Origin of the sequence: Comamonas sp. MYb69, from assembly GCF_037479315.1 — a bacterium.
Taxonomy (GTDB): Bacteria; Pseudomonadota; Gammaproteobacteria; order Burkholderiales; family Burkholderiaceae_C; genus Comamonas.
Genome location: NZ_JBBGZG010000006.1, coordinates 56844 through 113024, shown reverse-complemented (window position 1 = coordinate 113024; position 56181 = coordinate 56844). Strand labels below are relative to the sequence as shown.

Sequence of the window (56181 nt, the reverse complement as noted above, 5' to 3'; positions counted from 1 at the left end):
GGGCTCGAGCCGGATCTCCTTGCGCAGCTCGCCCTGGTAGGCGCGCACCAGCAGCTGCTTGCCGACCACGCCGCTGGTGATCAGTGGCACATGGCGCAGGTCCTCGGGCTGCTGGGGCAGCATGTTCTGGCCGGCATAGTCGATGCTGGCGCAGGCCACATAGTTCATCTCGCCCATGTGGCGGGCCACCAGGTTGTCCGGCGGTGTGGGCAGCACGCGCACCGCAATGTCCACTTCGTCGCGCACCAGGTTGTCGACCCGGTTCTCAAAGATCACATCGAGCACGATGTCGGGGTAGAGGCGCTTGAAGGCGATCAGCCAGTCGCTCATCACCAGCTGGCCATAGCCGCTGGGCACCGCCAGCCCGACCCGGCCTTGCAGGCCCTTGCCCAGGCTGCGGATGGTTTCGCTGGCGGCGGCCAACTCATTGCGGATGCTGCGGCCATGCTCATACAGGCGCAGGCCCACCTCGGTGGGCTCGACCCGGCGCGTGGTGCGGCGCACCAGCTGCACGCCCACCGATTTCTCCAGCTGGCCCAGGTGGTAGCTGACATTGGCGCGGCTCATCTTGAGCTTGGCAGCAGCGCGACTGAGGTTGCCGGAGTCGATGATTTCCACCAGCAAGGTGAGGGCGTTGTGGTCCATGGGATGCGATTGTCCAAATTCTTTTGACAGTCTGTCAATCCTCTATGTGATTGTCAAATAAGCCTAGTTGCACTGACAATGGTTCGAAACAAGCTTTCGATTGATCTACCAGGAGACATGCATGAGCGCTGAGAACGCCGCTGTAGTGAACATCGCCCGCGAAGGGCAGGTGTTGGTCGTCACCATCCAGAACCCCCCTGTCAACGCCTTGAGCCAGGCCGTGCGCCAAGGCCTGGCCGATGCCGTGGCCCAGGCGCGCAGCGATGCGCAGGTCCAGGCCATCTTGCTGGTGGGCAGCGGCAAGGCCTTTATCGCCGGTGCCGATATCCGTGAGTTCGGCAAGCCCGCGATGCCGCCCAGCCTGCCCGATGTGCTGGTGCAGCTGGAAAACAGCGACAAGATCGTCGTGGCCGCCATCCATGGCCCGGCACTGGGCGGCGGCCTGGAAGTGGCGCTGTCCTGCCACTACCGCCTGGCCGTCTCTGGCGCCAAGCTGGGCCTGCCCGAGGTGCAGCTGGGCCTGCTGCCCGGCGCCGGTGGCACGCAGCGCACCCCGCGCCTGATCGGCGTCAAGGCTGCGCTCGATCTGATGCTCTCGGGCCGCCACGCCAGTGCCGAAGAAGCGCTGGCCATGGGCCTGGTCGACCAGGTCGAGCCCGCAGGCAGCGATGCCCGCACGGCCGGCCTGGCTTACGCCAACGCACTGCTGGCGCAAAACGCCCCGGTGCGCCGCACCCGCGAAGCCACCGCGCTGGCCGACAAGGCTGCGTCGCAGGCCGAGCTCGATGCGGCCAAGGCCGAGTCGGCCAAGAAAAGCCGGGGCCTGTTCTCGCCGGGCAAGATCATCGAATGCGTGCAAGGCGCGCTGGACCTGCCGTTTGAGCAGGGCATGCAAAACGAGCGCAAGCTGTTTGTGCAGTGCCTGGAGAGCCCGCAGCGCGCCGGCTTGATCCATGCCTTCTTTGCCGAGCGTGAAACCGCCAAGATCCCCGAAGCCAAGGCCGCGGCACCGCGCGCCCTGAACAGCATCGGCGTGGTGGGTGGTGGCACCATGGGCGCCGGCATCACCGTGGCGGCGCTCGATGCCGGCCTGCCGGTGGTGATGGTCGAGCGCGATGCGGAATCCATCGCCCGGGGCCGCGCCAATGTGGAAAAGGTCTACGACGGCCTGATCGCCAAGGGCCGCATGACGGCCGAGAAAAAGGCCGCCATCATGGCGCGCTACAGCGGCAGCACCGACTACGCCGCGCTCGCCCAGGTGGACCTGGTGATCGAGGCGGTGTTTGAAGAGATGGGCGTCAAGAAGGCCGTGTTTGCCGAACTGGACAAGGTCTGCAAGCCCGGTGCCGTGATTGCCACCAACACCTCCTACCTGGATATCGATGCGATTGCCGCGAGCATCTCGCGCCCGCAGGATGTCATCGGTCTGCACTTCTTCAGCCCCGCCAACATCATGAAGCTGCTGGAGATCGTCGTGCCCGCCAAGGTGAGCGCCGATGTGGTGGCCACTGCTTTCGAGCTGGCCCGCCGCATGAAGAAGGTGCCCGTGCGCGCCGGCGTCTGCGATGGCTTTATCGGCAACCGCATTCTGGCCGTGTACCGCGAGGCGGCCAACTACCTGCTCGAAGACGGTGCCTCGCCCTACCAGATCGACGAGGCGGTGCGCGAGTTCGGCTACCCCATGGGCCCCTTCCAGGTCGCCGACCTGGCCGGTGGCGACATTGGCTGGGCCACGCGCAAGCGCAAGGCCGCCACGCGCAACCCCCAGGCCCGCTATGTGCAGATTGCCGACCGCATTGCCGAGAAGGGCTGGTTTGGCCAGAAGACCCAGCGCGGCTACTACCTGTACCCGCAAGGCGCGCGCGTGGGCGAGCAAGACCCCGAAGTGCTGGCCATTGTGGATGCCGAGCGCCAGCGCGCTGGCGTGACGCCGCGCAGCTTCAGCAATGCCGAGATCATGCGCCGCTACATGGCCGCGATGGTCAACGAAGGCGCCAATGTGGTGCGCGAAGGCATTGCGCTGCGTCCGCTGGATGTGGATGTGACCTTCCTCTACGGCTATGGCTTCCCGCGCTTCCGGGGTGGCCCGATGAAGTGGGCCGACATGGTGGGCCTGGACAAGATCCTGGCCGACATCCGCGAGTTCGCCAAGGAAGACGCGCTGTTCTGGACGCCATCGCCCCTCTTGGTGGAGCTGGTGGACAAGGGCGAGAACTTCGAGAGCCTGAACAAGGCGGCCTGAGCGCATCGCGCCATCCGGTCCATCGAGGCCGGCAGTGCAGCCCGGGGCTTTCGCACAGCAAAACCCCGGGTTGCTACATAAAAAATAGCTGTTAGCGCTTGGGTGACAAGCGCTGGCGGCCGTAAAAATCACAATCAACGGTCGCTCAGACCCAAGGAGACATGCATGCGTGAAGCCGTCATCGTTTCGACAGCGCGTACGCCGCTGGCCAAATCCCACCGTGGGGAGTTCAATGTCACGCCCGGTGCGCAGCTGGCGGCCTTTTCCATCAGCGCAGCGGTGCAGCGCGCCGGCATCGACCCGGCGCTGATCGAAGACGTGGTGCTGGGCTGCGGCTACCCCGAAGGGACGACCGGCCGCAATATCGGCCGCCAGGCGGCGGTGCGTGCCGGCCTGCCCATCAGCGTGGGCGGCACCGTGGTCAACCGCTTTTGCGCCTCGGGCCTGCAGGCGATTGCCTTTGCAGCCGGCCGCATCATTGTCGATGGCGCACCGGCGATGGTGGCCGGTGGTGTCGAGAGCATCTCGCTGATCCGCTCGAGCAACACCAACCCCTCGGATGCCGATCCCTGGCTGGTCGAGCACAAGCCCGACCTGTTCATGGCGATGATCGACACCGCCGATGTGGTGGCCAAGCGCTACGGCATCAGCCGCGAAGACCAGGATGCGTTCTCGCTGCAAAGCCAGCAGCGCACCGCAGCGGCGCAGGCCAATGGCACCTTCGACAACGAGATCGTGCCCTGCGCCACGCGCATGGCCGAGAAGAACAAGGAAACCGGTGAGGTCAGCTACAAGGACGTCACCGCGACCATGGACAACTGCAACCGCCCCTCGACCACGCTCGAAGGTCTGGCCAAGTTGGAGCCCGTCAAGGGCGCGGGCAACTTTGTCACCGCCGGCAATGCCTCGCAGCTGTCCGATGGTTCGGCCGCCTGCGTGCTGATGGAAGCCAAGGAAGCCGCCAAGCTGGGTCTGGCGCCGCTGGGCGCCTTCCGTGGCCTGGCGATTGCCGGCTGCGAGCCCGATGAGATGGGCATTGGCCCGGTGTTTGCCGTGCCCAAGCTGCTGGCACGCCACGGCCTGACGGTGCAGGATATCGACCTCTGGGAACTGAACGAAGCCTTTGCCTCGCAGGCGCTCTACTGCCAGCGCAAGCTGGGCATCCCGATGGACCGCCTCAACGTCAACGGCGGCGCGATCTCCATCGGCCACCCCTTTGGCATGACCGGCGCGCGCTTGACCGGCCACATCCTGCTCGAAGGCCAGCGCCGCAAGGCCCGGGGCGAGAAACTGAAGTGGGGCGTGGTGACCATGTGTGTGGGCGGTGGCATGGGTGCCGCTGGCCTCTTTGAGATTTTCTGACCCCCCTGAGGCGCTGCGCGCCTTGCCCCCGGGGACGACGCCGCCGCTGCGGGGCGGCCTCCTGGCTGGGCATCACCCAGATCGCGCAGCGCAGAGTTTGAGATGTGCAGGCCTTGCCTGCCCACGTTAATGAGGAGATAGCCATGGACTTGCAATTCAGTCCCGAAGAAGAAGCGTTCCGCGCCGAAGTGCGTGCGTTTCTGAAAGACAACCTGCCCCAGGACCTGGCCGCCAAGGTCAAGGCCGGCCAGCGCCTGACGCGCTTTGACCAGGAAAACTGGCATGCCATCCTGAACAAGAAGGGCTGGCTGGCCTACCACTGGCCGCAGGAGTTTGGCGGCACGGGCTGGTCGCCGGTGCAGAAGTTCATTTTTGACGACGAATGCGCACTGGCCGGTGGCCCGCGCCTGGTGCCCTTTGGCTTGTCCATGCTCGGTCCGGTGCTGATCAAGTACGGCAACGAGGCGCAGAAGAGCCACTGGCTGCCGCGCATCCTCAATGGCGATGACTGGTGGTGCCAGGGTTACTCCGAGCCGGGGGCCGGCTCCGACCTGGCCTCGCTCAAGACCACGGCTGTGCGCCATGGCGACCACTACATCGTCAACGGCCAGAAGACCTGGACCACCCAGGGCCAGCACGCCAACATGATGTTCTGCCTAGTGCGCACCAACAAAGAGGTGAAGTCGCAGCAAGGCATCAGCTTTGTGCTGATCGACATGAACCAGCCCGGCGTCGAAGTGCGCCCCATCCGCACCCTGGATGGCGACAAGGAAGTTAACGAAGTCTTTCTGACCGATGTGAAGGTGCCGCTGGACAACCTGGTGGGCGAGGAGAACAAGGGCTGGACCTATGCCAAGTACCTGCTGACCTATGAGCGCACCGGCATTGCCGGCGTGGGCTTCTCGATGGCCGGGCTGGAAAAGCTCAAGGTGATTGCCCAGCGCGTGCAGCGCAATGGCAAGCCGCTGATCGAAGACCCGCAGTTTGCCACCCGCATGGCCAAGGTCGAGATCGAGCTTTTGAACATGGCCACCACCAACCTGCGCGTGATCGCCTCGGTCGCGGGTGGCGGTGTGCCGGGCGCCGAGAGCTCGATGCTCAAGATCAAGGGCACCGTCGTGCGCCAGGAGCTGCTGTCGCTGATCCGCCGTGCGATGGGACCGTACGCGCTGCCCTTTATCGAAGAGGCGCAGTTTGCCGAATACGCCGACGAGCCCGTGGGCCCCAAGGAGGCGGCCACCGCCGCTGCGGCCTATTTCAACTACCGCAAGCTGTCGATCTTCGGCGGCTCGAACGAGATTCAGCGCAACATCATCTCCAAGATGATCCTCGGCCTATGAAATAAGCCACCCCCTGAGGCGCTGCGCGCCTTCCCCCTGGAAGGGGGACGACGCCTATGCTGCGGGGCGGCCCTTGCTGGCGTCTCACAGCTGTGCCCTGCAGGTTCCAGGCGCTGCGATCTCAGCAAGCGCCATGGTTAGATAAGGAGATTTTTTATGAACTTTCAACTGGATGAAGACCGCCGCATGCTGGCCGATGCGCTGGGCCGCTACCTGAGCGAGCAGTACAGCACCGAGTACCGCAACAAGGCCGCCTATGGCGCCCTGGGCTTTAGCGCCGATACCTACGCCAAGCTGGCTGAACTGGGGGCGATTGGCGCGCTGTTCAAGGAGGCCGATGGCGGCTTTGGTGGCGATGGCGTCGATATCAGCGTGGTGTTCGAGGCACTGGGCACGCACCTGGTCGCAGAGCCACTGCTGGGCGCCCTGCTGGTAGGCCGCGCGCTGACCGAGGCCGGCAGCGAGGCGCAAAAGGCGCAGCTCGAAGGCATCATTGGCGGCGAGACGATTGCCGCGCTGGCGCATGACGAGCCCGCGAACCACTATGAGTTGAACCGCGTGGCCACCACCGCCCAGACGGAGGGCGATGGCTGGGTGCTGAACGGCAGCAAGGCCGTGGTGCTGTTTGGCGACCAGGCGCAGCTGCTGCTGGTCTCTGCCCGCACGGCAGGCGCCGTGGGCGATGAGGCGGGCATCTCACTGTTCCTGGTGCCGGGCGATGCCGCTGGTATCAGCAGCCGGGGCTATGGCCGCATCGATGGTGGCCATGCCGCCGAGCTGGTACTGGCCAATGTCAAGGTCGGTGCCGATGCCTTGCTGGGCAAGCTGGGCGAAGGCCATGCGCTGCTCGAACGCATCTGCGGCTTTGGCCTGCTGGCGCTGGCGGCCGAATCGCTGGGCGCGATGGATGTGGCCAAGAACCACACCCTGGAATACCTGCGCACCCGCAAGCAGTTTGGCGTGCCGATCGGCAGCTTTCAGGCGCTGCAGCACCGCATGGCCGATCTGCTGCTCGAAGCCGAGCAGGCGCGCTCGGCCGTCATCAACGCGGCTGCTGCCATCGACAACCCCGACTACCTCGAGCGTGAAAAAGCGCTGTCGGCCGCCAAGTACAGCGTGGGCCAGATTGGCACCTTGATGGCCGAAGAGGCGATCCAGATGCATGGCGGCATTGGCGTGACCTGGGAGCTGCCGCTGGCGCACTACGCCAAGCGCATCATCATGATCGACCACCAGCTGGGCGACATGGACCACCACCTGGCGCGCTACATGGCGCTGCAGGCCCAGGAACGCGCTGCAGCCAAGGCCGCCTGATGACGACCGCCAGCACCGCCACCCCCGCGCTGCTGGCGCGCCGCGAAGGCGGCGTGCTGGTGCTGACCAACAACAACGAGGCGGCGCGCAATGCGCTGTCGCCCGACTTCTACCTGGGCCTGACGGCCGCGCTCAAAGCAGCAGCCACCGACCCGCTGGTGGGTGCCATTGTGCTCACCGGTGCGGGCGGGCATTTCTGCTCCGGTGGCGATCTGCGCCGTATTGCGACGCGCCGGGACCAGCCCGCAGAAAAGCGCCGCGAGCTGCTCGAAGGCCTGCATGACCTGGTGCGTGCGCTGCGCGACTGCCCCAAGCCCGTCGTGGCGGCGGTGGAGGGCGCGGCCGCCGGTGCCGGCCTGTCGCTGGCGCTGGCCTGCGATATGTTGGTGGCTGCGCGCAATGCGGCGTTCTCGGTCGCCTATGTGAAGGTGGGGCTGTCGCCCGATGGTGGCGCCACGGCCTTTTTAGCCGAGCACCTGTCGCGCCAGCTGCTGACCGAGCTGTGCCTGAGTGGCGACCGGGTCAGCGGCGAGCGCATGCAGCAGCTGGGCCTGGTCAACCGCCTGGCCGAGCCGGGCGATGCGCTGGCCCAGGCCATCGCGCTGGCCGCGCAACTGGCCGATGGCCCCTTGCAGGCGATGGCCAGCATCAAGTCGCTGTGCCGCGCCGCCTACGACAACAGCCTGGAAGCGCAGCTGGACATGGAGGCCGAGCTGATGGTGCAGGCACAGGCCACACCGGAATCGGCCGAGGGCATTGCCGCGTTTTTGGAAAAGCGCCCCGCCAACTACCTGGCGCTGCGCCGCTGAGATGGATCGAAAAAAGTGACGCCGGGTGGGCCCGTTTTGCGGCCGCCCCGGTGATCCGAGGAGACAAGTATGCGTGAGCAAGAGAACGCCGCGGCCCTGCCGCTGGCGGGTGTCAAGGTCCTGGACCTGTCCCGTGTTTTTGCCGGCCCGCTGTGCGGCCAGGTGCTGGGCGACCTGGGGGCCGAGGTGATCAAGGTCGAGCACCCCAAGCGGGGTGACGACACCCGCGACTGGGGCCTGCGCATTGGCAAGACCGAGACCACCTACTACAACAGCATGAACCGCAACAAGAGGTCCATCACGGTGGATCTGCAAAAGCCCGAAGGCCTGGCGCTGATCCTGGAGCTGCTGCCGCAATTCGATGTGGTGATCCACAACTTCAAGCATGGCGGCGCCGACAAGTTGGGCCTGGGCTACGAGGCACTGAAGGCCTTGAAGCAGGACATCATCTATTGCAGCGTGACCGGCTATGCCACCGACACCGAGGAAGCGGCCCGCCCGGGCTACGACATTTTGGTGCAGGGCGAGGCTGGCTTGATGGCGATGAACGGCGAGGCATCGCAGCCGCCACTGAAGTTTGGCGTGGCCGTGGTGGACCTGATGACCGGCATGAGCGCCGCCCAGGCCGTGCTGGCCGCGCTGTTTGCCCGCGAGCGCACCGGCCAGGGCCGCAAGATCGACATGGCGCTGTTTGACAACGGCGTCAGCATCACCGGCTACTACGGGCTCGATGCGCTGTTCATGGGCAAGGACCCGGAGCGCTTTGGCAATGCCCATCCGTCGATCGTGCCCTATGGCATGTTCGAGGCGGCTGACGGCCCGCTGATCATTGCGGTGGGCAACAATTCGCAGTTCGAGCGCTTCTGCCGCGATGTGATCGAGCGCCCCGATCTGGCCGACAACCCCAAGTACGCCACCAATGTGGAGCGCGCCAAGGACCGCAAGCTCTTGCTGCCGCTGATGATCGAGACCATCCGCAGCTTCCCGCGTGCGCTGCTGATCGAGCGGCTCAATGCCTGCGGCGTGCCTTGCGGCGAGGTGCTGGGCCTGCATGAGGCGCTGACCTCCGAGCGCGTGCAGCAAGCCGGCCTGGTGCAGAACATGCCCCATCCGGTGGCCGGCCAGACCGCCGTGCTGGCGCCGCCCATCCGCATGGATGGCCAACGCCTGCCGATTCGCCGCGCACCACCCACACTCGGTGAAGGTACACGCGAAGTGCTGCAAAATCTGCTGCGTTTGAGTGATTCGCAACTGCAAGCACTCCAGGCGCAAGGCGTGCTGACCTTGCCCGATTGATACCGTGGCCCGCACGCGGCAAGCGACGCCGCAGCGGGCCCAGAGTTTATTGTTAGAAAGCTGAGACTATGAAAGTACTGGTACCCGTCAAACGCGTGGTGGACTACAACGTCAAGGTGCGCGTCAAGAGCGATGGCTCGGGAGTGGACATTGCGAATGTGAAGATGTCGATGAACCCCTTTGATGAAATCGCGGTGGAAGAGGCCGTGCGTTTGAAGGAAAAGGGCGTGGTGACCGAGATCATCGCCGTGAGCTGCGGTGTGACCCAGTGCCAGGAGACGCTGCGCACGGCGATGGCCATTGGTGCGGACCGCGCCATCCTGGTCGAAACCGCCGAAGAGCTGCAGCCCCTCGCTGTCGCCAAGCTCCTGAAGGCCCTGGTCGACAAAGAGCAGCCGGGTCTTGTGATCTGCGGCAAGCAAGCCATTGACGACGACGCCAACCAGACCGGCCAGATGCTGGCCGCGCTGGGCGATCTGCCCCAGGCCACCTTCGCCTCCAAGGTCGAAGTCGCTGGCGACAAAGTCAATGTCACGCGCGAAGTGGACGGAGGTCTGGAGACCCTGTCTCTGTCCCTGCCCGCCGTGATCACCACCGACCTGCGTCTGAACGAGCCACGCTACGTCACCTTGCCCAACATCATGAAGGCCAAGAAAAAGCAGCTCGACACGTTGAAGCCAGAAGACCTGGGTGTGGACGTGAGCCCGCGCCTGAAGACCTTGAAGGTGCAAGAACCCGCCAAGCGCGGCGCCGGCGTGAAGGTGCCCGATGTGGCCACCCTGATCGACAAGCTCAAGAACGAAGCCAAAGTCATCTGACCTTGACCCGACACCTGACACATTGAATGGAAAGACGATAGACATGACCGCTCTCGTTATTGCAGAACACGACAACCAAACGATCAAGACCGCCACGCTCAACACCGTCACCGCAGCCCTGGCTTGCGGCGGCGATGTGCATGTGCTGGTAGCGGGCGAAGGGGCTGCAGCTGCAGCCCAGGCCGCAGCCCAGATCGCCGGCGTTGCCAAAGTCATCCTGGCCGAAGGCCCGGCACTCAAAGATGGCTTGGCTGAGAACCTGGCCGCGCAGGTGCTGGCCATTGCCGGCAACTACAGCCACATCCTGGCGCCAGCTACTGCCTCGGGCAAGAACGTCGCCCCACGCGTCGCAGCCAAGCTGGACGTCGCCCAGATCAGCGACATCACCAAGGTGGTGAGCGCCGACACCTTCGAGCGCCCCATCTACGCGGGCAATGCCATTGCCACCGTGCAATCGATCGATGCCACCAAGGTCATCACCGTGCGCGGCACCGGCTTTGATGCCGCTGCTGCCACCGGCGGCTCGGCTGCGGTCGAGAACGCGGCAGCCGCCGCTGACAGCGGCAAGAGCAGCTTTGTGGGCCGTGAAGTGACCAAGAACGACCGCCCGGAACTCACGGCCGCCAAGATCATCGTCTCCGGTGGCCGCGCGCTGGGCAGCGCCGAGAAGTTCAACGAAGTGATGACCCCGCTGGCCGACAAGCTGGGCGCGGCCATTGGCGCCAGCCGCGCTGCAGTGGACGCGGGCTACGCGCCCAACGACCTGCAAGTGGGCCAGACCGGCAAGATCGTCGCGCCCCAGCTGTATGTGGCAGCGGGCATCTCGGGCGCCATCCAGCACTTGGCCGGCATGAAGGACTCCAAGGTGATCGTGGCGATCAACAAGGACGAAGAAGCGCCGATCTTCAGCGTGGCCGACTATGGCCTGGTGGCCGATCTGTTTGAAGCCGTGCCTGAGATGGCCAGCAAGCTCTAAACGCTGATCCAGCTCTACGTAGAACGCGGCCCAGGCCGCGTTTTTTTATGCCTCGTCGGCACAGCGTTTATTTGGTTGTTTATGCAACTGAAAGCCGATATAGGTATTTACACCAGTGTTCCAGCCGCGAAACGCAGCCACTTATTTGATTATTGTGTTTGCGGCATCAATTGTAAAAAGTGTGTGGCGATTCGTTGAATCGATACCTAGTAAATTCCCTAGGTGATCGCTGCGGTGTCACCTGTATTCATGCGGTTTTCGCATGGGTCACTAGGGAAAGCGCTAGCGGGGTAGTCGCCAAAAAACCGAGGTCGCGTCTATAGAATTGTTTCGATCCGCATAAAACTGTTATCGCGGTTAGAGGCGGCTGCATCGCGGGAGACCCCCGTTTCATGCAGTTTTCGCTGTTGTGGTTCCAAGCTGAAGGGTTGGTTGTATGGATATTTTGCTGCAGCAGATCATTAATGGTCTGGTATTGGGCAGCATGTACGCTTTGATAGCCTTGGGCTACACCATGGTGTACGGCATTATTCAATTGATTAACTTCGCGCACGGCGAAGTGCTGATGATAGGGGTGCTGACCAGCTGGAGCATCATCGGCGTGATGCAGGAGGCCATGCCGGGAACGCCGGGCTGGGTCATCTTGCTGATAGCGACGCTCATTGCCTGTGTAGTGGCGGCGGTGCTCAATTTCACGATCGAGAAGCTGGCCTACCGGCCGCTGCGCAACAGCCCGCGCCTGGCGCCGCTGATCACCGCAATCGGCATGTCGATCCTGCTGCAGACCTTGGCGATGATCATCTGGAAGCCCAACTACAAGCCCTATCCGACCTTGCTGCCGATGGAGCCCTTCGACCTGGCCGGCGCGGTGATCACGCCGACCCAGATCCTGGTGCTGGGCGTGACGGCGGTGGTGCTGGCGGTATTGATGTACCTGGTGAACTACACCCGCCTGGGCCGCGCGATGCGGGCCACGGCAGAGAACCCCCGCGTGGCGGCGCTGATGGGCATCAAGCCCGACATGGTGATCTCGGCCACCTTTGTGATCGGTGCAGTGCTGGCGGCGATTGCCGGCGTGCTCTGGGCCTCGAACTACGGCACGGCGCAGCACACCATGGGCTTTTTGCCCGGCCTCAAGGCCTTTATTGCGGCCGTGTTTGGCGGTATCGGCAACCTGGCCGGCGCCGTGGTGGGTGCGATGATCCTGGGCCTGGTCGAAGCCATTGGCGCGGGCTACATCGGCCAGCTCACCGGTGGCGTGCTGGGCAGCCAGTATGTCGATATCTTCTCGTTCATCGTGCTGATCATCGTGCTGACGCTGCGCCCCTCGGGCTTGCTGGGTGAGCGGGTGGCCGATCGGGCTTAAGGGGAACAGCATGAAGAACAACAAAGCACAGTTCATTGTGGGCGCGATTGCGCTGCTGGTATTGCCGCTGATCCTGCAGTCCTTTGGCAACGCCTGGGTGCGCATCGCCGACCTGGCACTGCTCTATGTCCTGCTGGCCCTGGGCCTGAACATCGTCGTGGGCTTTGCCGGCCTGCTGGACCTGGGCTATGTGGCCTTCTACGCGGTGGGCGCCTATATGCTGGGCCTGATGGCCTCGCCCCACCTGGCCGAGACCTTTGAAGGCTTCAAGGCCATGTTCCCCAATGGCCTGCACACCTCCATCTGGCTGGTGATACCGCTCGCCGCGTTGCTGGCGGCGATAGCGGGGATGATCTTGGGCTTTCCGGTGCTCAAGCTGCGCGGGGACTACCTGGCCATCGTGACCCTGGGTTTTGGCGAGATCATCCGGATCTTCATGCTGAACCTGGACCAGCCCGTCAACATCACCAATGGGCCCAAGGGCCTGGGCCAGATCGACTCGATCAAGATCTTTGGCTTTGACTTTGCCAAGCCGCTGGAGATCGGCAGCTACACGGTCTCGTCGGTCACCTTGTACTACTACCTGTTCCTGCTGCTGGTCGTGGCCAGTGTGGTGATCTGCTACCGCCTGCAGGATTCGCGCATTGGCCGCGCCTGGATGGCCATCCGCGAGGACGAGATTGCTGCCAAGGCCATGGGCATCAACACCCGCAACCTCAAGCTGATGGCCTTTGGCATGGGTGCCACGTTCGGTGGCGTGTCCGGCGCGATGTTTGCCGGCTTCCAGGGCTTTGTCTCGCCCGAGTCCTTCAGCCTGATGGAGTCGATCATGATCGTCGCCATGGTGGTGCTGGGCGGCCTGGGCCATATCCCCGGCGTCATTCTGGGCGCCGTGCTGCTGTCGGCGCTGCCCGAGGTGCTGCGCTATGTGGCCGGCCCGCTGCAACAGATGACCGATGGCCGTCTGGATGCCTCCATCCTGCGCCAGCTGTTGATTGCGGTGGCGATGATCGTCGTGATGCTGCTGCGCCCACGCGGCCTGTGGCCCGCACCCGAGCATGGCAAGAGCGCGATCCAGAAAGACTGAGCAGGAGAGACGAGCATGACGAATACACAAGCTCCTGCACTCAAGGTGGCAGGTATTTCCAAGCGCTTTGGCGGCTTGCAGGCCCTCTCGGATGTGGGTCTGACCATCGAGCGCGGCCAGGTCTATGGCCTGATCGGCCCCAACGGTGCGGGCAAAACCACGTTCTTCAATGTGATCACCGGGCTGTACACGCCCGACAGCGGCAGCTTTGAGCTGGCTGGCAAGCCCTATGAGCCCAAGGCCGTGCACCTGGTGGCCAAGGCCGGCATTGCACGCACGTTCCAGAACATCCGTCTGTTCTCCGACATGACGGCGCTGGAGAACGTGATGGTGGGCCGCCATGTGCGCAGCCATTCGGGCCTTTTGGGCGCGATCTTTCGCACGCCGGGCTTCAAGGCCGAGGAGCGGGCCATTGCCGAGCGCGCCCGCGAGCTGCTCGCCTATGTGGGCATCGAGCGCTATGCCGATTACAAGGCGCGCACCTTGTCTTATGGCGACCAGCGCCGCCTGGAGATTGCCCGCGCGCTGGCCACCGACCCGCAGCTGATTGCGCTCGACGAACCGGCCGCCGGCATGAATGCGACCGAGAAGGTGCAGCTGCGCGAGCTGATCGACCGCATCCGCAAGGACAACCGCACCATCTTGCTGATCGAGCATGATGTGAAGCTGGTGATGGGACTGTGCGACCGGGTGACGGTGCTCGACTATGGCAAGCGGCTGGCCGAAGGGTCCCCGGCCGAGGTGCAGAAAGACGAAAAAGTGATTGAGGCCTATCTGGGCACCGGAGGACACTGAGCATGGTTGACAAGACATCCAACCCCGTACTGCTGAAGGTGCGTGGGCTGAAAGTGGCCTATGGAGGCATTCAGGCCGTCAAGGGCGTCGATTTCGAGGTGCATGAGGGCGAGCTGGTTTCGCTGATCGGCTCCAACGGCGCGGGCAAGACCACGACGATGAAGGCGGTGACGGCCACCCAGGCCATCAATGACGGGCAGATCGAGTTTCTGGGCGAGAACCTCAAGGGCCGGGGCGCCTGGGACCTGGTGGCCAAGGGCCTGGTGATGGTGCCCGAAGGGCGCGGCGTGTTCACGCGCCAGACCATCACCGACAACCTGATGCTGGGCGCCTACCTGCGCAAGGACAAGGCCGGCATCCAGGCCGATATCGAGAAGATGTTCAACATCTTCCCGCGTCTGCGCGAGCGCAAGGACCAGCTGGCGGGCACCATGTCCGGCGGCGAGCAACAGATGCTGGCGATGGCGCGTGCGCTGATGGCCCAGCCCAAGCTGCTGCTGCTCGACGAGCCATCGATGGGCCTGTCTCCCATCATGGTGGACAAGATCTTCGAGGTGGTGCGCGATGTCTATGCGATGGGCGTGACCATCGTGCTGGTGGAACAGAACGCCAGCCGCGCGCTGGCCATTGCCGACCGGGGCTATGTGATGGAGTCGGGCATCATCACGATGACCGGCCCTGGCCAGCAGCTGCTGGCCGACCCCAAGGTGCGTGCTGCCTATCTGGGCGAATAGCGGCAGCGCGCATGCACCCCCCCAAGCACTGCCTGGCAGTGCTTTTTTATTGCTGCCGGTTGGCGCAGGCATTTGACCGTCGCCCTGCAAAAGTACGGTGGGAGCTGATGGCGGCAAGCGCAAGGTAGCGCGCTTTGGGAGACAGCGCCAGTGCTGCCGTTCTCCCTCTGTACCGGGCACGGCAAGCAGGGCGCAGGCTGCGCTGTTTTAGGCGTCGCGGCCTCAAATGCGACAAAGAAATGACAATTGCATTTAAAATTGGTGAATTTTGCAGTGCAGCAATGCGCCGTGAATGACAGATTTTGCGCACTGCAAACCGCTGACACCGCTGGCAATTCAAGGAGTTGCAGGGTAGCGGCGGGGCCAGGGAGCCGGGGCTGACAAGCCAGATTCCGGCCGGGTGTGCGCAGGTTTTTCCCTTTTTTGCATTGAAACCGAATAGGTGCACCCATGCTCTTTGGCAAACTCTTGCCGCGCGAAGGCAATTTCTTCGAACTGTTCAACCAGCACGCCGACCGCATCGTTGAAGCGGCCCACGCGTTCTCCCAACTGGTGGCCAACTACAACGACCCCCATCTGCGCGAAAAATACAACCAGGACGTGGACAATGCCGAGCGCGCAGCCGACCGCGTGACCCACGAGGTCAACCGCACCCTGCACAAGACCTTCATCACCCCCATCGACCGTGAACAGATCCACTCGCTGATCAACACCATGGACGATGTGGCTGACCTGATCCAGGACTCGGCCGAGACCATGGCGCTCTACGACGTGCGCCACATGACCGAAGAAATCACCCGCCTGACGGACCTGAGCGTCAAGTGCTGCGAGCGCGTGCGCGATGCCGTCAAGATGCTCGACCGCATTGCCGATCCCTCGACCACCGAGGCGGCCATCAAGACCTGCGAGGAGATCGACCGCCTCGAGAGCGATGCCGACCGCGTGATGCGCTCGGCAATGAGCAAGCTGTTCCGTGAGGAGCCCGATGTGCGCGAGGTGATCAAGCTCAAGGCCATCTACGAGCTGCTCGAGACCATCACCGACAAGTGCGAGGATGTGGCTAACCACATCGAAGGCATCATCCTGGAAAACTCCTGATCCTTTGCAGCAAGCAGGAGACTGAACTTCCATGGAACCGATGCAAACAGCCCTGTGGGTGATTGTCGTGCTGGTGGCGCTGGCCATCTTGTTCGACTTCATGAACGGGTTTCATGACGCGGCCAACTCGATTGCGACCGTTGTCTCTACCGGCGTGCTCAAGCCCACCCAAGCGGTGGTGTTTGCGGCATTTTTCAACTTTGTGGCGATCTTTGTCTTTCACCTGAGCGTGGCGGCGACCATCGGCAAAGGCATTGTTCACCCGGGCATTGTCGACACCCATGTGATCTTTGGCGCCCTGGTGGGCGCGATCGCCTGGAACCTGATCACCTGGTACTACGGCATCCCGTCGAGCTCCTCGCATGCGCTGATCGGCGGCATCGTGGGCGCGGTGATTGCGAAGGCGGGCTCGGGCGCGCTGGTCGCCAGCGGCATCTGGAAGACCGTGGCCTTCATCTTTGTCTCCCCGGTGCTGGGCTTTTTGCTCGGCTCGATCATGATGGTGATCGTGGCCTGGCTGTTCCGCCGCACCACGCCGGGCAAGGTGGACAAGTGGTTCCGCCGCTTGCAGCTGGTCTCTGCCGGTGCCTACAGCCTGGGCCACGGCGGCAATGATGCGCAAAAGACCATCGGCATCATCTGGCTGCTGCTGCTGTCCACCGGCTATGCATCGCCCAATGATGCCGATCCTCCTGCCTGGGCCATCATCTCCTGCTACGCGGCCATTGGCCTGGGCACGATGTTTGGTGGCTGGCGCATCGTCAAGACCATGGGCCAGAAGATCACCAAGCTCAAGCCCGTCGGCGGTTTCTGCGCCGAAACCGGTGGCGCAATGACCTTGTTCATCGCCACCGCGCTGGGCATCCCCGTGTCGACCACGCACACCATCACCGGCGCCATCGTTGGCGTGGGCTCGACCCAGCGCATGAGCGCGGTGCGCTGGGGTGTGGCCGGCAATATCGTCTGGGCCTGGGTGCTGACCATTCCGGCCAGCGCCTTTGTGGCGGCCTTTGCCTACTGGGTGAGCCTGCAGCTCTATTGACAGTGGCGGTGCGATAGCCAAAAGGCGGCTGGCGGATATGATCTGCCAGCCGTTTTGTTTTTTGGCCAAGGCATGACCGACCCCGCACTGACCCCTTCGATCTTATCGCTGCATCCGCTGGCCTGGGTTGCGGCTGTGCTGGCCGCCTTGCTGCTGGCGGTGCTGGCGCTGGCCTGGTGTCTGGCAGGCTGGTTGAGCCAACCGTACCGCCCAGAGATTGGCGCAGCACCGCAAGAACTGGGCGCCACCGCCGTGGAGATCGCCACTTCGCAAGGCATGGTGCGGGGCTGGTATGCAGCGGGCACGCCCGGGCAGGGTGCCGTGCTGCTGCTGCACGGTGTGCGCGCTGACCGGCGTGCGATGCTGCCCCGGGCGCTGGCGCTGCATGCGCGCGGCCATGGGGTGCTGCTGATCGATTTGCCGGCCCATGGCCAAAGCGATGGGGAGATGCTGTCCTTCGGGCCCCGGGAGGGCCTGGGCATTGCCGCTGCGCTGGCCTGGTTGCAGGCGCAGCAGCCTGCAGAGAAGGTGGCGGTGATCGGCGCATCGCTCGGCGGCGCCGGGCTGCTGATGGCCGATCTGTTGCAGCCGCCCGATGCCGTGGTGCTCGAAGCCGTTTTTCCGAGCATGGAGGCCGCCGTGGACAACCGGGTGCGTGCGGTGCTGGGCCCCTTGGCCCCGTTGGCGCCGATTGCCACGTCCTTGTTGCTCTGGCAGATGCCGCTGCGCCTGGGCCTGGACCCGTACCAGCTGCGGCCTTTGGACCGCCTGGCGGCCTGGACCCGGCCGGTGATGGTGCTGGGCGGCACCGAAGACCGCTACACCCCGCCCGCTGAAACCCGGCAGATGGCGGAGGCCGCAAGCCAGGCGCAGCAGTCAGCGCAGCTGCTATGGCTGGTGCCGGGCGCGGCGCATGTGGACCTGCACCAGTTTGCGCCGCAGGCCTATGCGGCGCAGGTGTTTGGCTTTCTCCGCGCGCATCTGCAGGTGAATGAGCAATCGCGCTGAGGGCCTTGCACAGTTATCCCTTTACTGCGAAATCTTGCGAGCTTCCTCGATCTGGTACTGGAAGTAGTGCTCAAAGCTGTAGGCCAGGCTGGCCATCAGGATCGTGGTGCCGATCAAGAGCGAGGCCACAATGCCGAAGATCGTCAGCCAGCGGGTGCGGCCGGGCAGCGCGTCCTCGGGCAGGCCGGGGTTGTGGCGGGCGTTCCACTTCTCGGGCGCCATCAACCCGTAGACGATGGCCGTCAGTGCGCAGGCCGCAATGGTAAAGCCCAGCAGCGGCACCAGAACCCAGCTGACCTGGTCGTCGATGCCATGGCTGGCAATGCGCTCCATGCCGTACAGGCCCAGCGCCGTGGGGATGGGCAGCATCCAGCCAATCATGTCACCCAGGCCATGCAGGTAGAAGCGGTGCAGGCCCAAAGGCCCCCCCAGAAAAGCCAGCCAGGTGGCCAGGGTCTTGCTCTTGCTGCGCGGCATCGCGTGGGTGATGGGGTGGCTCATAGGGCGGGTGGGGTGGTTTAGGTGGTGGGGGCGCTGTTGTCGCCATCGCCCAGGGTTTTTTCCATCATCACGATATCCAACCAGCGGCCAAATTTCCAGCCCACCGAGCGCATTACGCCCACCTGGGTAAAACCGGCTGCGCGGTGCACGCCGACCGAGCCGAGGTTGTTCGAGTCCCCGATCACGGCGATGAGCTTGCGCACGCCAGCCGCTTCGCAGTGCGCGATCAAGGCGTCCATCAACAGGCGCCCCAGGCCCCGGCCATGTTGCCCATCTGCCACATAGATCGAATCCTCGGCTGAGAAGCGGTAGGCCGGCCGGGCCTTGAACCAGTTCGCATAGGCATAGCCCAGGATCTGGCCATCGTCGTCCTCCGCCACCAGGTAGGGCAGCTGGCGCGACAATACCTCGTCGCGGCGCCGGGTCATTTCTGCTTCGCTGGGGGCCTCGGTCTCGAAACTGCCCGTGCCATGCAGCACATGGTGGGCATAAATGCGGGTCAGCGCGGGGATGTCATCAGGGGTACTGGTACGAACACTTGGCATGGTTGAAAGAAGTTTGTATAATTTGCGGCTTTACTGCGTGTCGCTGGCCGGGTGGCTAGTTGCGTGTCTCAAACGTGGTAAGAAAACTAACCACCCGAAGGATTATTATGGTCGTTATTCGACTCTCCCGCGGCGGCTCCAAGGCCCGTCCGTTCTACAACATCGTCGTTGCTGACAAGCGCGTGCGCCGTGACGGCTCGTTCATCGAGCGCGTGGGTTTCTACAACCCACTGGCCAAGGAAGGCGTTGAAGGCCTGCGCGTTGCTCTGGACCGCGTGGCTTACTGGAAGAGCGTTGGTGCTCAGGCTTCCACCACCGTGGACCGTCTGGTCAAGCAAGCTGCTGCCAAGGCTGCTTAATTTGCCTCTCTCATCACGGCTGGTGCTCCGGTACCATTCGTGCATGCGGGCCGCTGCTGCGATGAGCACTGCGGCCCGTTTTTTATTGCCCTGTTGAACTGCCATGCCCGCTACCGAGTTGTTGTTAAGCCCTGCCACCTTGCCCGATGACGCCATTGAAGTGGCGCGCATTGCCGATGCCTGGGGCGTCAAGGGCTGGTTCAAGGTGATTGCCCTCAGCCCCGACCCGCAGGCGCTGCTCAAGTCCAAGCTGTGGTTCATTCAGCCGCCCGAGAAAGGCGCACGCCACTTCCAGGGCGTTGCCCAACTGGAGATGCGCCAGGCGCGTTTCCATGGCGATGGCATGGTGGGCTGGGCCCAGGGCGTGGACGACCGCGACCAGGCCGAAAAACTCAAAGGTGCGCGGGTGTTCATCTCGCGCGCTGATTTCCCCAAGACCGACGACGGCGAGTACTACTGGGTGGACCTGCTGGGTCTGGCCGTGGTCAACCGCGAAGGCGTGGCACTGGGCACTGTGAGCGACCTGATGGCCTCGGGCCCCCAGACCGTGCTGGTGCTGAACTACGAAGAAGACGGCAAGACGCAGGAGCGCCTGATTCCGTTTGTCGGCGCCTTTGTCGACGAGGTCTCGCTGCCCAACAAGCGCATCACGGTCGACTGGCAGCCGGACTACTGATCGTGCCGGACACGCAGGCCGCCAGCGGGGAGAATTTCCATGCGCTTTGACATCATCACCTTGTTCCCCGAGCTGTTCGGCCCCTTTGTCGAGGTGGGGGTGACGCGCCGCGCCTACAGCAGCGGCCAGGTGGCGGTGCAGTGCTGGAACCCGCGCGATTACGCCCCAGGCAACTACCGCCGCGTCGATGACCGCCCCTTTGGCGGTGGCCCCGGCATGGTGATGATGGCCCAGCCGCTGGCCGACTGCCTGGCTGCCATCCGCGAGGCGCGTGCAGAGGCCGAGCCCGCGCCGCTGGTGCTGTTCTCGCCGATTGGCGAGCGCATCGACCATGCCCAGGTGCAGCGCTGGTCCGATTCGCAGGGTGCCATCTTGCTGTGCGGCCGCTACGAGGGCGTGGACCAGCGCTTTATTGACCGCCATGTTGATGTGCAGCTGAGCCTGGGCGATTTTGTGCTTTCTGGTGGTGAGATTGCGGCGATGGCCTTGCTCGATGCGGTGGCCCGCCTGCAACCCGGTGTGCTGCATGACGAGGGCAGCCACCAGTTCGACAGCTTCAACCCCGCGCTCGACGGCCTGTTGGATTGCCCCCACTACACCCGGCCCGAGGTCTGGGAAGGCGAGCCGGTGCCCGCAGCCTTGCTGTCGGGCCACCATGCGAATATCGAGCGCTGGCGCCGCGAGCAAAGCCTGCGCAACACGGCCATCCACCGCCCTGAGCTGCTGGACCAGGCGCGCAGCCGCAAGCAGCTCAGCCGCAAGGATGAACACTTGCTGGCCAGTGCCGATTTGGTAAATTTGGCAAAACCGCTATAATTGCCGGTTTTACGATCCTCTACACGGCCGCTTTTTTCAATGGTGAGAGAAGCAACACGCCGCACATGCCCCGTACACCGTGCTGGGCGCGGCTGCCAAATTCATGGCGCGCGTATGATCGTTGGATGAAACCATGAACCTGATCCAGATTCTCGAGCAAGAAGAAATTGCTCGCCTGAACAAGACCATTCCTGAATTTGCCCCTGGCGACACCGTGATCGTGAGCGTGAACGTTGTTGAAGGTACGCGCAAGCGCGTGCAGGCTTACGAAGGCGTGGTGATTGCCAAGCGCAATCGCGGTCTGAACAGCGGCTTCACCGTGCGCAAGATCTCCAGCGGCGAAGGCGTGGAACGTACGTTCCAAACCTACAGCCCTATGATCGCCGGTATCGAAGTCAAGCGCCGCGGCGATGTGCGCCGTGCCAAGCTGTACTACCTGCGTGAGCGCAGCGGCAAGTCGGCTCGTATCAAGGAAAAGCTGCCAGCACGCAAGGCAGCACCTGTGGCAGCTGCGTAATCACGCTGCGACAGAGCCCAGTGCTGAAAGCCGCTACAGTGCAAGCTGTGGCGGCTTTTTTACATGGCCCGCTGCGTCTGCCGTCTGCTGTTTATGTCTAACGCCTCTTCTGTCTCGCCTTCATCACCACCTGCCGCCGCCGTGCGGGTGTCGTCCATCATGGATCCGCGCCGCGCACCGGTCGTGCAGATCGACTCGGCCCTGCCGGCAGTCGCGCCGCGCCTGTTGCGGGCCGATTCGCTGCGCCAGGCTTTTGTCGCCCATCCCCATGGCGGCGAGCCGGAAATCTTCCGCGAGCGCAGCTGGACGGACCGCCCCCCGGCCAAGGCCGCCGTGCTGGTGGCGCTGGTGCAGCGCCAGGAGATGCATGTGCTGTTGACCCAGCGCAGCGCTGGCCTGACGAACCATTCGGGGCAGATTGCCTTCCCCGGCGGCCGCCAGGACCCGGAGGACCGCGACATCAACGACACCGCGCTGCGTGAGGCCTGGGAAGAGGTGGGGCTGGCGCGCGAGCGGGTCGAAATCATTGGCCGCCTGCCCGAGTACGCGACCGGCTCGGGCTTTGAGGTGACGCCCATCGTCGGGCTGGTGCACCCACCGTTCCACCTGCAGGCCAACCCGGGCGAGGTGGATGAGGTGTTCGAGGTGCCGCTGTCTTTCCTGATGAACCCCGCGCACCACCGCTGGCAGCAGCTCGACACGCCCGAGTTCAGCCGGCGCTGGCTGTCCATGCCCTATGACGATCCCGCATCGGGCCAGCAGCGCTTTATCTGGGGGGCTACGGCCAGCATGTTGCGCAATTTGTACCGGTTTTTGGCCTTTCCACCCGCGTTGTAGTTTGTAACGGCTTGTGTGATACATCACAGCCGGTATGATCACTGTCCATGAGTTTTTTCGCCACGCTGATGGCCCTGCTGCTGGAGCAGGCCAAATCCCTGTCTCGCGACAACCCGGTCTATGCCGGTGTGCGGGCCTGGGTGCAATGGCTCAGCCGCAATCTGGATGCCGGCGAGCAGCGCCACGGCTGGCTGGCCTGGAGCGTGGCGGTGCTGCTGCCCACGGCCCTGGCCATGGGTATGCACTGGCTGCTGGTGGCCCTGGTGGGCTGGCCCCTGGCGATGGCCTGGCATGTGCTGGTGCTGTATGTGACCTTGGGCTTTCGCCAGTTCAGCCACCATTTCACCCGCATCCGCCATGCGCTGGAGTCCGGCGATGAGGACCAGGCCCGCCAGTACCTGGCCGACTGGCAGCAGGTCCACGCCGATGACCTGCCGCGCCGCGAGATCGTGCGCCATGTGATCGAGTACTCGGTGCTGGCCGCGCACCGCCATGTGTTTGGCGTGCTGGCCTGCTACTCCATCGGCTCGGCGCTGGGCCTGGGGCCCGCCGGCGCGGTGTTTTTTCGCATGGCTGAATACGCCTCGCGCTTTGCGCGCCCATCGGTGCAGCCCGTGGCCATGGTGCAAGGCGCTTTCGAGACGGTTGCGGCCAAGGCCTGGACCATCGTGGACTGGCTGCCTTCCCGGCTCACGGCGCTGAGCTTTGCCGTGGTGGGCAATTTTGAAGAGGCCATCGACGGCTGGCGCTTTCAGACCCAGCATTTTCCCAATGACAACGATGGCGTGGTCCTGGCGGCTACCGCCGGTGCCATCGACATCCGCCTGGGTGGGGTGGCCTTGCGCGCCCGCAGTGTCGATATCGATGCCGCCGCGCCCCTGCAGATCCAGGGCGATGGCGCCACCACCCCGGGCCGTGATCCGGAAGTCGCCCACCTGCGCAGCGTGGTGGGTCTGGTGTGGCGCTCCGTCGTGGTTTGGATGCTGCTGCTGGCGCTGCTCACGTTGGCGCGCCTGCTGGGCTAATAGGTCAAGCGGTCTGCAGGGCCGCGGCAGGACTGCGGCGCTGCCCCATCGCCACCAGAACCAGGCCAATGGCCGACAGCGCGGCAGCGCCCCAGATGATCGACAGCAGGCCGGCGCCGGCAATCAGGCTGCCGCCCACCCAGGCACCCAGCGCATTGCCCAGGTTGAAGGCCGCAATGTTCAGGCTGGAGGCCAGCGTCGCACCCTGGCTGCCCACGCCTTGCATCACCCGCATCTGCATGGGGGCTACGGTGGCAAAGGCGACAACACCCAGCACGGTCACATAGGCCATGGCCACGGCCGCCGAGATGCCAAAGGCCCAGCGGCCTGCCAGCAGCACCAGCACCAGGGCGCCCAGGGTGATCCACAGCGCGCGCACCACGCCCCGGTCGGCCAGCTTGCCGCCGGCGATATTGCCCACGGCCGAGCCGGCGCCAAACAGCAGCAGGCTCAGCGCCACGCCGGTGTTGCCCAGCTGGGTGATCTGCGACAGCAGCGGCTCCACATAGGTGTAGAGCGCAAACACACCACCAAAGCCAAACACCGTCATACCCAGGCCCAGCCACAGGGGCGTGCTCGCCAGGATGGACAGCTCATCGCGCAGCGCAGCGGGCGCCGCCTGCTGCAGCTTGCTGGGCACAAAGGCGGCCAGAATGCCCAGCGCGACCACGCCGATCACGGCCACGGTGGCAAAGGCCATGCGCCAGCCAAAATGCTGGCCGATCCAGGTGCCGGCCGGCACGCCCAGCAAGGTGGCCAGCGTCAGGCCCGAGAACATCAGCGCAATGGCCGAGGCCTGCTTGTCCTTGGCCACCAGGCCGGTGGCCACGACGGCGCCGACGCCAAAGAAGGTGCCATGGGTGAGCGAGGTGAGCATGCGCGCGCCCATCAGCCAGCCATAGCTGGGGGCCATGGCCGCAGCGATATTGCCTGCGATAAAGATCAGCATCAGGCCCAGCAGCAGCCATTTGCGCGGCCAGTGGCGCGTGGCCAAGGTGAGCACGGGCGCCCCAATGGCCACACCAAAGGCATAGCCGGAGATCAGGGTGCCGGCCGTGGGGATGCTGATGCCCAGGTCCTGGCTGACCTGGGTGAGCAGGCCCATGATGATGAATTCGGTGGTGCCGATGCCAAAGGCACCGGCGGCGAGCGCCAGCAATGAGACAGGCATGGGAGGATTCCTTGTGTGTAGGGGCGAAGGCCGGGTGGCCATCAGCGAGGAATGGGATTGTGAAGCGCGGCCTGATTCTTGTGTAGCCGGAATAGCGGAAAGGTATTTGTTCCCAAATGGAACAAATAGGAGCAGAATTTGCCACCACCATCTGCAGCTATGACGCTTTTGACCATGCGCAATCCCGCCTTTCCCGCCAGCCCGACCTTTGAGACCAACCGCTCCGGCGAGCTGGAGGTGTTTGTGCAGGTGGCCGAGCACGGCAGCTTTTCGGCAGCGGCCCGCCACCTGGGCGTGTCGCCGTCGGCCACCAGCAAGATCGTGGCGCGCATGGAGGCACGTCTGGGCGCGCAGCTGCTGCTGCGCAGCACGCGCCGGGTGCAGCTGACGCCCGAGGGCCGCCAGCTCTATGAGCGTGGCCAGCGCGTGCTGGCTGATCTGCAGGAGGCCGAAGCGGCCGCCTCGCTGCGCAGCACGCCCAAGGGCGTTGTGCGCATCAACTCCAGCTCATCGACCGGGCAGGCCATTCTGGTGCCGCTGGTGGCCCGGCTGATGCAGCAGTACCCGGGCCTGGTGCTGGACCTGAGTTTTACCGACGAGGTGGTCGACCTGATGGAGGCGCGGGCCGATATCGCGATCCGCTGGGGCAAGCTGCCGGCCTCGGACATGGTGGCGCGCCTCTTGGGCCATACCCGCCAGGTCATCGTGGCAGCACCCGCGTATCTGGATGCGCATGGCGTGCCCACTCACCCCGATGCGCTGGGCGGCCATGTGCGCATTGGCTGGAACTACCAGCGCACGGTGCCGCACTGGCCGTTCCGGCTGGCGGGGCAGGATGTGGAGGTGGCCATTGGCGAGCTGCTGCGCGTCAACGATGGCGATGTGATGCGCAATCTGGCCGTTGAAGGCGTGGGCCTCGCGCGGCTGTCGCTGTTCCATGCCTGGCACGATATCGCTGCGGGCCGGCTGCAGGTGGTGCTGGAGGCCTTCAACACCGGCGTGCTGGAGCCCATCCATGCGGTCTACCTGGGCAAGCCCGAGCGCCTGCCGTCGCGCACCCGGGCCGTGCTTGATTTTCTGAAGACCCATGTCGACCTGGGCCATGCCGAGACCTTGCCCAAAGAGTGGTGCCGGGGCTAAGGTCTGGTCAACCGCTTTAGTACGCGCTCAGGTTGAGCTCGTCAAACAGCTCGCTGTAGATGCGGTAGCGGTTGTCGCTGATCGGCAGCTCGGCATGGCCGTTTTGCACCGCATGGATGACGCCGCAGCCGGGCTCGTGCAAATGGGTGCAGTTGTAGAACTTGCACTCCTTGGCATGGGCGCCGATGTCGGGCATGCAGGCGGCCAGCTGCGTGGGCGCGATGTGGTAGAGGCCAAACTCCTGGAAGCCGGGCGAGTCGATCAGCGCGGTCTTGCGCGCCTCGTCCACCCAGTACAGGGTGGTGCTGGTGGTCGTGTGCTTGCCGGTGTTCAGCGCCTGCGAGATCTCGTTGGTCGCCACATTCGCGCCCGGTATCAGCAGGTTGATGAGCGTGCTCTTGCCCACGCCCGAGGGGCCAAGCACCAAGGTGGTCTTGCCTTCGAGCAGGCCGTAGATGGCATCACGGTCTTCCTCGTCGGCGCCTTCCAGCGCAAAGGGCAGCACCATGTAGTGCGGCGGGTCCTCGGCCTGGTCGCGCATGGTGCGGTAGGGCTCCAGCCGCTCCCAGGCGCGCAAAAAGGGCTCTTCCAGGTCCATCTTGTTGAGCGCAATGATGGGCGTGATGTGCGCCGCTTCGGCTGCAATCAGCGCGCGTGCCAGCTGCACCTCGCTGAAGACCGGCTCGGCCGCGATCAGGATCAGCAGCTGGTCCAGGTTGGCGGCAAAGGTCTTGGTGCGGATGTCGTCCTGGCGGTAGAAGACATTGCGGCGCTCCAGCACCTTCTCGATCGTGCCTTCTTCGCCCTGGCCCGGCGGCGGGGCCAGCCAGCGCACCTGGTCGCCAACGACGGCCTGGCTCTTCTTGCCCCGGGGGTGGCAGATGCGGCGCACGCCGTCAGGCGTCTCCACCACACAGTGGCGGCCATAGCTGGCGACGACCAGGCCCGTCTGCGCCCCCGTCTGGCTGGGCGCGCTGGCGCGTCTTGCAGGTTTTGCCATGTCTCTCAGGCCAGCTGCAGCATGGATTCGATGCGGCGCGCGCATTCGAAGTCGGTGACCGACAGCCCATGCACATCATGGGTGTTGAAGCGCACCACGCAGCGGTTGTAGTGCACCGACAGGTCCGGGTGGTGGTCCTGCGTATGGGCCACCAGGGCCACGCCATTCACAAAGGCCATGGTCTCGTAGTAGTTGGCAAAGCGGAAGGTCTTCTCGATGGCCACCTCGGCGCCATCACCGCTCAGCACCCAACCGGTCAGTGGGCTCAGCTGGGTCACCACCTCGGAGGCGGACAGCGCGCGGCGGCTTTGGGTGGACCAGTCTTGTTGGGGCAGGTGGGATTCAGTCATGGGCCAATTGTTGCATGTGGCGGATACGCTCTACAGCGGGCGGGTGCGAATAGTAATAGCGCACATAGACCGGGTCGGGCGTCAAGGTGGAGGCATTGTCCTCGTAGAGCTTGAGCAGGGCCGACTGCAGATCGGCCGCGCGCGTCTGCTGGACGGCATAGGCATCGGCCTCGAACTCGTGCTTGCGCGAGGACTGCGCCATCAGCGGCGAGACAAAGCTGCTGAACACCGGCACGGCCAGCATGAACAGCAGCAAGGCCAGCGCATCGTTGGGGCTGGCGCCGGGCACGCCCGCAATGTTGAGGTTGGGCGTCACGCCCAGGCCGGTGTAGAACCAGCCCTGCTGCGACAGCCAGCCCAGCAGCGCAAAGCCCAGCAAAGTCAGGCCAAACAGGCCCAGCATGCGCTTGAGAATGTGCTTGTGCTTGAAGTGGCCCAGCTCATGGGCGAGCACCGCTTCGACCTCGTCGCCATTGAGCTTGTGCAGCAAGGTGTCGAAAAACACCACGCGCTTGCTGGCACCAAAGCCGGTGAAATAGGCATTGGCATGCGCACTGCGGCGGCTGCCATCCATCACAAACAGGCCCTTGGCCGCAAAGCCGCAGCGCTGCATCAGCGCCTGCACGCGGGCCTTGAGGCTCTCGTCCTCCAGTGGCTGGAACTTGTTGAACAGCGGCGCGATGAAGGCCGGGTAGATGACCATCAGCAGCAGGTTGAAGCCCACCCAGAAGGCCCAGGCCCAGAGCCACCACCATTGGCCGGCCGATCCCATCAGCCACAGGATGACGGCCAGAATGGGCAGGCCCACCAGCGCGCCCATGGCCGTGCCTTTGAGCAGATCGGCCAGCCACAGGCCGGGCGTCATCTTGTTGAAACCAAAGCGCTGCTCCAGCACAAAGGTCTGGTAGTAGCTGGCCGGCAGATCGATGAGGCCGCTGATCAGCGCAAAGGCGGCGACCAGCGCCAGCTGCTGCCACATGCCGCCGCCCAGCGCGTCGAGCAGGCTGGCGTTGAGCAGGTCCAGCCCGCCCAGCAAGGTCCAGCCCAGCAGCGCCGCAGTGCCGATGGCCAGGCCCAGCAGTCCAAAGCGGGTCTTGGCAATCGTGTAGTCGGCCGCCTTGCGGTGTGCAGCCAGGCTGATACGGTCGGCAAAGAGGGCAGGGACGGCATCGCGGTGGGCGGCCACATGGCGCATCTGGCGGCTGGCCAGCCAGAGTTTGGTCAGTACACTGGCGGCCAGTGCAATGGCGAATAGCAGGGTGAACAGCAGCGATGGAGTCACAAGTGGGGGTGTTGGTTGGCGAATACCGGACAGTGTAGGGCATAGGCGACAATCGCCCCCATGCAAAACAAGAACACCCTGGATACGCCGCTGGCACCCGTGCCCGAGCTGGCCAAGTCCGATCTGAACCTGGTCTGGCTCGACTGTGAAATGACCGGTTTGAACCCGCAGGAGCACCGTGTGATCGAGATCGCGCTGGTGGTTACCAGTGCCGATCTGAGCCTGCGCGTCGAAGGCCCGGTGATTGCGATCCACCAAAGCGATGAGGAACTGGCCAAGATGGATGCCTGGAACCGGGGCACCCATGGCCGCAGCGGGCTGACCGAGCGGGTCAAGGCCTCGCAGATCGACGAGGCCGCTGCGCAGGCCGAGGTGCTGCGCTTCATGAAACGCTATGTGCCCAAGGCCAAGGTGCCCATGTGCGGCAACAGCATTGGCCAGGACCGCCGTTTTCTGGCGCGCTACATGCCCGATCTGGAGGCCTACTTCCACTACCGCAATGTGGACGTGAGCACGCTCAAGGAGCTGGCACGGCGCTGGCGCCCCGAGCTGGTCACCGGCTTCAAGAAGGCGCAAAAGCACACCGCGCTGGCCGATGTGCATGAGTCGATTGACGAGATGCTGTACTACCGCCAGCATTTTCTGCAGCTGGCGCCCGGATCAGCGGCTACTTGATATCGAAGCGGTTGACCTGGCTGGTCTCCGTCACCAGGGTATCGGTGTTTCCCCCTTGGCGGGTGCTGGCGCTCTCCTTGAGTCTGAGCCCGCGGTAGGGGCCCGCCGCTGCCACCCAGGTCGTTGTCTGCGTCTCCCGGCTCGCCTCGGGCTTGCCTTGCTGGCTCGCCGCAACGCTGCTGACGAAGCGGCAGGCCTCCACGGTGCCCAGGGCCGTGGTGATGGTCTCTCTGCCTTCGTAGCTTCGGGTCTCGGCCAGTGTGGTGACGGTCTTTGTTTCTCCGTCAGCGTTCGAGACGCTATCCGTTTGTACGATGGTTTGGGAGGTGCTCTGGCCGGGCGCCATCGCGATCAGCGACTGGCGGGGCGGGGCCAGGCTTTGGCGGCTGGTGGCGCCGATATTGAAGGCGTTGTAGCCGTGGTAGAGCAGCGCTCCGCCCTCGATGCTGTAGTGCAGGCTGGTGCGCCCGCTGTTGGGCGTGGGATTGACATAGATGTGGTTGATGCCGTTCTCCTCGTTCTGGCTGGTGACCCAGTGGTAGACAAGGTTGGTTGAAGCTGGTCCATCGTTCAGACTTTTGCTCTGGCTGACATAGATTTGCGTGTCCTTGCGGTAAAAACCGGCATTGAAGCAGTCGCTGGAATTCTTGGCTTCTTCTGGACTGTCGCTCCCTCCGCCGCCGCAAGCGGTAAGCAGGCCTGCGCCGAGCAATCCGGTAATGGCCATCAGAGTTAGTGAGTAGTTGGTCATGTCGCTCTCCTTGTTGTGGTGGAGGTATCCTATCTTTCTCATTGTTTTTATCAATTAAATTTGCAATTAAAATTGATTTTTTCAAATTAAAGAAATTTAGCCTTCACCCGTAGCTGCTTTGGTACAGAAGTCCTTGCGTTGATGCGGGAAAACCCGAAATGTGCGATAATTTGCGCTTCCCCGCCAAAACTGGCGGTTGATACGCACATCTCCCTTCATTCTCTGGGCGTCCAGGTCATGCGATTCGCAGCATGGCCGCTTTGAACAAGCCCGCGGCAATTTGTACGGCCGTTACCGTTTGATGGTTGATGTATTTAAAACCATGAACGGTACGGAACTGCGTCGCGAAACGCGTAGGAGCCGACCTATTGCTATTGTTCAAAATGACGCAAGACCTCCATCTGCAGGGCGAAGCCGCGCCTGCGCAAAACACTGTTGACGCTACCCAAGAGATCGTCAATACCTCCCCCCTGTCGGCTCTGGCCGAAGACGCTTTGCAAGAAGACGGCACTGCGCTGGTGGCTGAGGCTGAAGGCGAAGCCGAGGTGCTGCCTGAAGAGCCCAATGGCTTTGTAGAGCTGGGCCTGGCGCCCGAGCTGGTGCAGGCCGTCAAGGACCTGGGCTACACCCAACCGACCGCTGTGCAATCGCGCGCCATCCCGCTGGCAATGATCAACGACGGTGAAGAGTCGCAGCACTTTGCGGATCTGATGGTCTCGAGCCAGACCGGCTCGGGCAAGACCGCTGCCTTCCTGCTGCCCGTGCTGCACACCCTGATCCAGCAGCAAGGCCAGGCCGAAGCCGCTGAGCGCGCTGAACACGAACGCCTGGTGGCCGAAGCCCTGGCCCGTGGCGAGCAAGCCCCCAAGCGCGCCAAGCGCAAGAACCCGCTGAGCCCGCGCAATTTCAAGGCCGCCCAACCCGGCGCGCTGATTCTGTGCCCGACCCGTGAGCTGGCCCAGCAAGTGGCCCATGACGCGATCGAGCTGGTGCGCCACTGCCGTGGTCTGCGCGTGGCCAATATCGTCGGCGGCATGCCCTACCAGCTGCAAATCGCCAAGCTGCAAAATGCCGACCTGGTTGTGGCAACGCCTGGCCGTCTGCTCGACCTGCAGCGCTCGATGCAGATCAAGCTCGACAAGGTGCAGTTCCTGGTCGTTGACGAAGCCGACCGCATGCTCGACCTGGGCTTCTCGGACGACCTGGCCGAAGTCAACCAGCTGACGGTGCAGCGCAAGCAAACGATGATGTTCAGCGCGACCTTCGCGCCGCGCATCCAGCAGCTGGCCATGCGCGTGATGCATGACAACGGCGCCAGCGTGCAGAAGATCACCATCGATTCGCCCCAGGAAAAGCATGCCAACATCAAGCAGGTGCTGTTCTGGGCCGACAACTCCCAGCACAAGCGCAAGCTGCTGGACCACTGGCTGCGTGATGCCTCGATCAACCAGGCCATCGTGTTTGCATCCACCCAGGTGGAATGTGACGGCCTGGCCAACGACCTGCAGCAAGAAGGCTTCTCGGCTGTGGCACTGCACGGCGCGCTGAGCCAAGGCCTGCGTAACCGCCGCCTGATGGCGCTGCGCAATGGCCAGGTACAGATTCTGGTGGCCACCGATGTGGCTGCGCGCGGTATCGACGTGCCCACGATCACCCACGTGTTCAACTACGGCCTGCCGATGAAGGCCGAAGACTACACCCACCGCATTGGCCGTACCGGCCGTGCTGGCCGCTCGGGCCTGGCGATCACTTTTGCCGAGTTCCGTGACCGCCGCCGTGTCTTCGATATCGAGGCCTACACCAAGCAGCAGTTCAAGCCGGAAGTGATTCCAGGCATGGAGCCGCAGCAACGCTTCCCCGCCCGCAGCGAAGGCGGCCCACGCGGTGCAGGTCGCGGTGGTGACCGTGGCCGTCCAGGTGCTGGCCGTGGTGGCGATCGCCGTGGTGGTGGCGGCTTTGGCGCTGACCGTGGCTTTGGTGGCCGCCGTGATGGCGAAGGCTATGGCCGCAAGCCTGGCTTTGGCGAAAACGCTGGTTTTGGTGGTGGTCCACGTGGTGGCGACAGCCGTCCGCGTTTCGAGCAGCGCGATGACCGCGCCCCCCGCTTTGAGCAGCGTGCTGAGCGCGGTGGCGACCGCTTCCAGGAGCGTGGCCCGGACCGTTTCCAGGACCGTGGTGCCGACCGCTTCCAGGACCGCGCACCGCGCCCTGAAGGCCGCAGCTTTGACCGCGCGCCTGAGCGCCGTGCCGACCGCTTTGCGGGCGACAACCGTGGTGCTGGTGACAGCCGTGGCGCTGACAGCCGTGGCCCACGCAGCGCAGCCCCCCGCCATGCCGGTGGTGGTGACTTCGCCCAGCGCCGTCCAGGCGGTGACAACCGCTTTGGTGGTGAGCGCGGTGGCCGTCCCTACAGCCCCGCTGGCGGTGACCGCAAGCGCACCGAGCGCAGCCGCTAAGCAGCGCATAGCGCAATGACAAAGAGCTTCCCGAGGGAAGCTCTTTTTTTGTGCCTGGTGCAGGGCGCAGGGGGATGATGGCGCCTGCGCGGCGCCGTTGGGGGACTATTCAGACCGTGTTATGGCGCCCGATATCGGGCCAGCGGTGGTGGAAATAGATCCAGCTGAACAGGCCGGTCAGCATCAAGCCCATCGACGCGATGGCCAGCGCCACCGTCGACTGCATGACCAAGGGAGCGAGCACGCCCGCGACAATGCCATTGGCCACCGAGGTGACGACGGCCTGCAGGGATGAGGCCAGGCCCCGGCGCTCGGGGTGCAGGTCCAGCACCAGCAGGGTGACCACCGGGGTCATCAAGGCCCAGCCAAACGAATAGATGCCCAGCGGCAGCAAAGCCCAGGCCGGGTGCGGCGGCAGCACCAGGTTCAGCGCCAGGTAGATGCAGGAGGTCAGGAACATGATCAGAAAACCATGGCGTACCTGGCGCTTGGGTGGGATCTTGCCCGCCAGCCGGCCGCTGACCCAGGCGCCCAGCATGATGCCGCCAATCGTGCAGATAAAGAACCAGAAGAACTGGGTCGGCTGCATGCGCATATGGGTGCCCAGGAAGGTGGGGGCCGACAGGATATAGATGAACATGCCGTTGAAGGGCACGCCGCTGGCGGCGGCCAGCAGCAAAAAGCGCGGGCTGCTGCACAACTGCCAGTAGCCGCGCATCAGGTTGCGCACATCAAAGGCCTGGCGCTTCTCGGGCGGCAGGCTCTCGGGCAGCAGGCGCCAGTTGTAGACCCACAGCAGCGCGCCAATAGCCGTGAGCAGCCAGAAGATCGATTGCCAGCTGGCGTAGGCGATGAAGACGCCGCCAATCATCGGCGCCACCGCTGGCGCGATGCCAAAGTAGATGGTGATCTGGCTCATCACCCGCTGGGCCTGGGCGGGTGGGAACAGGTCGCGCACCACCGCGCGTGAGACCACAATGCCGGCGCCCGTGGTGCAGCCCTGCAGTGCACGGAACAGGATCAGTTGCTCAGGCGTCTGGGCCAGTGCGCACCCGGCTGATGTCAGCGCAAAGGTGGCCAGCCCCCACAGCACGACGGGGCGGCGGCCAAAGCTGTCCGACAGCGCGCCGTGGAACAGGTTCATGAACGCAAAGCCAAACAGATAGGCCGACAGCGTCTGCTGCATCTGCAGCGGCGAGGCGTTGAGCGAGGCAGCAATCCCGTCAAAGGCGGGCAGGTAGGTGTCGATCGAAAAGGGCCCGAGCATGCCCAGCAGGGCCAGCATGACCGCCAGAATCCATTGGGGTGTGGGCTGGGCGGACGCGTCTGCGGGGCGTGGTGGGTTCATGGCCTGCGCGCCACCGGCCGTGGGCAGGGGGCGTCGTCAAATAAGGGGGTGAAGGGCGTGGGCTGCTGCAGCCCGGGGCCTGCCCGGTGCGCAAGCAGCAGGCGCCGAGCTTACCTCAAGCGCCAGCGCGCTGCAGTCGCTGCGGTATGGGTCTGCGGGGCTGCGCTCAGCGCGGCTGCACTTCGTCGGGCAGCATCGCGGCGATGATGTCCAGGGTATCGAGCATTTGTGAGGGGTTGCGCGGATCGGCGCTGAGCACGGGCACCGCGCATTCGGCATGGGCCGAGAGGCGCACCGTGAACATCTCCTGCTGCGCGGCCGATGCGGGCCGGGCAATCAGCACCACGACGGCCTGGATATTGGGCGCCGCATGGCATTGCTGTATCAGGTCGATGGTCTGCTCCATCGCCTGCGGATCGTGGATATCGACCATCACGATGGCGCCAAAGGCCAGGGACAGCGCCCATTCGCGCACAAAGTCGTAGCGCTCCTGGCCGGGGCAGCCATAGACCTGCAAGGTGTCCTCATCGTCGAGCTTGATTTCGCCAAAATCCAGGCCCACCGTGGTGGTCTCTTTGGCATGGGCTTGCTTGTCCAGGTTGGGGACATCGCACTCGATGGCCAAACTGCCGCAGAGGCTGCGGATCGCCGTGGTCTTGCCGATGCCCATGGGGCCCAGCAGCACGATGCGTTTGATGGGGTGGTGCATGCAGTCCTCCCGTCAGGTGTTCAGTGCGGGTCGCTGGCCCGGTTCTGGTGGATCCAGCGGCTCAGTTGTCGGAAAAGGCCCAGCTTGGCCGCCGCCGCCGGGCTGGGCTCGGCGGCATGAGAGGCTGGGGGCACAGGGGTGGCCAGGGCCACCGATTCAGCGGCTGCAGGTGGCGCCGTCTCGACCAGCACCCCTTTGCCACGCAGGACCTGCAATACGCGCAGGATCTCGCCCCGCTCCAGATGGGTGCGTTCGGCCAGCTCGTCCAGGCCCCGGTCGCCAGAGATCATCGCGGCCAGCAGCTGCCGGTGCGCCTGGCCGGCCATGCTGCCGGTCAGCTGGGTCCAGCGCTTGATGCGAAAACGCGTGCCCGGCGCGGGCAGGTTGCCCAGCGCGGCAGCGGGGGCTGTGGCAGTTGCGGTGGGCGCCTCCAGCACGGGCTCGGGCGCAGGCTCGGCCACCACCAGTGTGGGCTGGCTCAGGTCGGTGGCTTTGAGAAACGCGGCATCGGCATTCTTGACCTGCACGTCGTGCGACAAGGTCATGCTGTGCTGGCGGCGGGTCTTGAGGGTCTCGCGCAGCCGTTTGCCATGCGCTTGCACGCTGATATGTTCGAGCAGCTGGGTCAGGCGCCCCACGCTGTAGTCGGGTGGCAGCTGGGCATCGATCTGGTCGGGCCACTGCGCGCGCGCGGCCTGGGCCTGGTCATCGGTGGCGATCAGCAGCACAAAGGAGCTGTTGGAGCGGTTCTGAATGGCATCGGGCGCGCTGTGGGCGTCGATCACCCACAACTCAGTGGCGGGCTTGGCGGTCTGAGAAGGCTGTTTATCGCGCCAGTGCTTGGCTGCGACTTCAAACAAATAGCTAAAGCGCAGTTGATGGGCTTCACTCAAATGGGCGGCATGCAGGATCAACTCGGACATAACAACTCTCCCTGGCACATTCACCTTCAAGCGTTGCGGACACCGCCGTTCGTGCATGGCATGGGCCAAGCGTGGACGGTGTTCCATTTTCAAAGCTTGTAATAATATGTCAATATCTCAGATATATTAATAATGCGCAATTGATGGAGCGCAACTATTGTGCGATCTCGGTGCCGGATTAGGCGCGGGCATGCCTGAAAAGTGTAACTAGCTTTCTTGGCAGCAATATGGCGAAGCCTGCGGTATACCGCTCAGTTGTATACAAAGGCTTATATAGTGTTCAAATAAACAACAGGCATTCCGGGAGCCTGCTGCGCCTGCCCCTCAGTGCTGGTGCTGGTGGCCGCCAGCGGCGGGTGGCTGTGCACCGGCTGCCGGGGCCAGGGCGCGCACCGGGGCGCTGACGGCAATGCTCTCCTTGGCGCCGTCGGCATGCAGCACTTCGAGCGTCAGGTCGACGTTTTCGCCAGCGGTCAGCGGCTTTTTCAGGCCCATCAGCATGATGTGGTAGCCGCCCGGCTTGAGGCTCACGGTCTGGCCGCTGGGCAGGCTGACGCTGGGCACGGCCCGCATCTTCATCACATTGTCTTCCATGCGCATCTCATGCACTTCGGCGCTGCTGGCTGCGTCGGTCTTCACGCCCACGAGCTGGGCATTGTCATGCGCCGAGCGCAGCTCCATGAAAACGCCCGAGGCCTGCTGCTGCGCGACCGTGGCGCGCGCCCAGGGATTGCTGACCGTGACATGGGCAAAAGCGCTGGAGGCGGTTGCAAACGCAAAGGCGGCGAGCAAGGAGGGGAGCAGGGGGCGCATGGTAGAGGCTGGGAGAAATGTCGGATGGAGAGAAAGAGTCCCTGCATTCTACAAGCGCAGGGTCATCATGGGCAGCAGGCGCTGCTGCGCGGCGTGAGGTGCAGGCGGGAAACGCCAAGCGGGAGGAGGAAATAAAAAACGGCCTAGGCGATAAGCCTAGGCCGTTGAACTTGGTGGGCCCTGAGTGATTCGAACACTCGACCAACGGATTAAGAGTCCGCTGCTCTACCAACTGAGCTAAGAGCCCGAAACTGTCGCACCTTGGAAATGCTTTGTTTCGTTGGCCTGCGCGGTCAATCGCAAGCCTAAAAATGTGGTGGGCCCTGAGTGATTCGAACACTCGACCAACGGATTAAGAGTCCGCTGCTCTACCAACTGAGCTAAGAGCCCACATTTGTTTGCTGTCAGCAGTGCGCTGCAGCAAGCCTTGTATTATGCACTAATTTTTACGCCTGTTCGGAAAAATACCGATATCAACCCTGGTTTTTTCCGGCAGGTCGGTTACCGCAGAGGCAAAAACGGCCCGCAAGCTGCCGGGCCGTGCCAGTGCGAGCCAGGCAGGACCTGGCTCGCGTGAGGAAGGCGCTTTACATCAGCAGATGTTCGCCGGCATTGTCGCCGCCCAGGATCACATAGTTCACCTTGCGGATGTCCATCAGGTGCTTGCCGCCCGCATAGCTGATGGAGGACTGCACGTCCTGTTCCATCTCGATCAAGGTGTCCTGCAGCTTGCCCTTGATGGGCTCGAGGATGCGCTTGCCTTCGACATGCTTGTACTCACCCTTGTTGAAGTCGCTGGCCGAGCCGTAGTACTCCTTGAACAGTTCGCCGTCGAGCTCGACGGTCTTGCCGGGCGATTCCTCATGGCCAGCGAACAGCGAGCCGATCATCACCATCGTGGCGCCAAAGCGGATGCTCTTGGCGATGTCGCCATGGCTGCGGATGCCGCCGTCGGCAATGATGGGCTTGGTGGCCACGCGCGCGCACCATTTGAGCGCCGACAGCTGCCAGCCGCCGGTGCCAAAGCCGGTCTTGAGCTTGGTGATGCAGACCTTGCCTGGGCCCACGCCCACCTTGGTGGCATCGGCGCCCCAGTTTTCCAGGTCGATCACGGCCTCAGGCGTGGCCACATTGCCGGCGATCACAAAGGCCTCGGGCAGCTTTGCTTTCAGGTAGCCGATCATGTTCTTCACGCTGTCGGCATGGCCATGGGCGATGTCGATGGTGATGTATTCGGGGCAGATGTCGTCGGCGACAAAGCGGTCGACCACGTCGTAGTCGGCCTGCTTGACGCCCAGCGAGATCGAGGCGAACAGGCCTTGCGACTGCATGGCCTTGGTGAAGGCCACATTGTCGATGTCAAAGCGGTGCATCACATAGAAGTAGCCGTGTTGCGCCAAAAACTTGCAGATCTTCTCGTCCAGCACGGTCTTCATGTTGGCAGGCACCACCGGCAGGCGGAAGGTGCGGTTGCCCAGGACAACGCTGGCGTCACATTCCGAGCGGCTCTCCACGCGGCACTTGCGGGGCAGCAAAAGAATGTTGTCGTAGTCGAAGATTTCCATTTGATTCCAAGCTCCATAAAAGGTCGCAGCGAACTATTTCGCAGCGATGGGGCGCTTGGCTTGGAGACCGGTCGGGCAGGGCGCTTCGCGTTGGAAAGCCCTCTTTTGTGCTGTTGCAGACACAAAAAAACCGGGTCACAAGAAACTTGGGCCCGGTGACTGATTCTAGCAGCATGCACCGGCTTTGCAAAAGCCTTGCCGGCCGCTGCAGTATGTGCAGGCGGCAGGCAAGACCACCAGGCGCTTGCCGGGCGGGCGCCTCGCCGGCCTGCCGATCTCCCTACAATGCTGGCATGGATTCGAATGATTTGTTTGCGCTGCCGCCCGATGCCGGTGGTTCTGGCCATTTGCCACTGCTCAATGGCCTCAACGACGAGCAGCTTGCCGCTGCCACCTTGGAGGGCGGCCATGCGCTGATTCTGGCCGGTGCCGGCTCGGGCAAGACCCGGGTGCTGACCACGCGCATCGCCTGGCTGCTGCAGACGGGCCGCGCCACGCCCGGCGGCATTCTGGCGGTGACCTTCACCAACAAGGCCGCCAAGGAGATGCTCACCCGCCTCTCGGCGATGCTGCCCATCAATGTACGCGGTATGTGGATCGGCACCTTCCACGGGCTGTGCAACCGCATGCTGCGCGCGCATTACAAGTCGGCCAACTTGCCCCAGACCTTCCAGATCCTGGACACGCAGGACCAGCTCTCGGCGATCAAGCGCCTGTGCAAGCAGTTCCAGGTCGATGAGGAAGCGCTGCCACCCAAGCAGCTGCAGTACTTCATCAGCGGCTGCAAGGAAGAGGGGCTGCGCCCGTCGGATGTGCAGGCGCGCGACATGGCCGAGCGCAAGAAGGTCGAGCTCTACCAGCTCTACGAAGAGCAATGCCTGCGCGAAGGCGTGGTCGATTTTGGCGAGCTGATGCTGCGCTCCTACGAGCTGCTGCGCGACAACCTGCCGATCCGCCAGCACTACCAGCACCGCTTTCGCCACATGTTGGTCGACGAGTTCCAGGACACCAACCGCCTGCAGTACCTCTGGCTCAAGCAGCTGGCCGGCGACATGGTGGGCGGCAAGTTCCAGTCCCATAGCAGCGTGATTGCCGTGGGCGACGATGACCAGAGCATCTATGCCTTCCGTGGCGCGCGCGTGGGCAATATGCAGGATTTTGTGCGTGAGTTCGAGGTGCGCCAGCAGATCAAGCTCGAGCAGAACTACCGCAGCTACAGCAATATCCTCGACAGCGCCAATGCGCTGATCAGCCACAACAGCAACCGCCTGGGCAAGAACCTGCGCACCGACCAGGGCCCGGGCGAGCCGGTGCGGGTGTCCGAGAGCGCCACCGACATGGCCGAGGCGCAGTGGATGGTCGAGGAGATCAAGTCGCTGATCAAGAGCGATGGCTTTGCACGCAGCGAGATCGCCGTGCTCTACCGCAGCAATGCCCAAAGCCGGATTCTGGAAACCAGCCTGTTCAACGCTGGTGTGCCTTACCGCGTGTATGGCGGCCTGCGCTTTTTCGAGCGCGCGGAAATCAAGCATGCGCTGGCCTATCTGCGCCTGCTCGAGAACCCGCATGACGACACCAGCTTCATGCGGGTGGTGAACTTTCCGCCGCGCGGCATTGGTGCGCGTACCACCGAGCAACTGCAGGAAGGGGCGCAGGCCGCCGGTTGCTCGCTGTACGACGCGGTCACCGCCGTGGCTGGCAAGGCAGGCACCAAGCTGCAGTCCTTTGTCGCGATGGTCGATGTGCTGCGTGAGGAAACCCAGGGCAAGACCCTGCGCGAGACCATCGAGCGCATGCTGGTGGTGAGCGGCCTGATCGAGCACTACCAGAGCGAAAAGGAAGGCGCCGACCGCATCGACAACCTGGGCGAGTTGGTGACCGCCGCCGAGAGCTTTGTCACCCAGGAAGGCTTTGGCAAGGATGCCGTGGCCATTCCGATCGACGAGCAGCAGGCCATGGGCGTGCCAGGCAGTGGCCAAAGCCCCGTGAGCCAAGGGCTGGACCCGGATGCACCGCTGCTCGATACCCCACTGCCCGATGCCGCCAACCCGGCGATGGTGAACCCCGATACCGGCGAAACCTTGTCGCCGCTGGTGGCCTTTTTGACCCATGCGGCGCTGGAGGCTGGTGACAACCAGGCCCAGGCCGGCCAGGACGCCGTGCAGATGATGACCGTGCATGCCAGCAAGGGCCTGGAGTTTGATGTGGTCTTTATCGGCGGGCTCGAAGAGGGCCTGTTCCCGCACGAGAACGCGATGACCGACACCGGCGGGCTGGAGGAAGAGCGCCGCCTGATGTATGTGGCCATCACCCGGGCGCGCAAGCGCCTGTACCTGAGCACCTCGCAGACGCGCATGCTCCACGGCACCACGCGCTACAACGTGCGCAGCCGCTTCTTGGATGAGCTGCCCGAACGCGCGCTGAAATGGCTCACGCCCAAGCATTCGGGCTTTGGCAGTGGCATGGGCAGCCTGGCTTACGGCGGAGGCGGCGGCAGCGGCCGTTCATCGGGCGGTGGCTATGGCGATGCCGCGCCCAGCATGTGGGGCAAGACCCCCGTGCCGGTGCAAAAGGCCGAGCCCGCGCATGGCATCAAAAAGGGCGCCAGTGTGTTCCACAACAAGTTTGGCGAAGGCAAGGTGCTGGCGGTGGAAGGCACCGGCGACGATGCCCGCGCCCAGGTGAATTTTCCGCGCCATGGCACCAAGTGGCTGGCGCTGTCGGTGGCCAAGCTGACGGTGGTGTAAGCCCTCGTTGCAAGCCTGGTAGGTCGTGCTTGGATAGTGGGCACCAACATCAGGCTTGCCATAAATAGTTGCATGGGATACTATATGGGCTGCTCATCGGCATACGCAGCCCCTGCTGCGTCCTGACTTGGTACCCCTAACAGGACCAGCGCTCGCCATCCCTGTACGCGCACAGGCTGGCGCCCGTGCTGCTTTTTAGCTGGTGAGTCTCCACTTTCCTATCCCAGCCACACTGGCTGGCCGCTGTGCCGGCCAGGCTGCGCGTTGGCCAGTTGCTGGGTAGACGAGGATGCCCATGACACCTGCCCGCAAGATCGACATGACCACCCCAGCCATTGGCCGCCACCAGGCACTGCGCCACCTGCTGTCACCGCGCCAGCTGCGTGACAGCGTCCGCCTGCAACCGCTTCCCTCCCTGCACATTGCGCTGGTTGCGGCCATGCAGGCAGCGCTGGCGGTGCTGCTGGCCCTGGTGGCTGCGCGCCTGTCGCCCTGGCCGCAGCTGGTGGGGCCTTTGGGGCTGGGCGCGTTGGCCGCATTGTTTGGCCGCTTTGCAGCGCCGGGCCGGCGCATGCGCATCGTCGGCATCTGCGCGGCCATGTTGTGCGCGGCGGTGTTTTTGCCGTCGCTTGCCTCCTGGGCCGGGCTGCCCGCCCAGGCTATGGTGGGGGTGCTGGCGCTGGTCGCTGGCGCGGCCACCTTGGCGGTCAGCCACTGGCGCCTGGGTGGGCCGGGCGCGGTGATTGTGGTGTTCGCCGCCGGTGCCTCGCTGGCGCCGGTGCACAGCGGGCAGCAGCTGCTGGAGCGGACCTTGGGCACCTTGGCTGGGGGCCTGTTGGCAGCCCTGGTCTGCTGGGCCACCGATGGCCTGCGCCACCAGGCCGTGCAGCGCGTGCAACTGCCCGCGCAGCCGCAGCGCCCCTGGCCCGCCGAGTTAGCCGCCGCCGGCCGCATTGTGCTCGGTGCTGGCCTGGCCGCCTGGGTGGCCCAGGCCGCTGGCTGGCAGCATCCGGCCTGGGCGGCGATTGGCGCCACGGCGGTGATGCAGGGCAGCCATCTGCACATCACGATGAACCGGGCGCTGCAGCGCATGGTGGGCACGATGCTGGGCGCGCTGGTCGCCGGTCTGATTTTGTCGCTGGAGCCATCGTTTTGGTGGATTGCCGCAGCCATCGTCGCGCTGCAGTTCATCACCGAGGTGAGCATTGGCTACAACTACGCCCTGGGCCAGATCACCGTCACGCCCATGGCCTTGCTGATGACGCATCTGGCTTCTTCGCCCCAGGCCCCCTTGGCCATGCCGCTGGAGCGGGTGCTCGACACCGTGCTGGGCGCGGCACTGGGTATCGTGTTTGCGCTGGCGCTGTCCAGCTTGGAAGACCGCGCGCAGCTGCACCGCCTGCACCATGGCGACGGTCCTCAGCGATGAAAAAAGCCCGGGCTGTGGGACGCAGGCCGGGCTGGGGTGAGCGGGTAGGGCTTAGAGCGCGACGCTGTCAGTCTGGTCCGGCGCTTCAAAGCAGTCGCGAAAGCTGAATACCACCGAGGTCAGGAACATCGTGGCCAGCATCAGCGAGCCGGCAATGGCAATCGCCGCAGCTGCCCAGGCGCCCAGCAGAGTGCCCAGCAGCGCAGACAGCAAGGCCATGGCGATGCCAAAGCCGATGCCGACAGCCATCCAGGCCAGGCCAAACATCGTGAAGGCGCCGATATTGCGGCTGCAGGCGATCAGGCTGAAGAACACCGCCTTGATGGCGGGAACGCGGTGCCAGTAAATGAGGCCAGGCGCATGCCAGAACAGCAGCGACAGCGGGATGTACAGCAGCATGGTGGCGAACATGGCCTGCTGGAAGGCCGGTTGCTCGACGATCTCACGCGTGATCTCGCCGCCCATCAGGTTGAGGCGGGCGAACTGGCCGCCATCGAACAGCGCCGAAAAGCCCAGCACCAGCAGGAACGACAGCGCATAGAACACACCCAGCACGACAAAGGAATTGCGCCGCTCCTTGTCCACACGCAGCGCAGCCAGCACCACCGGCAAAGTCGGGCGCGTGCCCTGGGCCGTCAGCGCAGCGCCAATCATCATGCACAGGGTGGAGACCGGCAGCAGCGCCAGCGCGATAAAGGTGCCGGCAATCGGGATGGCGCCGATCAGGGACATCACCATCATCGACAGAAAGAACAGCGAAGTGAGGGCCAGGGCCTGTGTCTTGAAGGTTTTGAAGCCGTCTTGCACCCAGGTCACACCCTGGCGGGCAGTGGCGATACGAAGTTTCATGCACCAGCGCGCTGCAGCGTTGGCTGCAGCGATAAAAAATCAAAGGGGATGGCGCACTGTAACCCATGCGCCCAAGGGGCAGGCACCCATATGGGCATGGTGCGTGCGGGCGCGCCCCGGGCCGCCTGGAGCCAGTGGCTTATTTCAGCTGGTAAGGCGTGGCCAGGCGTGCGCGCAGCACGCGCTCGAAATGGGTCGGGTCGTGCGGCTTGAGCAGCGAAGCTTCGCGCGGCAGGTAGAAGTCCCACAGGCGCGAGATCCAAAAGCGCAGTGCGCCAGCACGCAGCATGGCGTTGAGCAGTTCGCGCTCGCAGGCCTGCAGCGGGCGCACGGCCTGGTAGGCGGCCAGCAGCGCATCGGCACGTGCCAGATCGATGGCGCCGGTGGCCAGGTCGATGCACCAGTCGTTGATGACCACGGCAATGTCGAACAGCCAGGTATCAACACCAGCGAAATAGAAGTCAAAGATGCCCGTCAGCGTCTCGCCCTCGAACATCGCATTGTCGCGGAACAGATCGGCATGCACCGGGCCGCGCGGCAGTGCGGTATAGGCCGAGCTTTGCGCCACATGGTTCTGGTAGGCCAGCTCGCTGCGCAGCAGCTCGGCAGTGGCGCTGTCCAGGTAGGGCAGCACGACGGGCACGGTCTCGTTCCACCAGGGCAGGCCACGCAGATTGGGCTGCTGGCGCGGGTAGTCGAGGGCGGCCTGGTGCATTCTGGCCAGCACCTCGCCCAGCGATTGGCAATGCGCCGCCTGGGGCGCCAGCTGGCTCTTGCCGGGCAGCTTGCCGACGATGGCAGCGGGCTTGCCCTCGACCTGCAGCAGGATGTCGCCGGTCTTGCCATCGGCCTGGGGCTCGGGCACGGGCACGCCGGCCTTGGCCAGGTGCTTCATCAGGTACAGATAGAACGGCAGCTGGTCGGCGCGCAGGCGCTCGAACAGGGTCAGCACGTACTCGCCCTGGCTGGTGGTCAGAAAGTAGTTGGTGTTTTCAATACCGCCTTCAATACCGCGCAACGAGACGAAATCGCCCAGTGGGACGCGCTTGAGCAAGGCCTTGGCAGCCTTGTCGGATACTTCGGTGAAAACAGCCATGGATGTATATCGTCACTACAAAAACAAGGCCAGCCTCTGTGGCTGGCCTGGCCCGCTAAGCGGCGGGTGCAAAGGGGCGATTATCGCAAGCCTGCGCGGCGCTGGGCTATTCGCTCTGGTATCGCGCTCAGAAATTGCCGATATTCCAGACGCGCTTCTTGCTTTGGGTGTCGCCAAAGCCGTCAGGGCGGGCGCGGGCGCCGTCGGTGGGCTTGACCTCGTAGCCGGGCATATTGCCCATCTTGGGCTGCACATGGATGCTCTGGGTCTGGCCGCCAATGCGCACCTCGTCGATGCGGCTGCCCGCGTCTTCCACCCGGATGTACTCGGCCTTCTGGTTGTACTTGTCGTTCGCGGGCGCTGCGTCGGCAGGGGCCGCTGGCTGTGCAGCGGGTTGCGCCGCAGGCGGCTCGGCAGGAGCTGCGGGTTGCTGGGCCAGCGCAGGGGCTGCCAGCACCAGTGCCAGGGCCTGGGCGATGAAAGAAGTGGTAATTGCGCGCATGGCCCAATTGTAAGTTGTCGCCCGGTGTTTGCGTACCGGGCACAATGTCAATATGCGTAATCCTCCTACTTTAGTGCTGGTGGACGGTTCCAGCTATCTGTACCGTGCCTACCATGCCATGCCCGATCTTCGTGCGGTTCCCGGCGATCCTGCCAGCCCGGCCACCGGCGCCATCCGCGGCATGGTCAATATGATGCAGGCGTTGCGTAAAGACATACAGGCCGACTATGCGGTCTGTGTTTTCGATGCCAGCGGCCCGACCTTCCGCGACGCGCTCTACACCGAGTACAAAGCCACACGCTCGCCGATGCCCGATGACCTGCGCTCGCAGATCGCCCCTATCCACGAGGTGGTGCAGCTGCTGGGCTGGAAGATTCTGGCCGTGCCCGGTGTCGAGGCCGATGACGTCATCGCCACCCTGGCGCAGATGGCTGCGCAGCAGGGCATCCAGGTGATCGTCTCCAGCGGCGACAAGGACTTGAGCCAGCTGGTCAATGAGCATGTGACCATCATCGACACGATGAATGGCAAGCGCCGCGATGTGGCCGGCGTCACCACCGAATTTGGCGTGCCGCCCTCGCAAATGGTGGAGTACCAAGCCTTGGTGGGCGATACGGTCGACAACGTGCCCGGCGTCAGCAAGGTGGGCCCCAAGACCGCCGCCAAGTGGCTGGAGGAGCACGGCTCGCTCGACCAGCTGATTGCCAAGGCCGACACGATCAAGGGCGTTGCTGGCCAGAACCTGCGCGATGCGATCGCCAGCGGCCAGCTGGCGCTCAGCCGCCAGTTGGTGACGATGAAGACCGATTGCGCGCTGGACGACTATATCCAGGGCCTGCCTGCCTTCGATGGCATTACCCTGGGCGAGCCCGATGCCGTGGCCTTGGTGCCGTTCTACGAGCAATATGGCTTCAAGGGCCTGGCGCGCGCGCTGGGCTCTGCCGCTACCCCCGCGTCCGCCAAGGCGACGGGCGACAGCGCGTCCGGCCAGGCGGGCCTGTTTGACAGCGCCGATGCCGCCGTGACCGAGGTGGCCATCGAGGCCCAGCAGCGCGATGTGGTCTACCACACCATCCTGACCGAGGCCGATCTGGACGCCTGGCTGCTGAAACTGCAGGCGGCCGAGCTGACGGCGCTGGACACCGAAACCGATTCGCTCGACGAAATGCAGGCCCGCATCGTCGGCATCTCGTTCAGCGTGCAGGTGGGTGAGGCGGCCTACGTGCCGCTGCGCCATGAAGGCCTGGATGTGCCCGAGCAGCTGCCCATCGACCTGGTGCTGGCCAAGCTCAAGCCCTGGCTGGAAGACGCCAGCAAAAAGAAGCTGGGCCAGCATGTCAAATACGACCAGCATGTGCTGGCCAACCATGGCATCCGCGTGCAGGGCTATGCGCATGACACCATGCTGCAGTCCTATGTGCTCGAAGCCGACCGCCCCCACAACCTGGGCAGCCTGGCGCTGCGCCACACCGGACGCACCGGCATCAGCTACGAAGACCTCTGCGGCAAGGGCAAGGGCCAGATCCCGTTTGCCCAGGTGCCGGTGGACAAGGCAGCGGCCTACAGCTGCGAAGACTCGGACCAGACCCTGGATGTGCACCGCGTGCTGTGGCCGCGCATCGAAGCCAATGCGGGCCTGGCGCATATCTATGCGCTGGAGATGCAGACCAGCGAGGCGCTGTTCCGCATCGAGCGCAATGGCGTGCGCATCGATGCGCCCGAGCTGGCGCGCCAGAGCAATGACCTGGGCCGCCGCATTCTGGCGCTGGAGGCCGAGGCCTATGAGATCGCCGGCCAGCAGTTCAACCTGAGCAGCCCCAAGCAGCTCGGCGAGATCTTTTTTGACAAGCTCGGCCTGCCCGTGGTGAAGAAAACCGCCACCGGCGCGCGCAGCACCGATGAAGAAGTGCTGGAAAAGCTGGCCGAGGACTACCCGCTGCCGGCCAAGATTCTGGAGCACCGCTCGCTGTCCAAGCTCAAGGGCACCTATACCGACAAGCTCGCGCAGATGGCTTTGCCCAGCGATGGCCGCGTGCACACCCACTATGCGCAGGCGGTGGCCGTGACGGGCCGCTTGTCCAGCAACGACCCCAACCTGCAGAACATTCCTGTGCGCACCGCCGAAGGCCGCCGCATCCGCGAGGCCTTTGTTGCGCCCGAGGGAAAGCTGATTGCCAGTGCCGACTACTCGCAGATCGAGCTGCGCATCATGGCGCATCTGTCGGGTGACGAGGCGCTGCTCAACGCCTTCCGCGATGGCCTGGATGTGCACCGCGCCACCGCCGCCGAGGTGTTTGGCGTGGCGCTGGACCAGGTCAGCAGCGAGCAGCGCCGCTATGCCAAGGTCATCAACTTTGGCCTGATCTACGGCATGAGCAGCTTTGGCCTGGCCAAGAACCTGGGCATCGAGACCAAGGCCGCTGCCGCCTATATCGACAAGTACTTCCAGCGCTACCCCGGCGTCAAGCGCTATATGGACCAGACCGTCGAGCTGGCCCATGCGCAGGGCTATGTCGAGACCGTGTTTGGCCGGCGCCTGGTGCTGCCCGAGATCAATGGCGGCAATGGCCCGCGCAAGAAAGCGGCCGAGCGCGCTGCGATCAATGCCCCCATGCAGGGCACGGCGGCCGATTTGATCAAGAAGGCCATGGTCGCTGTGCAGGCCAAGCTTGACGCGGACAAGCCCGAGGTGCTGGTCATCATGCAGGTGCACGATGAACTGGTGTTCGAGCTGCCTGCCGCCGAGCAGGAATGGCTGCGCACGGAGATCCCGGCCATCATGGCCAGCGTGGCCGACCTGAAGGTGCCCTTGATCGCCGAGATCGGCTTTGGCCCGAACTGGGAAAAGGCGCACTGACGCCGGTGTCCACAATCCTGGGTGGTGCTCGCAGTCGCAGAGGTTCCACTGGGGCCGTCCCAAGTCCTGTCACCTGCACAGGATTTGGGGTGGTTAATGCAACTGCGTTGCAACAAAGTGCTACCATGCGCGGCATGTTGGAGGGGGCACGGGTGCCCGGGGGCTGCGCGGATGAGCGATGGGCCGGCCCGGGTTGGCGGCGTTTTTGCCAAGCCCGGCCCCGCTGAAGGATGGTTTCATGACTTTGATCGCAATCGTGCTGGCGACCCTTGCTGCCGGTTTGGGCAGTGTGTGGGTGGCCGCAGCGCTGATGCGCACGGGCATTGGCAGCCAGGGCAGCCGCTTTGGTGCCCAGCACCTGCTGAGCCTGGCCGCAGGCGCCTTGCTCGCCACCGCCTTTGTGCATTTGCTGCCCGAGGCTTTCGAGAGCCAGATCAACCCCAAGGCGCTGTTTGTGGTGCTGCTGCTGGGTCTGGTGTTTTTCTTCTTGCTGGACAAGGCGGAGCTCTGGCACCACGGCCATGAGCACCGCCATGCGCTGCCCGAAGAGCGCGGCCATGCCCATGGCGAGCATGCGGACGGCGAGCACGCCGATGGCCAGCATGGCCATGCACACCACCACGGCCACACGCACAACAACAGCGCGGGCGGCTGGTCGCTGCTGACCGGCGACAGCGTGCACTGCTTTGGCGACGGCATCTTGATTGCGTCGGCCTTCATGGCCGATATGTGGCTGGGCATTGTGGCGGCCATCTCGGTGCTGGCCCATGAGGTGCCCCACCATATGGGCGACCTGGTGGTGCTGTCGGGCAATGGCAGCCGCAGCCAGAGCAAGGTGGCCTTGCTCAAGCTGTCGCTCGCCGGTGCGGTGACGGCACTGGGCGGCGTGGTTGGCTATTTCCTGGTCAGCTCACTGGCGGATTTTCTGCCGTACTTCCTGGCCATTGCGTCGAGCAGCTTTATCTATGTGGCTCTCGCTGATCTGATCCCGCAGCTGCAGCGCCAGCTGACGGCCAAGCAGACGGTGCAGCAGGTGGTCTGGCTGGCCATCGGCATGGTGGTGGTGAGCGCGGTCAGCACCTGGGCGCATGGCGACCATGACCACCATGGCCATGCACACGGCCCGGCCGAGCAGCATGAGGCCCATGGCACGAATGACGCGCATGGCGACCACGACGGGCACAAGCACTGAGATAGAAGAAGCGAAAGGGTAGGGCTCAGCCTGCGCGCAGGCCGCTGCCCTTGTTGGCCAGCAAGGCCCGCACCACCGGCAGCTGGCGCCGCGAGACCAGCAGCACATCCTCGATGCCAAACAGGCGCAGCTGCCAGCCATCGCTGTCGTCCCCGCCCCAGGCCTTCTCCAGGCAGCGTATCGCAGACGGCGCCACCAGCGCATTGCGGTGCACGCGCAAATAGCGCTTGGCAAAGCGCGTTTCCAGATCGTTGAGGCTGCCCGACCACAGGTAGGCATGGGCGGCGGTGCGCACGGTCACATATTTCAGCTCGGATTTGAAATACAGCACATCGGCCAGGCGCACCCGTTCGGTACGGCCCCGGTCGGTGATCAGCAGGGTGTCGGCGTCCAGATCGGGCTCGGGCTGGGCAGGGGCCTGGCGCAGCGCATGGGCCTGGGCAACCAAGGCCACCTTGTGCAGTGCGGCCGCCAGGCGCTCGCGCCGCACCGGCTTGGTCAGGTAGTCGGCGGCATTGACTTCGAAGGCGCTCAGCGCATGCTCGGGGTGGGCGGTGACAAAGACCACGGCGGGGGCTGTGGGCTGCTGCTGCAGCTGGCGCGCCAGCTCCATGCCGCTGTGCCCCGGCATATGGATGTCCAGCAGCAGCACATCAAAGGGCTCGCTCCGCGCCGTGGCGCTGGCCAGCGCCTGCAGCGCCTCGGGCGCATTGGCGGCCTCGTGCACGGCGCTGGGCGCTGGTGTTATCTCGACCAGCAGGCGCCGCAGCCGGCTTCGGGCCAGCGCTTCATCATCCACAATCAATACTCGCATGGCCGCTATGCTAGCGGAGCCCGGTGCCGCCTGCCAACACCGGCCGTCGTGTCGTTGCACCCGCTCAAGCAGGGATGCTGATGCGCACCATGTAGATGCCGTCCTTGCTCGTCGCCTTGAAGTCGTATTCGAGGTCGTAGAGCAGGCGCAGGCGCTTTTTCACATTCAGGATGGCCGTGCCGGTGCCGGCGCGCCGCTCGGGCTGGGGGGCGCTAAAGGGGCGCGGCGTGGTGTTGATGATCTGGATCTGCACCATATTGCCCCGCCGGCGCGTGGCAATGCTGATGCGGCCATGGCCATGGCTGGGCTCGATGCCGTGCTTGACGGCGTTCTCCACCAGCGGCTGCAAAAACAGCGGCGGCACGGTGGCGGCATCGGCGCGCGAGTCCAGGTTCCAGCGCACGGCCATGCGGTCGTCAAAGCGGATCTGCTCGATCGACAGGTAGCGGCGCGCCAGCATCACCTCCTCGGCCAGGGTCGAGGCCTCGCGCTTTTCGGTCAGCGCATGGCGGAACAGGTCGCTCAGGTCCTCGAGCATGGCCTCGGCTTTTTGCGGGTGGTCCTGCACCAGCGCAATGGCGCTGTTGAGCGCATTGAAGAGGAAGTGCGGCCGGATGCGCGCCTGCAGCTCGGCCAGGCGTGCGGTGGTGGCCGCCGGCGTGCGGGCCTGGGCGCGCCACTGCAGGCCCACCACCACCATCGCCGCCAAAAAGCCCCCGGCCGCTGCGCTGGCCAGCCAGGCTGTTTGCGCCGACAGGGTGGCCCACTGGTAGAGCATGGCTGCCAAGAGCCCGCAGACCACGCCCAGCGCGGCCCCGGCCAGGTACTGCCGCTGCGTGCTGCAGCGCTGCAGCAGCTTTTTTTGCTGGCAGGCCAGCACCAGCCACAGCAGGCTGGCGGGCAGCACCACGGCGGTGAGCAGCGCCAGCTGAAAGAACCAGTCGGCCAGGCCGCTGGCACCAAAGGCGGCGGCAATGGCCACCACAGTCTCGACCAGGGCCACGGTGCGGCCGATCACGCTGGCGGTGCAGGCATCAAACACATAGGCGGTGCCGACGATGGCTTCGCGTGGTGCTGGATTAGTTGATGTTGCTGGCATGGTCGTGCAGGGTCGATAAAATCCTGGTTTTTCGCCCAGGGCTTTGGCGGGCCTCAGGCACAGCACCGGAGGCTGTGTTTCCGCAGCGCAACTGGCAGCTTAACCCGAATATTGCGACCTTCATGTCTACACCACAAGCTTCGTCTCCTTCGCACAACCAGCTCGATTCCAAGTCCGAAGCCTGGTCGGCGCTGTTCTCCGAACCCATGAGCGATCTGGTCAAGCGCTACACCTCCAGTGTGTTTTTCGACAAGCGCCTGTGGCAGGCAGACATCCAGGGCAGCCTGGCCCACGCGCAGATGCTCTGCGCACAGAAGATCATCGGCGAGCAGGACCTGGCTTCCATCGAGCAAGGCATGGAGCAGATCACCTCGGAGATCGAAGCGGGCAGCTTTGAGTGGAAGCTGGACCTGGAAGACGTGCACCTGAACATCGAAGCGCGCCTGACCCAGCTGGTGGGCGATGCCGGCAAGCGCCTGCACACCGGCCGCAGCCGCAATGACCAGGTCGCCACCGATGTGCGCCTGTGGCTGCGCGGCGAGATCGACCTGATCGAAGGCCTGCTGGGCGAGCTGCAGCTGTCGCTGGTGGAAGTGGCCGAGAAGAATGTCGACGTGATCCTGCCGGGCTTTACCCACCTGCAGGTGGCCCAGCCAGTGAGCTTTGCGCACCACCTGCTGGCCTATGTGGAAATGTTCAAGCGCGATGCCGAGCGCATGCTGGATGTGCGCAAGCGCGTCAATGTGCTGCCGCTGGGCAGCGCCGCGCTGGCCGGCACCACCTACCCGCTGGACCGCGAGCGCGTGGCCCAGACCCTGGGCATGGAAGGCGTGTCCCAGAACTCGCTGGACGGCGTCAGCGACCGCGATTTCGCGATTGAGTTCAGCGCCGCAGCGTCGCTGTGCATGGTGCACATCAGCCGTCTGTCGGAAGAGCTGATCATCTGGATGAGCCAGAACTTTGGCTTTGTGCGCATTGCCGACCGCTTCACCACCGGCTCGTCGATCATGCCGCAGAAGAAGAACCCCGATGTGCCCGAGCTGGCGCGCGGCAAGACCGGCCGCGTGGTCGGCCACCTGATGGGCCTGATCACCTTGATGAAGGGCCAGCCGCTGGCCTACAACAAGGACAACCAGGAAGACAAGGAGCCGCTGTTCGACACCGTCGACACCTTGAAGGACACCTTGCGCATCTTCGCCGAGATGATCGGCGGCCAGGTCAACCCTGCAACCGGCGCCAAGGAAGGCGGCATCACCGTCAATGCCGACAACATGCGCGCCGCTGCGCTCAAGGGCTATGCCACCGCCACCGACCTGGCCGACTACCTGGTCAAGAAGGGCCTGCCTTTCCGCGATGCCCACGAGACCGTGGCCCATGCCGTCAAGCTGGCCTCGCAAAAGGGCGTGGACCTGACCGAGCTGCCACTGGCCGAGCTGCAGGCCTTCAACCCCAACATCGAAGCCAATGTGTTCGAGGCGCTGAGCCTGGAAGGCTCGCTGAACGCGCGCAACACCTTGGGTGGCACGGCGCCCGTGCAGGTGCGTGCCCAGCTGGCCAAGCACCGCACGCGCCTGGCATAAGCCTTGCTTGATTGGCTTGTCCTTCTTCTTGAAAGCTACGCATGTCCTTGAGCCGCCGCCATGTCTCCCTGCAACTGCTGGCCGCTGCTGCGGCCGGGTCGCTGGCTGGTCCCAGCTGGGCGGCGGGCTACAACAAGGGCAAGCCGGTGCGGCTGCTGGTGGGCTTTCCACCGGGCGGCGGCACCGATGTGATCGCGCGGCTGCTGGCCGAGAAGATGAAGGACAGCCTGGGCACCTCGGTCGTGGTGGAGAACAAGCCCGGCGCGGGCGGCCAGATTGCGGCCCAGATCCTCAAGGCCTCGCCAGCCGATGGCGCGACCTTCTTCGTCACCCACGACCACACGATCTCCATCCTGCCCCAGGTCGTCAAGAACCCGGGGTTTGACCCGCATGCGGACTTTGTGCCGGTGGCCGGTTTTGCCAGCTTTGTCAATGCGATTGCGGTCTCCGACGGCCTGGGCGTGCGCAGCTTCGAGGCCTATCTGCAGTGGCTCAAAAAGCAGGGCGGCAAGAGTGCGGTGGGCATTCCAGCGCCGGCATCGACGCCGGAGTTCCTGGTGCGGGTGCTGAACCAGCGCTTCAAGACCGATCTGGTGTCCGTGCCGTACCGGGGCAGCGCGCCGATGCTGGCCGACATGATGGGCAACCAGATCCCTGCGGGCATTGGCTCGGTGCAGGATTTCATTGAAAGCCACAAGGCCGGCAAGATCCGCGTGTTGGCGGTGCTGGGCGGCAAGCGCCAGCAGGCCTTGCCCGATGTGCCCACCTTGAGCGAACTGGGTCTGTCGGGCCTGGAAGACATGCCCTACTACGGCATCTATGCCGCCGCTGGCACGCCCGCCGAGATGGTACAGGCCGTATCGCAGGCGGTTGCCAAGGCCGTGGCCGCCCCCGATGTGCATGAGCAGCTGGTGGGCATGGGGCTGAGCGTGGGCTATATGACGCCCGAGCAGCTACTGGCCCGCGAGCGCGCCTATTCGGCCGTCTGGACCCGCATCATCCGCGACAGCGGTTTCCAGCCCCAGTGAGCTGGACTGGCGCTGTTGGACAGCATGGCATGCATCGGCAGAGCCCCGGCAAGCCATTAGCCTAATCAATAGCGTCATCTTGTTGCCAAATGAAACACCTGGCTGCCCTGGGCGGCCAGCCAACACTGGCGCAGGCTAATTTTGGTACGCTCTCACCATCCTAGGGGAGAGCTCCGTGAATACAACATTACAACGCTGGCTGGCGGGCGCCGGCTGGGCCGCGCTGGGCCTGTCAGCCCATGCCACAAGCATCACATCGGTGTCACCGCAGGGCGAGGTGGCCCGGGTCCGGCAAATAGTCGTCAAGTTCGATGCGGCCGTGGTGCCGATGGGCGATCTGCGTGCGGCAGCACCCGTCAAACTCGACTGCGACAACAAACAGGCCCAGAGCCAGGGGACGGGACGCTGGACGGGCCCGCGCGAATGGGTGTTTGACCTGGCCGATGACCTGCCGCCCGGTGTGCGCTGCACGGTCGAAAAGGTCGCCAACCTCAAGGATGCTGCCGGCGAGCCGGTCAAGGGCGCGGCCCAGTACCGCTTTGCCACCGGAGGGCCGTCGGTGACGCGCGTGGTGCCCAGCAGCTACCAGTCGCTCGACAGCCGCCAGTTCTTTGGCCTGCAGTTCAATGCCGATGTCGTGACCTCGACCGTAGAGGCCAGCACCTGGTGCACGGTCAAGGGCATTGGTGAGCGCATTCCGGTGCGCATCCTCAGCGCCTCGGAGTCCGATGACTTCATGCAAAGCCAGTTTGGCCGCGATAGCTTGCAGCAGCGGCCGCGCCGCCATGTGGCCTTGCAATGCCAGCGCGCGCTGCCCGAGGGTGCGCAGATGAGCCTGGTGGTGGGCGCGGGGGTGAGCACCGACAACGGCGTCAAGCAGACGCGTGAGCGCCGCTTTGACTACCAGGTGCGCCCGCCGTTCACGGCCGAGTTCAGCTGCGAGCGCGCCAATGCGCAGGCCGGCTGCCTGCCGATCCGCCCGCTCAACCTGCTCTTTAGCGCTTCGGTGGACCGCAAGCTCGCAGAAGGCATCTTCCTGGAGACCTCCAAGGGCCGCATCAAGGCCAGCTTCCCCGATGACGGCGAAGAGGGCGAGGTCAACCGCCTGCAGTTTGCGCCGCCCTTCGGCGAGAAGGAGACGATGCGCATCGTGCTGCCCCAGGGCTTCAAGGACGAATCGGACCGGCCGCTGGCCAATGCCAACCTGTTCCCGCTGCAGGTGCAAAGCGGGCTGATGCCACCGCTGGCCAAGTTTGCCGCCTCGCCGTTTGGCGTGGTCGAGCGCTTTGCCGAAGGCGACAAGGGCCCGGCCATGTTCCCGGTGACCCTGCGCAATGTGGAGCAGGACCTGCAGATCCAGGGCCTGTCGATCGAGGACAAGGGCACTGTCTCGACCCTGCAGCTGCAAAGCGATGCGGACATCATCCGCTGGTACCGCAAGCTCCAGCGCTATGACAACTGGCAGGTCAGCCGCAAGCAGGCAGCGCAGGACAGCAAGATCCCGCTGCCCAATGTGCTGCCCGATGGCGACAAGAACTATGTCGAGACCCGCATGCTCTCGCTGCTCGAAGGCCAGGCCACCAGCAAGAAGCTGGCCCTGCCCAAGACCGACAGCAAGGACCCGCGCCCCTTCGAGGTCGTGGGCATTCCGCTGGAGACCGGTTTCCATGTCGTCGAGATCGCCTCGCCCATGCTGGGCGACGCACTGCTCAACACCGACTACGACAGCGCCCGCCGCGTGATGTATGTGCGCAGCTCGGCGCTGGTGACCAACCTGGGCGTGCACTTCAAGCTCGGCCGTGAAAACGCGATGGCCTGGGTGACCAGCCTCGACAAGGGCAAGCCGGTGGCCAATGCCCAGGTGCGCATCTCCACCTGCGACGGCAAGACCCTGGTGCAGGGCACCACCGACAAGGACGGCGTGGCCCGTTTTGACAAGCTCGACACCCAGGCGCAGGTGCGCTGCGAGGCGGGCGCCAACAGCGACACCAGCGCTGCCTACTTTGTGAGCGCGCGCGCCACGGTCGATGGCAAGCAGGACATGGCCTTTGTCTGGAGCGACTGGCAGCGTGGCATCGAGAGCTGGCGCTTCAACCTGGAGACCGACAGCAGTCCCGTGCAGGACGTGGTCGCACATACTGTGCTGGACCGCAGCCTGCTGCGCGCTGGCGAGACGGTGTCGATGAAGCACCTGATCCGCAGCCAGACCATGGGCGGCCTGGGCCTGCCCGGCAAGGAGCAATTGCCCGACCAGGTGGTCATCACCCATCTGGGCAGCAATGACGAGTTTGAGCTGCCGCTGAGCTGGCAGCGTCCCGGCCAGGGCCTGTCGGCTGTTTCGGAGTTCAAGATCCCCAAGTCCGCCAAGCTGGGCACCTACCGCATCACGCTCAAGGGCGGCAAGGGCAAATGGGGATCGATGGAGATGCAGACCGGCTCGTTCCGGGTGGAAGAGTACCGCCTGCCGGTGTTCAAGGGCAGCGTGACGCCGGACCAACCTGCGCCCATCGTGCAGCCGGGCAAGCTGGGCGCCCAGGTGCAGCTGTCCTACCTCTCGGGCGGCGCAGCGGCCAAGGAGGCGGTCAAGGTCTCAGCCGCGATCCAGTCGCATGCGGTGAGCTTTGAGGACTACGACAGCTTCTCGTTTGGCCGGCCCTATTTGAGCCGCAAGCTGCCCGGCGCGGGCAACGATGGCGAGGACTACAGCAATGACCGCCGCGTGATTGCCGACAAGCTGGCGCTGACCCTGGATGCCAATGGCGTGGGCAAGGCCGAGATCGAGCAGGTGCCCAGCTCCGTGGCGCCGCAGGATCTGCTGCTGGAGGCGAGTTTTTCCGATCCGAATGGTGAGGTGCAGACCATCAGCCACCACAGCGTGATCTGGCCCGCCTCGGTGGTCGCCGGCATCAAGGCCGAGAACTGGGCCTCTACCGACAAGAAGCTGAGCTTCCAGGCGCTGTCGCTGACGCCGTCGGGCAAGCCCGTCTCTGGCGTCAAGCTGCAGGTGCGGGCGGTGGCGCGTATTGTCACCTCCACGCGCAAGCGCATGGTGGGTGGCTTCTACAGCTACGAGAACCATGAGAGCTACAAGGACCTGGGCGTGGTCTGCAGCGGCAAGAGCGATGCCAAGGGCTTGCTGGCCTGCGACACCCAGCTGAGCGAAGGTGGCGAGACCGAGCTGATCGCCGAGGCGACTGATGACAAGAACCGCAGCTCCAAGGCCGCGACCTCGGTCTGGGTGACCAAGCAGGGCGAGCTCTGGTTTGGCGGTGAAGACACCGACCGCATGGACCTGCTGCCGGAAAAGAAATCCTACAAGGTGGGTGACACCGCGCGCTTCCAGGTGCGCATGCCTTTCCGCGAGGCGACGGCGCTGGTGACGGTAGAGCGCGAAGGCGTGCTCTCCAGCCAGGTGATCACCCTGCGCGGCGATGACCCCACGGTCAACCTGAAGGTGCAAGAGGGCTGGGGCCCGAATGTCTATGTCAGCGTGATGGCGCTGCGTGGCCGCCTGCGCGAAGTGCCCTGGTACAGCTTCTTCACCTGGGGCTTCAAGTCGCCACGCGAATGGTGGACCTCGTTCTGGTACGAGGGCAA

General features: G+C 64.4%; 49 protein-coding genes and 2 tRNA genes (2 of these 51 running past the window's edge). 31 read left to right on the top strand and 20 right to left on the bottom strand.

Annotated elements, in window-relative coordinates; genetic code table 11:
* Positions 1-645 carry the 5' portion of a LysR family transcriptional regulator gene (locus WH303_RS10355; RefSeq protein WP_312987105.1) on the bottom strand. The gene continues 267 nt to the left of window position 1, outside the view, so 645 of the gene's 912 nt are visible here — the first part of the coding sequence; the start codon lies at positions 643-645; its stop codon lies off the left edge, out of view.
* A 121-nt stretch (positions 646-766) separates the two neighbouring features.
* On the opposite strand from WH303_RS10355, the gene WH303_RS10350 reads away from it, so the two are divergent.
* The 15 genes from WH303_RS10350 (at position 767) to WH303_RS10280 (ending at position 17932) form a co-directional block, all read left to right on the top strand.
* Positions 767-2887 carry a 3-hydroxyacyl-CoA dehydrogenase NAD-binding domain-containing protein gene (locus WH303_RS10350; protein WP_339518323.1) on the top strand — a complete coding sequence of 707 codons (2121 nt, stop codon included), beginning with the start codon at positions 767-769 and terminating at the stop codon, positions 2885-2887.
* A 165-nt stretch (positions 2888-3052) separates the two neighbouring features.
* Positions 3053-4249, top strand: coding sequence for an acetyl-CoA C-acyltransferase (locus WH303_RS10345; RefSeq protein WP_339518322.1), 1197 nt, complete (start codon positions 3053-3055; stop codon positions 4247-4249).
* 143 nt (positions 4250-4392) lie between these two features.
* A complete protein-coding gene (locus tag WH303_RS10340; protein ID WP_339518321.1) occupies positions 4393-5589 on the top strand; it encodes an acyl-CoA dehydrogenase family protein in 1197 nt (398 codons plus the stop codon).
* A gap of 156 nt (positions 5590-5745) precedes the next feature.
* Positions 5746-6903, top strand: a complete 1158-nt coding sequence (locus tag WH303_RS10335) for an acyl-CoA dehydrogenase family protein (protein ID WP_339518320.1) — start codon at positions 5746-5748, stop codon at positions 6901-6903.
* Positions 6903-7712 (top strand): oxepin-CoA hydrolase, alternative type, encoded by an 810-nt coding sequence (locus WH303_RS10330; protein WP_312987113.1) that lies wholly within the window; start codon positions 6903-6905, stop codon positions 7710-7712. The genes WH303_RS10335 and WH303_RS10330 overlap by 1 nt, the downstream gene beginning before the upstream one ends.
* A 69-nt stretch (positions 7713-7781) precedes the next feature.
* The gene (locus WH303_RS10325) at positions 7782-9008 is read left to right on the top strand and encodes a CaiB/BaiF CoA transferase family protein (protein ID WP_339518318.1); all 1227 of its coding nucleotides are present in this window, start codon (positions 7782-7784) and stop codon (positions 9006-9008) included.
* Positions 9009-9076: 68 nt separating this feature from the next.
* Positions 9077-9826 (top strand): electron transfer flavoprotein subunit beta/FixA family protein, encoded by a 750-nt coding sequence (locus WH303_RS10320; protein ID WP_339518317.1) that lies wholly within the window; start codon positions 9077-9079, stop codon positions 9824-9826.
* A 43-nt stretch (positions 9827-9869) separates the two neighbouring features.
* A complete protein-coding gene (locus tag WH303_RS10315) occupies positions 9870-10802 on the top strand; it encodes an electron transfer flavoprotein subunit alpha/FixB family protein (protein WP_339518316.1) in 933 nt (310 codons plus the stop codon).
* A gap of 436 nt (positions 10803-11238) precedes the next feature.
* Positions 11239-12168 carry a branched-chain amino acid ABC transporter permease gene (locus tag WH303_RS10310; RefSeq protein WP_021027913.1) on the top strand — a complete coding sequence of 310 codons (930 nt, stop codon included), beginning with the start codon at positions 11239-11241 and terminating at the stop codon, positions 12166-12168.
* 10 nt (positions 12169-12178) lie between these two features.
* Positions 12179-13255 (top strand): branched-chain amino acid ABC transporter permease, encoded by a 1077-nt coding sequence (locus WH303_RS10305; protein ID WP_021027914.1) that lies wholly within the window; start codon positions 12179-12181, stop codon positions 13253-13255.
* A 15-nt stretch (positions 13256-13270) separates the two neighbouring features.
* Positions 13271-14050 carry an ABC transporter ATP-binding protein gene (locus tag WH303_RS10300; protein ID WP_021027915.1) on the top strand — a complete coding sequence of 260 codons (780 nt, stop codon included), beginning with the start codon at positions 13271-13273 and terminating at the stop codon, positions 14048-14050.
* Positions 14051-14052: 2 nt separating this feature from the next.
* The gene (locus WH303_RS10295; protein WP_021027916.1) at positions 14053-14784 is read left to right on the top strand and encodes an ABC transporter ATP-binding protein; all 732 of its coding nucleotides are present in this window, start codon (positions 14053-14055) and stop codon (positions 14782-14784) included.
* A 450-nt stretch (positions 14785-15234) separates the two neighbouring features.
* Entirely contained in the window at positions 15235-15882 is a 648-nt protein-coding gene (locus WH303_RS10290) for a DUF47 domain-containing protein (RefSeq protein WP_021027917.1), read from the top strand.
* A gap of 31 nt (positions 15883-15913) precedes the next feature.
* Complete coding sequence (locus WH303_RS10285; RefSeq protein ID WP_021027918.1) at positions 15914-16924, top strand: inorganic phosphate transporter; 1011 nt, start codon at positions 15914-15916, stop codon at positions 16922-16924.
* Between the two features lie 72 nt (positions 16925-16996).
* On the top strand, positions 16997-17932 hold the full coding sequence (locus tag WH303_RS10280; RefSeq protein WP_339518315.1) for an alpha/beta hydrolase: 936 nt from the start codon (positions 16997-16999) through the stop codon (positions 17930-17932).
* A gap of 21 nt (positions 17933-17953) precedes the next feature.
* Here WH303_RS10280 and WH303_RS10275 read toward each other — a convergent pair whose 3' ends face one another.
* Together WH303_RS10275 and WH303_RS10270 are read right to left on the bottom strand one after the other, a co-directional pair.
* Complete coding sequence (locus WH303_RS10275; protein ID WP_339518314.1) at positions 17954-18433, bottom strand: hypothetical protein; 480 nt, start codon at positions 18431-18433, stop codon at positions 17954-17956.
* A gap of 17 nt (positions 18434-18450) precedes the next feature.
* Entirely contained in the window at positions 18451-18978 is a 528-nt protein-coding gene (locus tag WH303_RS10270; protein WP_339518313.1) for a GNAT family N-acetyltransferase, read from the bottom strand.
* Between the two features lie 107 nt (positions 18979-19085).
* On the opposite strand from WH303_RS10270, the gene rpsP reads away from it, so the two are divergent.
* The 6 genes from rpsP (at position 19086) to WH303_RS10240 (ending at position 23208) form a co-directional block, all read left to right on the top strand.
* Positions 19086-19337 carry a 30S ribosomal protein S16 gene (gene rpsP, locus WH303_RS10265; protein ID WP_116927508.1) on the top strand — a complete coding sequence of 84 codons (252 nt, stop codon included), beginning with the start codon at positions 19086-19088 and terminating at the stop codon, positions 19335-19337.
* A gap of 103 nt (positions 19338-19440) precedes the next feature.
* The gene (rimM, locus tag WH303_RS10260; RefSeq protein ID WP_021027922.1) at positions 19441-20013 is read left to right on the top strand and encodes a ribosome maturation factor RimM; all 573 of its coding nucleotides are present in this window, start codon (positions 19441-19443) and stop codon (positions 20011-20013) included.
* A gap of 39 nt (positions 20014-20052) precedes the next feature.
* The gene (gene trmD / locus WH303_RS10255) at positions 20053-20829 is read left to right on the top strand and encodes a tRNA (guanosine(37)-N1)-methyltransferase TrmD (protein ID WP_339518312.1); all 777 of its coding nucleotides are present in this window, start codon (positions 20053-20055) and stop codon (positions 20827-20829) included.
* 133 nt (positions 20830-20962) lie between these two features.
* Positions 20963-21346: a 50S ribosomal protein L19 gene (gene rplS / locus WH303_RS10250; RefSeq protein ID WP_027011119.1), complete on the top strand. Its 384-nt coding sequence runs from the start codon at positions 20963-20965 to the stop codon at positions 21344-21346.
* A 93-nt stretch (positions 21347-21439) separates the two neighbouring features.
* Positions 21440-22183: a CoA pyrophosphatase gene (locus WH303_RS10245; protein WP_339518311.1), complete on the top strand. Its 744-nt coding sequence runs from the start codon at positions 21440-21442 to the stop codon at positions 22181-22183.
* A 47-nt stretch (positions 22184-22230) separates the two neighbouring features.
* Positions 22231-23208, top strand: a complete 978-nt coding sequence (locus WH303_RS10240; protein ID WP_339518310.1) for a CobD/CbiB family protein — start codon at positions 22231-22233, stop codon at positions 23206-23208.
* Between the two features lie 4 nt (positions 23209-23212).
* Here WH303_RS10240 and WH303_RS10235 read toward each other — a convergent pair whose 3' ends face one another.
* Positions 23213-24379 (bottom strand): MFS transporter, encoded by a 1167-nt coding sequence (locus WH303_RS10235; protein ID WP_339518309.1) that lies wholly within the window; start codon positions 24377-24379, stop codon positions 23213-23215.
* A gap of 159 nt (positions 24380-24538) precedes the next feature.
* On the opposite strand from WH303_RS10235, the gene WH303_RS10230 reads away from it, so the two are divergent.
* Positions 24539-25519, top strand: a complete 981-nt coding sequence (locus tag WH303_RS10230) for a LysR family transcriptional regulator (protein WP_339518308.1) — start codon at positions 24539-24541, stop codon at positions 25517-25519.
* 16 nt (positions 25520-25535) lie between these two features.
* Here WH303_RS10230 and rsgA read toward each other — a convergent pair whose 3' ends face one another.
* The 3 genes from rsgA to WH303_RS10215 are packed head-to-tail and all read right to left on the bottom strand — an operon-like array spanning position 25536 to position 28151.
* Positions 25536-26519: a ribosome small subunit-dependent GTPase A gene (rsgA, locus tag WH303_RS10225; RefSeq protein WP_339518307.1), complete on the bottom strand. Its 984-nt coding sequence runs from the start codon at positions 26517-26519 to the stop codon at positions 25536-25538.
* Positions 26520-26524: 5 nt separating this feature from the next.
* The gene (locus WH303_RS10220; RefSeq protein ID WP_339518306.1) at positions 26525-26869 is read right to left on the bottom strand and encodes a 4a-hydroxytetrahydrobiopterin dehydratase; all 345 of its coding nucleotides are present in this window, start codon (positions 26867-26869) and stop codon (positions 26525-26527) included.
* A complete protein-coding gene (locus WH303_RS10215; RefSeq protein ID WP_021027932.1) occupies positions 26862-28151 on the bottom strand; it encodes a M48 family metallopeptidase in 1290 nt (429 codons plus the stop codon). The genes WH303_RS10220 and WH303_RS10215 overlap by 8 nt, the downstream gene beginning before the upstream one ends.
* 60 nt (positions 28152-28211) lie before the next feature.
* Between WH303_RS10215 and orn the strand changes: the two genes are divergently transcribed.
* The gene (orn, locus tag WH303_RS10210; RefSeq protein ID WP_021027933.1) at positions 28212-28826 is read left to right on the top strand and encodes an oligoribonuclease; all 615 of its coding nucleotides are present in this window, start codon (positions 28212-28214) and stop codon (positions 28824-28826) included.
* Here orn and WH303_RS10205 read toward each other — a convergent pair.
* Positions 28819-29577 (bottom strand): hypothetical protein, encoded by a 759-nt coding sequence (locus tag WH303_RS10205; protein ID WP_148293220.1) that lies wholly within the window; start codon positions 29575-29577, stop codon positions 28819-28821. The two genes, orn and WH303_RS10205, sit on opposite strands and share 8 nt — an antisense overlap.
* A gap of 383 nt (positions 29578-29960) precedes the next feature.
* Here WH303_RS10205 and WH303_RS10200 point away from each other — a divergent pair, with 383 nt between their 5' ends.
* Positions 29961-32033 (top strand): DEAD/DEAH box helicase, encoded by a 2073-nt coding sequence (locus WH303_RS10200; protein WP_339518305.1) that lies wholly within the window; start codon positions 29961-29963, stop codon positions 32031-32033.
* 109 nt (positions 32034-32142) lie between these two features.
* On the opposite strand, the gene WH303_RS10195 is transcribed toward WH303_RS10200, so the two are convergent.
* The 7 genes from WH303_RS10195 to WH303_RS10165 all read right to left on the bottom strand — a co-directional run bounded on the left by WH303_RS10195 (position 32143) and on the right by WH303_RS10165 (position 37391).
* The gene (locus WH303_RS10195; RefSeq protein WP_339518304.1) at positions 32143-33381 is read right to left on the bottom strand and encodes a multidrug effflux MFS transporter; all 1239 of its coding nucleotides are present in this window, start codon (positions 33379-33381) and stop codon (positions 32143-32145) included.
* Between the two features lie 166 nt (positions 33382-33547).
* Entirely contained in the window at positions 33548-34090 is a 543-nt protein-coding gene (locus tag WH303_RS10190; RefSeq protein ID WP_021027937.1) for a GTP-binding protein, read from the bottom strand.
* Positions 34091-34110: 20 nt separating this feature from the next.
* Complete coding sequence (locus tag WH303_RS10185; protein ID WP_339518303.1) at positions 34111-35013, bottom strand: hypothetical protein; 903 nt, start codon at positions 35011-35013, stop codon at positions 34111-34113.
* Between the two features lie 324 nt (positions 35014-35337).
* Positions 35338-35826: a copper chaperone PCu(A)C gene (locus WH303_RS10180; protein WP_021027939.1), complete on the bottom strand. Its 489-nt coding sequence runs from the start codon at positions 35824-35826 to the stop codon at positions 35338-35340.
* Positions 35827-35997: 171 nt separating this feature from the next.
* Positions 35998-36073 (bottom strand) — tRNA-Lys (locus WH303_RS10175).
* Positions 36074-36140: 67 nt separating this feature from the next.
* Positions 36141-36216: transfer RNA gene (locus tag WH303_RS10170), tRNA-Lys, on the bottom strand.
* A gap of 197 nt (positions 36217-36413) precedes the next feature.
* Positions 36414-37391 carry a GMP reductase gene (locus tag WH303_RS10165; protein WP_021027940.1) on the bottom strand — a complete coding sequence of 326 codons (978 nt, stop codon included), beginning with the start codon at positions 37389-37391 and terminating at the stop codon, positions 36414-36416.
* 293 nt (positions 37392-37684) lie between these two features.
* Between WH303_RS10165 and WH303_RS10160 the strand changes: the two genes are divergently transcribed.
* Positions 37685-40138: a UvrD-helicase domain-containing protein gene (locus WH303_RS10160; protein ID WP_339518301.1), complete on the top strand. Its 2454-nt coding sequence runs from the start codon at positions 37685-37687 to the stop codon at positions 40136-40138.
* Positions 40139-40433: 295 nt separating this feature from the next.
* Complete coding sequence (locus WH303_RS10155; RefSeq protein ID WP_339518300.1) at positions 40434-41567, top strand: FUSC family protein; 1134 nt, start codon at positions 40434-40436, stop codon at positions 41565-41567.
* A gap of 51 nt (positions 41568-41618) precedes the next feature.
* Here WH303_RS10155 and WH303_RS10150 read toward each other — a convergent pair whose 3' ends face one another.
* The 3 genes from WH303_RS10150 to WH303_RS10140 all read right to left on the bottom strand — a co-directional run bounded on the left by WH303_RS10150 (position 41619) and on the right by WH303_RS10140 (position 44014).
* Positions 41619-42416 carry a BPSS1780 family membrane protein gene (locus tag WH303_RS10150; protein ID WP_339518299.1) on the bottom strand — a complete coding sequence of 266 codons (798 nt, stop codon included), beginning with the start codon at positions 42414-42416 and terminating at the stop codon, positions 41619-41621.
* 139 nt (positions 42417-42555) lie between these two features.
* Complete coding sequence (locus WH303_RS10145) at positions 42556-43512, bottom strand: homoserine kinase (RefSeq protein WP_312990188.1); 957 nt, start codon at positions 43510-43512, stop codon at positions 42556-42558.
* 127 nt (positions 43513-43639) lie between these two features.
* Positions 43640-44014, bottom strand: a complete 375-nt coding sequence (locus tag WH303_RS10140; protein WP_312417265.1) for a hypothetical protein — start codon at positions 44012-44014, stop codon at positions 43640-43642.
* Positions 44015-44066: 52 nt separating this feature from the next.
* On the opposite strand from WH303_RS10140, the gene polA reads away from it, so the two are divergent.
* Both polA and WH303_RS10130 read left to right on the top strand, forming a co-directional pair.
* The gene (polA, locus tag WH303_RS10135; protein ID WP_339518295.1) at positions 44067-46871 is read left to right on the top strand and encodes a DNA polymerase I; all 2805 of its coding nucleotides are present in this window, start codon (positions 44067-44069) and stop codon (positions 46869-46871) included.
* 238 nt (positions 46872-47109) lie between these two features.
* Entirely contained in the window at positions 47110-48063 is a 954-nt protein-coding gene (locus tag WH303_RS10130; protein ID WP_339518294.1) for a ZIP family metal transporter, read from the top strand.
* A 25-nt stretch (positions 48064-48088) separates the two neighbouring features.
* On the opposite strand, the gene WH303_RS10125 is transcribed toward WH303_RS10130, so the two are convergent.
* Both WH303_RS10125 and WH303_RS10120 read right to left on the bottom strand, forming a co-directional pair.
* On the bottom strand, positions 48089-48877 hold the full coding sequence (locus WH303_RS10125) for a LytR/AlgR family response regulator transcription factor (RefSeq protein ID WP_339518293.1): 789 nt from the start codon (positions 48875-48877) through the stop codon (positions 48089-48091).
* Between the two features lie 64 nt (positions 48878-48941).
* Positions 48942-49976 carry a sensor histidine kinase gene (locus tag WH303_RS10120; RefSeq protein WP_021027571.1) on the bottom strand — a complete coding sequence of 345 codons (1035 nt, stop codon included), beginning with the start codon at positions 49974-49976 and terminating at the stop codon, positions 48942-48944.
* Positions 49977-50098: 122 nt separating this feature from the next.
* Here WH303_RS10120 and argH point away from each other — a divergent pair, with 122 nt between their 5' ends.
* The 3 genes from argH to WH303_RS10105 all read left to right on the top strand — a co-directional run.
* On the top strand, positions 50099-51556 hold the full coding sequence (argH, locus tag WH303_RS10115; protein ID WP_339518290.1) for an argininosuccinate lyase: 1458 nt from the start codon (positions 50099-50101) through the stop codon (positions 51554-51556).
* A 41-nt stretch (positions 51557-51597) separates the two neighbouring features.
* A complete protein-coding gene (locus WH303_RS10110; protein ID WP_339518289.1) occupies positions 51598-52584 on the top strand; it encodes a Bug family tripartite tricarboxylate transporter substrate binding protein in 987 nt (328 codons plus the stop codon).
* A gap of 175 nt (positions 52585-52759) precedes the next feature.
* Positions 52760-56181 carry the 5' portion of an alpha-2-macroglobulin family protein gene (locus WH303_RS10105; protein ID WP_339518287.1) on the top strand. Its footprint extends 2548 nt past the window's final position, so the window shows 3422 of its 5970 coding nt (coding positions 1-3422); its start codon is at positions 52760-52762; its stop codon lies off the right edge, out of view.

What these genes read in the sequence shown, in the direction of transcription:
- WH303_RS10350 (WP_339518323.1), top strand. Translation starts at nt 767, where the DNA reads ATGAGCGCTGAGAACGCCGCTGTAGTGAACATCGCCCGCGAAGGGCAG.
- WH303_RS10345 (WP_339518322.1), top strand. Translation starts at nt 3,053, where the DNA reads ATGCGTGAAGCCGTCATCGTTTCGACAGCGCGTACGCCGCTGGCCAAA.
- WH303_RS10340 (WP_339518321.1), top strand. Translation starts at nt 4,393, where the DNA reads ATGGACTTGCAATTCAGTCCCGAAGAAGAAGCGTTCCGCGCCGAAGTG.
- WH303_RS10335 (WP_339518320.1), top strand. Translation starts at nt 5,746, where the DNA reads ATGAACTTTCAACTGGATGAAGACCGCCGCATGCTGGCCGATGCGCTG.
- WH303_RS10330 (WP_312987113.1), top strand. Translation starts at nt 6,903, where the DNA reads ATGACGACCGCCAGCACCGCCACCCCCGCGCTGCTGGCGCGCCGCGAA.
- WH303_RS10325 (WP_339518318.1), top strand. Translation starts at nt 7,782, where the DNA reads ATGCGTGAGCAAGAGAACGCCGCGGCCCTGCCGCTGGCGGGTGTCAAG.
- WH303_RS10320 (WP_339518317.1), top strand. Translation starts at nt 9,077, where the DNA reads ATGAAAGTACTGGTACCCGTCAAACGCGTGGTGGACTACAACGTCAAG.
- WH303_RS10315 (WP_339518316.1), top strand. Translation starts at nt 9,870, where the DNA reads ATGACCGCTCTCGTTATTGCAGAACACGACAACCAAACGATCAAGACC.
- WH303_RS10310 (WP_021027913.1), top strand. Translation starts at nt 11,239, where the DNA reads ATGGATATTTTGCTGCAGCAGATCATTAATGGTCTGGTATTGGGCAGC.
- WH303_RS10305 (WP_021027914.1), top strand. Translation starts at nt 12,179, where the DNA reads ATGAAGAACAACAAAGCACAGTTCATTGTGGGCGCGATTGCGCTGCTG.
- WH303_RS10300 (WP_021027915.1), top strand. Translation starts at nt 13,271, where the DNA reads ATGACGAATACACAAGCTCCTGCACTCAAGGTGGCAGGTATTTCCAAG.
- WH303_RS10295 (WP_021027916.1), top strand. Translation starts at nt 14,053, where the DNA reads ATGGTTGACAAGACATCCAACCCCGTACTGCTGAAGGTGCGTGGGCTG.
- WH303_RS10290 (WP_021027917.1), top strand. Translation starts at nt 15,235, where the DNA reads ATGCTCTTTGGCAAACTCTTGCCGCGCGAAGGCAATTTCTTCGAACTG.
- WH303_RS10285 (WP_021027918.1), top strand. Translation starts at nt 15,914, where the DNA reads ATGGAACCGATGCAAACAGCCCTGTGGGTGATTGTCGTGCTGGTGGCG.
- WH303_RS10280 (WP_339518315.1), top strand. Translation starts at nt 16,997, where the DNA reads ATGACCGACCCCGCACTGACCCCTTCGATCTTATCGCTGCATCCGCTG.
- WH303_RS10275 (WP_339518314.1), bottom strand. Translation starts at nt 18,433, where the DNA reads ATGAGCCACCCCATCACCCACGCGATGCCGCGCAGCAAGAGCAAGACC.
- WH303_RS10270 (WP_339518313.1), bottom strand. Translation starts at nt 18,978, where the DNA reads ATGCCAAGTGTTCGTACCAGTACCCCTGATGACATCCCCGCGCTGACC.
- rpsP (WP_116927508.1), top strand. Translation starts at nt 19,086, where the DNA reads ATGGTCGTTATTCGACTCTCCCGCGGCGGCTCCAAGGCCCGTCCGTTC.
- rimM (WP_021027922.1), top strand. Translation starts at nt 19,441, where the DNA reads ATGCCCGCTACCGAGTTGTTGTTAAGCCCTGCCACCTTGCCCGATGAC.
- trmD (WP_339518312.1), top strand. Translation starts at nt 20,053, where the DNA reads ATGCGCTTTGACATCATCACCTTGTTCCCCGAGCTGTTCGGCCCCTTT.
- rplS (WP_027011119.1), top strand. Translation starts at nt 20,963, where the DNA reads ATGAACCTGATCCAGATTCTCGAGCAAGAAGAAATTGCTCGCCTGAAC.
- WH303_RS10245 (WP_339518311.1), top strand. Translation starts at nt 21,440, where the DNA reads ATGTCTAACGCCTCTTCTGTCTCGCCTTCATCACCACCTGCCGCCGCC.
- WH303_RS10240 (WP_339518310.1), top strand. Translation starts at nt 22,231, where the DNA reads ATGAGTTTTTTCGCCACGCTGATGGCCCTGCTGCTGGAGCAGGCCAAA.
- WH303_RS10235 (WP_339518309.1), bottom strand. Translation starts at nt 24,379, where the DNA reads ATGCCTGTCTCATTGCTGGCGCTCGCCGCCGGTGCCTTTGGCATCGGC.
- WH303_RS10230 (WP_339518308.1), top strand. Translation starts at nt 24,539, where the DNA reads ATGACGCTTTTGACCATGCGCAATCCCGCCTTTCCCGCCAGCCCGACC.
- rsgA (WP_339518307.1), bottom strand. Translation starts at nt 26,519, where the DNA reads ATGGCAAAACCTGCAAGACGCGCCAGCGCGCCCAGCCAGACGGGGGCG.
- WH303_RS10220 (WP_339518306.1), bottom strand. Translation starts at nt 26,869, where the DNA reads ATGACTGAATCCCACCTGCCCCAACAAGACTGGTCCACCCAAAGCCGC.
- orn (WP_021027933.1), top strand. Translation starts at nt 28,212, where the DNA reads ATGCAAAACAAGAACACCCTGGATACGCCGCTGGCACCCGTGCCCGAG.
- WH303_RS10205 (WP_148293220.1), bottom strand. Translation starts at nt 29,577, where the DNA reads ATGACCAACTACTCACTAACTCTGATGGCCATTACCGGATTGCTCGGC.
- WH303_RS10200 (WP_339518305.1), top strand. Translation starts at nt 29,961, where the DNA reads ATGACGCAAGACCTCCATCTGCAGGGCGAAGCCGCGCCTGCGCAAAAC.
- WH303_RS10195 (WP_339518304.1), bottom strand. Translation starts at nt 33,381, where the DNA reads ATGAACCCACCACGCCCCGCAGACGCGTCCGCCCAGCCCACACCCCAA.
- WH303_RS10190 (WP_021027937.1), bottom strand. Translation starts at nt 34,090, where the DNA reads ATGCACCACCCCATCAAACGCATCGTGCTGCTGGGCCCCATGGGCATC.
- WH303_RS10185 (WP_339518303.1), bottom strand. Translation starts at nt 35,013, where the DNA reads ATGTCCGAGTTGATCCTGCATGCCGCCCATTTGAGTGAAGCCCATCAA.
- WH303_RS10180 (WP_021027939.1), bottom strand. Translation starts at nt 35,826, where the DNA reads ATGCGCCCCCTGCTCCCCTCCTTGCTCGCCGCCTTTGCGTTTGCAACC.
- WH303_RS10165 (WP_021027940.1), bottom strand. Translation starts at nt 37,391, where the DNA reads ATGGAAATCTTCGACTACGACAACATTCTTTTGCTGCCCCGCAAGTGC.
- WH303_RS10160 (WP_339518301.1), top strand. Translation starts at nt 37,685, where the DNA reads ATGGATTCGAATGATTTGTTTGCGCTGCCGCCCGATGCCGGTGGTTCT.
- WH303_RS10155 (WP_339518300.1), top strand. Translation starts at nt 40,434, where the DNA reads ATGACACCTGCCCGCAAGATCGACATGACCACCCCAGCCATTGGCCGC.
- WH303_RS10150 (WP_339518299.1), bottom strand. Translation starts at nt 42,416, where the DNA reads ATGAAACTTCGTATCGCCACTGCCCGCCAGGGTGTGACCTGGGTGCAA.
- WH303_RS10145 (WP_312990188.1), bottom strand. Translation starts at nt 43,512, where the DNA reads ATGGCTGTTTTCACCGAAGTATCCGACAAGGCTGCCAAGGCCTTGCTC.
- WH303_RS10140 (WP_312417265.1), bottom strand. Translation starts at nt 44,014, where the DNA reads ATGCGCGCAATTACCACTTCTTTCATCGCCCAGGCCCTGGCACTGGTG.
- polA (WP_339518295.1), top strand. Translation starts at nt 44,067, where the DNA reads ATGCGTAATCCTCCTACTTTAGTGCTGGTGGACGGTTCCAGCTATCTG.
- WH303_RS10130 (WP_339518294.1), top strand. Translation starts at nt 47,110, where the DNA reads ATGACTTTGATCGCAATCGTGCTGGCGACCCTTGCTGCCGGTTTGGGC.
- WH303_RS10125 (WP_339518293.1), bottom strand. Translation starts at nt 48,877, where the DNA reads ATGCGAGTATTGATTGTGGATGATGAAGCGCTGGCCCGAAGCCGGCTG.
- WH303_RS10120 (WP_021027571.1), bottom strand. Translation starts at nt 49,976, where the DNA reads ATGCCAGCAACATCAACTAATCCAGCACCACGCGAAGCCATCGTCGGC.
- argH (WP_339518290.1), top strand. Translation starts at nt 50,099, where the DNA reads ATGTCTACACCACAAGCTTCGTCTCCTTCGCACAACCAGCTCGATTCC.
- WH303_RS10110 (WP_339518289.1), top strand. Translation starts at nt 51,598, where the DNA reads ATGTCCTTGAGCCGCCGCCATGTCTCCCTGCAACTGCTGGCCGCTGCT.